Below are 56,831 nucleotides of genomic sequence, written 5' to 3'. Positions count from 1 at the left end.
CAAAGCTTTTGCTGCAGCAGCCGTAGCAATATTCCCCATAATCAACTCCATGTCAGGATAAGCAGCCTTCACGCGTTTTGCCATATCAATCACGCCCTTAGAATGACCATGGGCCGTATCGATAGAGATAACATCTACACCTGCATTTTTTAATGCATCAATTCTTTCGATAATATCTGGAGTCACCCCAACGGCAGCGCCTACTCTCAAACGACCGTATTCGTCTTTACAAGCGTTGGGTCTGTCTCTGTTTTTCAGAATATCCTTGTAGGTAATCAAGCCACTCAGCTTACCATGCTCATCTATAATCGGAAGTTTTTCGATTTTGAACTCTTGAAGAATGCTCTCGGCTTCACCCAAACTGATCCCCATTTTTGCGGTAATCAGGTTTTCAACGGTCATGATGTCGCGCACCGGCTTGGTCATGTCTTTGATAAAGCGCATGTCGCGGTTGGTAATAATACCGACCAAGTTTTGATCTTTATCCACCACAGGAATACCACCAATTTTATTCTCACGCATGATTTTGTCCGCATCTCTTGCCGTACTTTCTACATCTAGGGTAATTGGGTCTAAAATCATTCCGCTTTGCGAACGTTTTACTTTTCGCACTTGCTGGGCTTGTTCAGCCACCTTCATGTTTTTATGAATGAAGCCCAAGCCACCTTCCAGCGCCATTGCAATGGCCAATTCATATTCGGTTACAGTATCCATAGCGGCCGAAACCAATGGAATATTCAACTGAATGTTTCTGGTAAGTAAAGTTTTTGTGTTGGTATCTCTGGGTAAAATGTCAGAGTAAGCAGGGAGAAGCAGGACATCATCGTAGGTCAGTGCTTCAAAAAGGAATTTGTTTGTGTCGAGAGCCATGGCAAATAAAAACAGGGTTTATTTGCCGGACAAAATTACGGAGATTGACTGATTAAAAAAACTATGCGCTGAATATTAATTTTCTTTCGACTTTAATACGTCTCAGTAGGCTTATACCTGCTTCAGTGAATGAAGTAAGCGACCAAAGTCTTCTTTGGTATTATAGACGTGGGGTGACACTCGGATGGAATTTCCGCGTACAGAAACAAAAACCTTGTCGCCAGCCAGACGGTTTTTCACCATCTCTAAATCAAGCCCTTTTGGCAATCGGATTCCAAAAAGGTGTTCACTACGATAATCGGCAGATTCAACTTGAAAACCCATTTTGGCCAACGCTTGCTGTGCTTCATGGGCAATCGACTTACAATAGGCTTGAATGTTTTCTGGCTCCCAGGCATTTACTTGACGCAGTGCTTCGGTAAGCATTGGGGTAAGAATAAAGTTGGCACTTTCGCCTACTTCATATCGGATAGCCCCCGGCTGATATTCATCCTGATAGTTCACCAAATTGGCAAAATTCTGACTGTCCAGTCGGTTCATCCAATTATTCTCAATGGGTTTTCCGCTTTCGAAATATTCACCAAAATAAGTCATGCCTGTTGCATAAGGCCCCATCAGCCATTTGTAGCCAGAAGCCACTACAGCATCGGGTTGAAATTCTTGCACATCAAAAGGCAAAGCGCCAATGGATTGTGTGCCATCGATCACTAAAAGTGCGCCTACTTCCCTGGTTCGTTCCCTAATTTTCTTCAGGTCGAATTTGGTGCCGTCCGCCCAATGAATATGGCCAATGGCTACCATTTTGGTTTTACTGTCGATGGCTTCTAGAATGCGTTCGTTCCAAAGTTTGCCACGATTTTCTGCGGTTTCCGGAGCATTCACAATACGCAATTTCACTCCCTTTTCCTTCTCCAGTTCCTTCCAAGCATACACATTGCTGGGGAATTGCCCTTCGGGAATAATGATGTTATCGCCTTTTTCTACTTGAAGGTTTTTGGCCACATTGGCCATGCCGTAAGAGGCTGAAGGCGTAATGGCACAAAGGTTTTCATTTTTTACATTGATCAGTTTGGCAAATTCTGCCCTGAGCAATTCGCCATTTTTAAAAAAGTCTTCGGGCTTAATTGTGGTCGGGTCTTCCTTTCCGTACACAGCCCTCACTCCGACTTCCGCCACCGATTTGAGCATAGGCGACATATAACCGCAATTGAGATAAGTAATGTCTTGCGGTAAATTAAAAAGGTGACTTTGGTTTTGGAGCATGGCTATTTTAAAATGCGTACCAACTCTTCTTCAAAAGTACCTTCAGGCTCTTCAATCACGCGCTTTACTTCCTCTCCATTCAGGTAAAAAATAATAGTAGGTGTGTTCTTAATGTCGTAGCCTTTTTCCTTTCCTTTCAAACTAGTTTTATCTACATCCAGTGCATATATCTCTAACTGGTCAGCAATTCCCATATCATCCATAATACGCATTAAACGAGGTATCTCTCGGTTACTATCATGACACCAAGTACCCATAAAGGCAAGTATTTTCAGGTCTTTGATCTTCTTTTTCTTAGCGTCTTTAAGTAGTTCTGCGTTAACCCTATAGGTCTTATAATTGGTGTTGAACCAGAGCTTATAAGGCATTTGTTGAAGCCCTTCTTTGGTGATTGGCCCATTCAATATTTTATCTACACGGGTTGACACACTTTTGGTCTCTACATTGTATTCCGTCTCTTGCCCGTTCATTACTAAAGGGAAGGCAACGAGAATCACCATTAACATAATAATCGCTTTCATGATCTCCATTCTGTTTAAAATCAACAAACGAAATATACCACAAAATTATATCTTTGGCGACATGCAACTCAACGACATCTGGCAAGACATCATTTCTTATGCACAAGAAATTAGTGTGTGGGAGCTTTCCGGACTAGTTTTTGGAATATTGGCTGTACTCTTTTTAATCAAAGAAAGTATCTGGACCTGGCCCGCAGGAATTGCTTATGTCATTGTTTCCTTTTTTGTTTTTTGGGAAGCACGATTATACGGAGACTTCATTCTGCACATATTCTTCCTTGTACTCAATATTTATGGCTGGTACTATTGGGTAAAAGGGAAGGGAGACAAGGAGCCAGACGTAGTTATTACCCATACCAACTCAAAACGGAGTATCATCTTTCTCTTGCTCACCATTGTTGGGATTTTCACCTTCGGTCAATTTCTAATCAATATTCCTTCCATTTTTGAAGGAGTGGAGCCAGCAGCATTGCCTTATTGGGATAGTACCACCTCTATTTTGAGTGTAACTGGAATGTGGTTAACGGCCAGAAAAAAAATTGACAACTGGTATTACTGGTTTGCGGTAGACGTCATTGCCACAGGCGTTTACTTCTACAAAGAGCTATATTTTTACTCTTTTCTTTACTTCTTATACATTGGGATGGCCATTGCAGGATACATGGCTTGGAAAAAAACCATGATGAATCAACCACAAAAACAGCATGATTAAAGTAGCGATTATTGGTCCAGAGAGTACTGGAAAAACTACTTTAACAAAAGTTCTAGCAGATCAATACAATACCGTTTGGGTGCCTGAATATGCGAGAGATTATTTAAACCAACTCGACAGACCTTATGTGCAATCCGACCTTTTGGAAATAGCCAAAGGGCAGATTGACAGCCAAAAGCTAAAGAAAAAAGCAGCGCGAGAACTTCTTTTCTGTGATACTGATTTACACGTGATTAAAGTGTGGAGTGAACACAAATATGGGACTTGTGACCCATGGATATTGAACCAGCTTAAGGTGCAGTATTATGATCTGTACATTCTCACATTCTTCGATGTTCCCTATGAAGATGATCCATTGAGAGAAAATCCAGAAATGAGACCTCACTTTTTCGATATCTATCACAACTTGATGAAAGACAATGACAAAGCTTTCATTGTGGCGCAAGGTGATTTGCAAACGCGCTTGGAGCAAGCCAAGAAAGCAATTGGCGCCTTGCTATAGTTAAAAACTATTTTACCTTTGTCGCGAATTAAGGGGTGCCCTATAACAACGGGCTGAGATTATACCCATTGAACCTGATGCAGGTAATGCTGCCGAAGGGAGGTATGGTAAACATTTAAAAAGGGAGCGCTTCCCCTGGCGCTTCGTTTGTGAACCATTTAAAATTACAAAATGCAAAAATTAATTTTGACGTTGGCTTTAGTGCTGACAGCAACGGGTGTGTTCGCGCAACATTCCCTGAAAGGAACGGTTGTGGATGACGCTACCGGATCACCAGTTTTTGGTGCCAATGTGACTATTGAATCGATTCAAAAAGGCACTTCTACCAATGCAGAAGGTAAATTTGAGTTGAACAATATTCCTCCAGGCACTTACAATGTCAAGGTAAGTATGGTCAGCTATACTACCTTAAACAGAACAGTAGAAGTCGTTGGTAGTATGAACCTTGACCTCAAGCTGAAGTCGGATTTAACCAAGTTAGAGTCGGTAGTGGTGACGGGAATTCGGGCAAGTGAAAACACGCCAACTACTTTTTCTGAGGTATCGAAGGAAGAAATAGAGCAACAGAATTTAGGGCAAGACCTGCCTTTTTTACTGAACTGGACTCCCTCTGTAGTGGTAACCTCTGATGCGGGTGCAGGCGTAGGCTATACAGGCATTCGAATTCGTGGTAGCGATGGCGCCCGAATTAACGTAACCATCAACGGTATTCCTATAAATGACTCTGAATCGCAGGGTACTTTTTGGGTGAACATGCCTGATTTGGCTACTTCGACAGACAATGTGCAAGTGCAGCGTGGTGTGGGAACATCAACCAATGGCGCAGGTGCTTTTGGCGGTTCAATTAACATTGCCACCAACAATTTGAGCCAAGATGCGGAGGCGAGTATCAACACTTCAGTGGGCTCATTTAACACCCAAAAGTATAACGGAGTGTTTAAGACTGGTTTGTTGGAAAACAACTTTGCTTTCGAAGGTAGGTTGTCCAATATTTCATCGGATGGTTACATTGACAGGGCATCTTCTGACCTTAGTTCATACTACATGTCTGGCGGTTATTATGGCAATAAATCAATTCTGAAATTGATCACCTTTGCGGGTAAAGAGCGCACCTATCAAAGTTGGTATGGAACGCCAGAAGCAAAAATCAAGAACGATGCCGCAGGAATTGATGCGGTAATTGCCAACAATGGTTTGTCAGCCGAGCAGGCCGCTAATCTTCGTAATTCTGGCAGAACTTATAATTTCTACGACTACCAAAATCAAGTAGACGATTACAAGCAAGCCCATTATCAAGCCCATTTCTCACATAAGATTAATGAGCCATTGAGCTTTAACACTTCATTACACTACACCAAGGGTGCTGGTTTTTTTGAAGAATATAAAGCAGATGAAGATTTCGCAGACTATGGTTTGAACAATGTAACAGTAGGCGCAACCACCATTGAATCTACAGATTTGATTAGAAGACGTTGGTTGGACAATGACTTTTACGGAGTGACTTATGGCTTGAACTACGAAACCGAAAACCTACAAGCTAATTTCGGTGGAGCCTACAATGAATACAAAGGCGATCACTTTGGTGAAATTATTTGGGCCGAGTATGCAAGCAACAGCCGCATTGGAGACAGGTATTACGAAAGCACTTCAGAGAAATTCGACTTCAACAATTTTGTGAAGGTAAACTACCAAGCCAATGATAAGATTAACCTTTATGGCGACTTGCAGGTGAGGACAGTAAACTATGCCAGCAGTGGCAACGATAACGATTTAAAGGCTTTCAATTTCGACAACCATTATTCGTTCTTCAACCCAAAATTGGGCTTGACTTACCAAGTAAACGCTAATGCAAACGCCTACATTTCTTATGCTAGGGCGAACAAAGAACCAAACCGTTCAGACATTATTGATGCACCGACTGGAGCGGATCCTAAGGCGGAACAGTTAAACAACCTTGAAGTAGGTTATAGACTGAACAAGTCAAAGTTTGCTTTTGAAGCGAATTACTATTTGATGGACTATAAAGACCAATTAGTATTGACAGGCGAGGTGAACGATGTAGGGTCGAGCATCAGAACCAACGTGGCCAATAGCTATCGAATGGGAATTGAACTTCAGGCAGGAGTAGAGCTGGCTAGAGGTTTGGAGTTAAACGCGAACCTTACTTTAAGCGAAAATAAGATCAAGAATTTTGAAGAAGTACTGTATGATTACGGTGCTGCCTTTGACGAATACAACGAAGTCAGAAACAACTATACTGATGCCGATATTTCATATTCTCCAAGTGTGATTGCAGGTGGGCAATTGACTTATAAGCCAACTTCTGGCTTGTCGTTGAGCCTTCTTTCTAAATATGTAGGCGATCAGTATTTGGACAATACTTCGAATGAAAACCGTCAAATCGATGCTTTCTTCATCAATGATTTTAGAGTGAATTACAGCATTAAGCCGAGTTTCGTAAAAGAGCTAACGCTGAATTTATTGGTGAATAATATCTTCAATGTTGAATACGAATCGAACGGATACACCTTTGGTTACTTTGGTGGTGCTAATTACGAGGTAAGGGAGAATTACCTTTATCCTCAAGCAGGCACTAACTTCTTGTTATCCTTAGGCTTGAAGTTTTAAAGATAGATTTTTTAGTATTTCGAAGAGCCCTCGGCATTAGTTTGCTGAGGGTTTTTTGATTTTAAGGTTACCTATGTAGGGCTCAAAGGATAGCATTACAGAGAAAGCCTGTTTTATAGTTTTGTATCCTGACGAAGGAAGGATCTATAGTTAGTACTACACTACTTTATCAAAATTCTCTGACCAATCGTTTTTGATTCCTTAAAAATGCTGCAATTTTGAACACCGTATTTAACCAAGGAAATCCACCGCATGTCATCACACCATATTGTTAGAGACGAACAAGAGCCAGCTTTACTCATTGACGATCCGCAAGCCTTAACAATAGAGGATGTAGACCAACTTTTGGAATGGAGCCCTACCGTTATTGTTACCGAAAAGGCCCTCAACGAAGTGCTAAAATGGGGAATTAAAATTGATGTGGTGGTGGCCAATATCACCAACCTGCAAACGCTCAAGCCAAGGCTTGCGGAACAATCTCCAGTGCAGTTATTGGGCTTTGAAGACGATAATTTACTCGCCTGTGCTTATATCTTTCTGCTCGACCATAAATACCCTGCAGTAAATGTGATGGCTGATATTTACCAGTCCACAGTGCTCGATACAGTAAGAGAATTCTCAAAGCAAATCGACAGTATCGTTTTTGCCATTCACCAAAAGTGGACTTACGTTTCGAGCGGACATTTTGAAAAATGGGTGATGGTCAGTCACCATTTCGGTATTCACCCTGTAGCGCAAAATACCTTTTTTACTTCCGAAGGGTTTTATGGTGATTATGAGAATGAAATGCTTTTGGAACCGATTGAGCTTACTGCCGAGATCACTGGGAGAATCAAACTCAAAACCAACGAAAAGCCTCTTTGGATAGTAGAAGCCGTTACCACCGACAGCTATAAATAGAAACAGCCGACAATTGCCGGCTGAATCTTGTGAAGCGTAGTAAAACTAGAACTACAAAAGTGATTTTGGTATTTCGATTTTATATTTGCTCGACACAAATTCATTGTCTTTCAACGCGGGCTTCCAGCCATAAACTCCAGATACATTCATAATATTATCATTCAACTGGCGCAGCAGCTGGTATATCTTATCCTGAGTTACTTCGTCACCTTTTACTTTGCTTAACAGGTCTACTTGAGTAACATGCCCTTGGTTATTGACCACAAATTCAAAATCAATGGTTTTTGGCATGTCTTCGATAGTAAGGCCTTCTTCCTTTTTAGTATTCAGCGCTACATTATTCAGGAATCGGTTAATTCCACCAACAGGTTCGGCAATTTCATCGACTTGTTTCGAAGTGAATATATCAGTCATTCGATATTTTGAATCATTCTCTCTTCTTGTATACGATTGTATAATCAGGTACTTCTGTTCTATAAAATCCATTTCACTGATGATCTTATAGTTAGGGTAAACTGGTTTAATATTTTCCTCTGCCCATTGCTTAGAAAGCTCATAGAGTTCAATGCGATCTTCAACTGTCAACTCTGCAATGAACTCGGTTTTCCTTAGGGCTAGGCCAGCGGGTTTCATCATTTCATCGTAAAGCGATTTTCGATCGTCACTCAATTGGAACATAAATGTGGTTTTCTGATCCTTATCATTGCTATAATAAGTTTGCTTAATCCTTTCAATTAGTTCCTTATACTTTGGGGTTAGCAAATAGGGTATTGTTGATACCAGCCCTACGTTTGTTACCCAGAAATCTGGGGATTTTCCCGTCCTTTTGAAAACCTCAGCAGTATTAAATGTAAAAATCCCTTCTTCTGAAATAAAGGATATGGAGATTTGTCCAGTTTCACCCTTTTTAACCTTTTCTTGTCCATAACTCACCGTTTGGCTGACGATAACCAATGCCAATACTGCAAAGGAAATAATTGAAGCATAGGTACTTCGTTTCGATGTTTTTTTGAGTTTCATAACTTTAAGTCGTTTAGAAAGTGAAGAAATCAGAGCGAAGGAATGTCCAAGTGTAACCGAGCTGGTTCTTAAACTCAGGGCCAATAAAATTTCAGTATAGCGTCCAAAATTGGTGGACTTTAATACTGCGGAATCTGCCAAAGCTTCGTGATTGGACTTCATCCCTTTTTGAAAAAGATAAACTGCTGGGTGGTACCAAAGTGCACATTGAGCCAAGGCAGCGCAAAGAATATCAACGGTATGTTTCTGATTTAAATGCAGGTTTTCATGTTCCTGAATAACGATCCATTCTGATTCAGAATAGTCTACTGACTCGGGAATGAAAATCCACTTCCAGAAGGAGAAAGGGTACTTCACTGAGGGGTGGCTGATCACGTTCTTTCCCAAATCTCGCATCTCCGTACCTGTTAATCGCCAATAGGTGAGCTTTACTAATTCACTAAAGAAGACTAAAAGACTTATGGCCACACCTGTTAAGTACACCCACCAAATAATTTCTGGAGCACTGGTCATTTTTGAGGTTTCAGTCACTTGGACTTCACCAGTTTCAATTGTTTTAGGAGCAACCTCGGCTACCGGAGAGAGCAATGATTCACCAAGCTTTTGGAACACCTGAGTGTTGGAAGCTGGCTTTTCACTTGCACTGAACTTTATCACTGGCCAAAGTAAAGCTATTGCTAAGGCCGATAAGAGCAATACTCGTTTCAGATGAAACTGCGTATTATTTCGGAACAAGAAGAAATAAACGCCATACAAGAGGCTTAACAATAAGCCCGCTTTTAGGCTCCAGATAAGTATAGGGTTCCACATTATTTCTGTTCTTTATTTTTCTCAATTACATCAATGATCTCATCGAGCTCTTTTAGGTCGATGTTCTTTTTCTCGGTAAAGAAGGAAACGAGTTTACTTAAAGAGCCTTCGAAATATTTTCCCACCACATTGCTTAAAGCAAATTCACTGTAGGCTTCTTTACTAACTAGAGGATAGTAACGTTTGCTGTTGCCGAGCTTCTCAAAATCGACAAAGCCCTTTTGTTCAAGCACGGTAAGTACGGTAGCCACGGTAGTGTAGCTTGGTGGTGTACCTTCAAATTGATCCAGAATTTCACGAGTAAAGGCCTTTTCTAGCTGCCAAAGCAACTGCATTACCTTTTCTTCCGCCTTAGTAAGTTCTTTCATACTATAAATATAGTAAATAAACTAAATAAATAGTATTACTTCTATAAAAATAGTAGTCAGAACTTTTGGGGGACTCTATTTTAGCTTGGCAATCATAACGACAGGATTGTCTTCGGGCTCAATATTTTGCAGTGCTTGCAGGTTTGTAGGCAGAGAAGCGATTTTGTCAGGGTTATTTTGAAACCATTCATAAACTTCTTCAGCCATGATTACACCCATCATTTCTCCCTCTTCATTAATTGAAGTAGGGTAAAAAGGCACAAAATTGTCAATATCGTTTGTGTAGCCAGTTTTGCTATTGCTGGTGGAAGGGTCGGAAAGAAAAGCTTCTTTGGTTTTTCTATTGTAATAGCCATAAGCCTCCATCCCTTTAAAGCCAAGATTGTAAAATATAAAACTTGAGTTTTGAAGAGTGTTTCGAACAAACATATATTCTTTTCTTTGCTCAATGCTCATGCTTTCTTGTTCGGCATAGGGAGGGCTGTATTCTCCCAATTCATAGAGAAGTACAGGCTTTAAAGTGTCAACACCTACGTTAAAAACGGTGTCGTTAAAATTTTCTTTGAAGAATAATCCATTGTCGTAGTTGTGGAAATCTGTGTATTCAACACGAATCGATATCCCTTGTTTCTCATAACTCAGGTAATTTGGGTGAAACTTCAGAATCTCACCATTGATGTCATACACCACCAGCTTATATGGTTCATCACCCTTCATGTTCATAAAATAACCTGCAATTAATCCATCCTTTATGATCCCGTAACTAGTAATAAAACTGACATCGGTAAATGAACCTGAATTCAAAGTGGCTTCGAGTGCCTCGATTTTAGGCCCAGGAATAGTGTTAACTAAAAGCCCCTCATTTAAAGAGTATTCATATAAATCAAAGCGCTTCCCTTTGGCATAAACGGTTTTGTTCTTTGCATTGACCCCAAGTTCAGTCCTAGCGTCTGTAAAACCTTCAGGATCATCGCCCTTGTGGCCAATATCTCTGAGGTAAGCTCCCGTTTTTCTATCAAATAAAGAGATTCGATCGGAGGATTTCATTAAGATGATTGAGTCCCCAAGTGTACTGTTAAGTCTGACCCATCTATAAAAGGTTTCTTCGCTTGTTTCTAAGGGAATGTATTCAATATCTGAGGCAAAGTCACTCAGATTAATTGGAGCCGAGTTATTGTAAGCCTCTACCAAGTTTATAGTGGTAAGTCCGGTTTCTATCTCTTTCTCATTGCTACAAGAAGAGAAAGTAAATAGGGTTATGAAAGTGGCAAGAAAGGAAAAATTAGAGCTGATTGATTTGAACCGTATCATTTTACTATTCTGTTGAAATAAGTATTTACTATAAACATAGTAAATAGACTAAATAAATAGTAGTTCTTCTGTAGAATAGGACAAAGGGTTTTTCGAGCAACTATCCTTTTGTATGTGTAATACTCGTAGACTTTTAATTCAAACAGTTTTTCAGCGTTTCACATAAAGTCTCGAAATCCACTTTCTCTAAAGGGTGTGGCATATTGGGGATAGAGATAAACTTTCCGTTGGGAAGAATTGTAGCCACATTTTCGCTTTCTTCTTTGCTTACCATATTATCATCAGCACCGAGGAGAATAGTGACTTGATTGGTGATTAAAGGAAGGTTTTCCATGTTGAGCAGGGGCTCATCGCCTAATTCCAGCATCATGCCTGCGGTTTGCCAAATCACTTGTTTCCATTGCTTCTTACCGTGTCGCTCTTTCAAAAGCGCAGTATATTGCGGGACTTTTTCTTTAATCGTTTCTGGATTTAAGCGGGCAGTTTCTTCATCTGCACCTTCAGCTGTCCATGTCAATTGAGTGCCAAGAGTGATAATTTGGCTCATCAAATCTGGTTGAGAAGCCGCCAAGTAAAGTGCCACATAACCGCCCATGCTGTAACCAAAAATATTCGCGCCTTCCAATTTATTATTGGTAATAAAAGCTTGGAGTTCTTCGGCAAAAACTTCGATTCCAAAACCTTCTTCATTCACAGGTGCACCGCCATGCCCAGAGAAATTGAAAGCATGTACTTCAAAATCTCCTTTTAGTTTCTCGGTTAGGCCATCAAACATTGAGGCGCTGCCTAATGCACCGTGTAATAGAATCAATTTTTTCATTTCAAATATTTTTGTGCCTGTAGCATTCTGTCTTTTCCTTGTAAGTCTTTTTTGAGGAGCACTTTAGTAAAACCAATGTCCTCCACCAGTTTAATCATTTCCTTCCCAAATCTTTCATGAATTTCGAAATAGAGCATTCCACCAACCTTCAAATGCTGGATGGCCAACTCGGCTATTCTTCTATAGAAAATCAACGGATCGTGGTTTTCTACAAAGAGTGCCAAATGTGGTTCGAAGGATAATACATTCGAGCTCATTTTGGCCTTATCACTTTCAGGAATGTAGGGCGGATTACTGACCACAATATCCAATTGGTCAAAAGGGAAGTTGTTTTCAAGAATATCTAGATGCCGAAAATCAACTTCAACTCCATTTTGGTTTGCGTTTTCATGCGCCAAATTAAGGGCGCCTTCGCTTGCATCCACGGCAGCTACTTGTGCGTTTGGAATGGTCTTTTTAAGTGCTATTGGAATACAGCCCGTTCCGGTGCCAATGTCAACAATGAATGGAGCTTCAACCATATTCTCCGTTACAATCCAATCCACCAACTCTTCCGTTTCTGGACGGGGAATCAAAGCCCTTTCATTTACCTTCAGTTCGCAGCCATAAAACTCCACGCTTCCTAAAATATGCTGAATAGGCTTTTGCTGATTTAACTCTTCAATTGCTTTGTCCAGTGCGCTTTCTGTGCTTTCAACCAATGAAAACTCATTATTCAAAATGATTGCCATTCGATCTAAACCATAAAAATGACCCAGAAGTAAATGGGCCATGTTGGTAGCTTCGCGTTCATCATAAATGGCCTTCAGCGCTTGGGTAAGCGACTGAATTTTGGCTTTCGGTTTTTCAAAAGGCATAAACAAAAGTAGTGAGAAGGATTTGTTTGTAAGTCAGATTGGTGAGTTTTTAGATACGGATCCCTGCCAATTGAATAAGGGACAAGGAATAGTATATCACATTGCCTAAATTGCGCGGGTGAATGATCAGCAAGATTTAAAATGGATGCAGCGTGCGCTAGATTTGGCCGAATTAGGGCGAGGTCATGTCAGTCCGAACCCAATGGTGGGCTGCGTTATCGTCCATAACAATATAATCATTGGCGAAGGCTATCATCAAAAGTATGGCGGCCCGCATGCCGAAGTAAAAGCGATCAATTCAGTAATGAATCCTGATCTTCTTCCTGAAAGCACTTGTTACGTTACCCTTGAGCCTTGTGCGCACTTTGGTAAAACTCCGCCTTGTGCTGATTTACTAGTAACCAAAAAGGTCAAGAAAGTAGTCATTGCCTCCATGGATACTAATCCACTTGTTGGAGGCAAGGGCATTGAAAAACTCAGGAATGCTGGAATCGAAGTAAGTGTTGGTGTTCTGAAAGAAAAAGCGAGAAACCTGAACCGAAGGTTTTTCACCATGATTGAAAAAAAACGTCCTTATATTTTACTAAAGTGGGCGCAAACGGCTGATGGTTTTATTGCTAGAAATAATTTTGATAGTAAATGGATCAGCAGTGAGCAATCGAGAATGATGGTGCACCAATGGCGGGCTGAAGAAGATGCCATTCTAGTGGGTACCAATACGGCTCAATATGATAACCCCAGGCTAGATGTTCGAGATTGGCATGGTGAGTCACCGCTTCGTTTAGTGATCGATAGGCATCTACGCTTGCCTACTGATCTTAACCTGTTTGATGGGAGTTTGCCTACTATTATTTATAACACACAAAAGAATGAGGAAAGGGATCACCTCAACTTCGTTAAGATTGGAGAAAAAGACTTCCTCCAAAATATGCTGGCAGATTTACATAAACGCAAAGTACAATCCGTTTTGGTGGAAGGAGGGAGTTTCTTACTCAATTCTTTAATGGCTTTGGGCTTATGGGACGAAGCGCGTGTGTTTGAGTGCCCAGTATTATTCAATGAAGGCATTATGGCACCAAGCCTAAAAGATGCGTCTGCAGAAATGATTCATCTGCAAACCGATGTGCTTAAAATTTACCGACATTAAGGAACCAACATTCACGCAATTCTCTTTTAAATTCGCATTTCAGAAATAAAATTATGGCCGAAGAACTCATCATCTCAAACGATTTAAGCAAAGCAGAAAAATACGAATCGCTTATTCCGCAAATTGAAGCGTTGGTTACTGGCGAACCAGATTTAACTGCCAACTTGGCCAACATTGCTTCTGCCTTAAAGTATGGGATGGGTTTCTTTTGGGTAGGCTTCTATTTAGTAAAAGAGGACGAATTGGTGCTGGGCCCCTTCCAAGGACCAATTGCTTGTACTCGTATTCGTAAAGGAAAAGGAGTTTGTGGTACCAGCTGGGAAACGGCAAAAACAATTGTGGTTCAGAATGTAGATGAATTCCCCGGTCACATTGCTTGTAGTTCTGACTCCAAATCGGAAATCGTATTACCTGCCATGAAAAACGGGGAAGTCAGCTTAATTCTTGATGTGGACTCGGACCAACTCAACGATTTTGATGAGGTGGATCAGGTACATTTAGAGAAGTTAATGCGGATAATCGAGGGCTTAATTTAAGCCAATTCTGCAATTACGGTTTGGCCACCTTTGGTGATTTGTCCAATTTCTACCTTTACCACTGCATCTAGTGGTAAAAAAAGATCTACTCTTGAACCAAATTTGATAAACCCGAACTCCTTACCTTGAATCACAGATTGATTTTCTTGTACGTAGCATTTAATTCTACGTGCAGCTGCGCCAGCAATTTGACGGATTAGAATTTCTACCCCTTTATGGATTTGATACACCAAAGTAGTTCTTTCATTTTCCGTGCTTGATTTTGGGTGCCATGCCACCAAGTACTTGCCTTCATGGTATTTAAAATACTTGATCAGGCCAGTTACAGGGTTTCTATTCACGTGCACATTAATTGGTGACATAAATATTGAAACCTGAATTCTTTCCTTTCCTCTAAAGTATTCGTCTTCAGTGGTTTTTTCAATCACCACTACTTTACCATCGGCTGGTGCTATAATATGTTTTTCATTGATCTCAATTTTACGTGATGGATTACGGAAAAATTGAAGAAAGAAAAGGAAAAGAATTAGACTTATTGCACCAATAATTCCAGTCCAGTGAGAAGGAATGTTCAGTAAAAAGAACAGCCCTAAATTTAAACCTAGTAATATGGAAAAGAGCACTGCTAGCAGTGCTCTTCCTTCTTTATGAATATTCATTAAGTAATTTTCTGGTTAGAAACCACCTCTGTATTTATAGGTAGAAGCAACTTTATCAATCGCAACAATGTACGCTGCAATACGCATCGGTACATTATATTTAAGCGATGTTTCATACACTTTCTCGAAAGCATCTTTCATGATCCTGTCAGACCTTCTGTTTACTCTTTCACGTGTCCACTTATAACCTAAACGGTTTTGTACCCACTCAAAGTATGATACAGTTACACCACCAGCATTCGCTAAAATGTCTGGAGCAACCATTATACCTTTTTCGTTGATAATTTTATCCGCTTCAGCAGAAGTAGGGCCGTTAGCGCCTTCAACAATAAGTTTTGCCTGTACTTGGTTTACGTTACCAGAGTGGATCACATCCTCTACAGCAGCAGGAACAAGTACATCTACTTTTAGAGTTAACAATTCAGCAGCATTGTCCATTAGCTCAGCTCCTTTGAAGCCTTCTAATGTGCCATTGTTACCATCGCGGTAAGCAACAGCTGCTTTGATATTAATTCCTTTTTCGTTGATGTATGCACCAGAAATATCGCTTATCGCAATAATGGTTGCGCCTCTTTCTTCAAGAAGTAAAGCTGCATGAGATCCAACATTACCAAAGCCTTGTACTGCTACAGTAGCATGGTAAGGGTTGATGTTGAGTTTTTCCATGGCGGCCAAAGCAGAAACCATCACACCACGACCTGTGGCTTCAGTTCTACCCAGTGAACCACCAAGTACTAAAGGTTTTCCAGTGACCATGGCATTTACTGTCATACCATGTGCTCTAGAAAATTCATCCATCATCCAAGCCATTTCTCTTGGTCCTGTTCCCATGTCTGGTGCAGGAATGTCTCGGTCTGGACCGAAAACATCAAGCAGGGCATTAGTGTATGCTCTAGTTAATCTTTCAATTTCACCAGCAGACATCTCTCTTGGATTACATTTGATGCCGCCTTTGGCACCACCATAGGGGATGTCTACTACGGCACACTTCCATGTCATCCATGCAGCGAGTGCCTTTACTTCGTCAATGTTCACGTCCATGGCATATCTAACACCGCCTTTTGATGGGCCGAGGATATTCGAGTGAATTACCCTGTGACCTTCAAAAACGCGAATAGAGCCATTATCCATAGTAATAGGAAGTGACACAGAAACTTGTTTTGAGGGAGATTTGAGCACGTTATATACTTGCTCGTCCAATCCGAGTGCTTCAGCAGCAATGTTGAATCTGGACATCATTGACTCGAAAGGATTAGCCCTATCCTTAATCGGAGCCGGTTCAATGTAACCCATAGAGAAATCTATCTTTGTTTAAAAACTTGGTCAAAATTAAGGAAATTTTAAAGTAATACGGCCTAATACTTGATGCTTATTTAAGATATTATGTGATGACCATCAAGTATAGCGTAACGAACGGAAGCGCGAACAGTAGTCCATCAAATCTATCGAGAAAGCCGCCATGCCCTGGAAGTACGCTCCCAGAATCTTTAATGGCCAAATGGCGCTTAAATAACGACTCAATTAAGTCTCCATAACTGCCAAAAACACTCACAATTATTGAAAGTCCAAGCCACTCAATTGTGGTAAGGTCGGTAAAGTATAAACTCCAGATATAGATAATTCCTAAAGAAATCAGTGTACCACCAATGGTACCTTCCCATGTTTTGTTGGGAGAAATACTTTCAAACAGTTTTGTTCTACCCATACTCTTGCCTACAAAATAGGCTCCGGAGTCATTCGCCCATTGGGCAATGAGTACTCCGATAATCATGGCATATTGATAGGATTCATTTTTGAACACAATCAAATTCGCCATGCTCAAAGGAAAAGCGATATAGATTACGCCAAATAATGTAAGCCCTAAGGAGATAATAGGGTGATGTGTTTTTTGCTTGTAAAGGGCAAACATAAAACAGATGACTAATAAAGAAGGTAATATCCAAAGGTACTTGGTAGCTATAATTCCTGCAGCACTAAGGTGAACCAACACAAAGAGGCAGACACTAAAAAATGATCCCCAGATTTTAAAAGGCGTATTACCCGAGGCGACAATCAAACCATAGAACTCTCGAAGGGTGAGAATCATGATACCTAAAAAAATCAAGGCGAAAGTCCATGAACTAAATACTATACCCGCTATAATCAAAGAAACCCCGACAATACCAGTAATAATTCTTAATAAGAGGTTGCTCATAATTAGCTAAAGTCCAAGTCACCAATAATCTTTAGCGCTTTAATCACATTAGATTGTTCCACTTTTACTTCCATACTTCCGAAATGATATGAAGAGTCTTTTTGATTGAGCAGCACGGCTTCAATATTATTATCTAACAAAACATCCTTTACAATCTCGGCTTGGTGCTGCATGCTAGTTTTAAAAACAGAGTTCCAATTGCTCATCTTATTAATTTTGGTTTAAGGTAGTGATTTCTGAATACGAACAGCAAAAAGGAAACTACGATCAGCGCAACTATTCCAGCATAGCCAGGTACTGTATCGGGCTCATCAGGGTTAATCTCTGTTACTTCGGCCTGATACATATAAGCTACAATAAGCGCAAAACCATTGTTAGTGATGTGGGCAATAATAGGATACCACAGGTTACCAGACCATACATATAAATAGCCAAATAACGCTCCAAGCACCATACGTGGGGAAAGACCATAGAATTGCATGTGGATGGCTGAAAATATGAATGCCGAAACCCAAATGGCGATGTGTGCATTTTTTGACCATCGGTGCAATGAGTTTTGCAATAGGCCTCTGAAAAGAAGTTCCTCGCCTATTCCAGGTAAAATAGCGACCACAACGAAAGCCAATAGAAATGTGCCGAAGCTATCGAAGGTGGTAAACATCTCAGTGGTTTCCTTCATTGAATCTTCCATCTGACGGGCGAGCCTTTCAAAGCCTGCCATAAATTCTGGAAGTTGTATGTTTTCATTCCATTCAATGATAAAACCATTGACAAACACAAAAGCAATGGTAACAAAAACGGCTAAAGCTAAAGGGAAAGACTCGGTTTTGGATTCACCAAAAACAACATTCATGGGCTTTCGCGCTAGGTTTTTCATATAAAACCAAGGCACCAAAAAAGTAAACACAACGGTATATAATGATTGAGAAATCAAGAGTTGCGATTGGCCTATTAGTTCGAACATGGCAACTGGGTCAGCAAGAACTTCCATTCCACCTCCATTGGCGACTACAAAAATTAGTATGGCAATTGTGGCTGCAAATTGGCCAACAAAAAATCCAGCAAATAAAAGCCCAAATACTACCCAAAAAGTCTTTCGAGGGTTCTCGTTGTAGGTAGTAACGGTGGTTATTTCTCCGTCTTCGAGTTCTTTAATTACGTCTACTCTTTCCCCTCTCAAGGAAATATTAATCCCATTGTCGATTCTCGCCATAATGACGTAAATTTACGCGATTTTTCGAAATGGGCATGGTTAAAATTGGGAACATAGAATTAGGTGAATTTCCGTTGCTATTAGCACCGATGGAGGACGTAAGTGATCCCCCATTCAGGGCCGTATGCAAAGAAAATGGGGCAGACCTGATGTATACAGAATTTATTTCTTCCGAAGGCTTAATTCGGAATGCGGAAAAAAGTATGCAGAAACTCGATATCTACGATTACGAGCGCCCTATAGGGATTCAGATATTTGGAGATAAAATAGAGTCGATGCGAGAAGCGGCTTCGATTGCTGAAGCTGCACAGCCTGAAATTATCGACATCAATTATGGTTGCCCTGTCAAGAAGGTGGCCTGTAAAGGAGCTGGCGCTGGCATTTTGCTCGACATTCCTAAAATGCAAGAGATGACTTCGGAAATTGTGAAGCAAGTGAGCCTGCCCGTTACCGTAAAAACTCGTTTGGGTTGGGATGATTCCACCATTAGAATTCTGGAAGTTGCCAAAAGATTGCAAGATGTAGGCATTCAAGCACTGACAATTCATGGCAGAACCCGTGCGCAGATGTACAAAGGCGAAGCCGATTGGACTAAAATTGCTGAGGTAAAACATCATCCCGATATTCATATTCCGATTTTCGGAAATGGAGATATTGACTCTCCCGAAAAAGCCTTGGACTATAAAAATCGATATGAGCTAGATGGCATTATGATTGGCCGTGCTGCTATTGGATATCCTTGGATTTTCAACGAAATCAAGCATTTCATGAAAACAGGAGAGCATTTGGCTGCTCCGGATATGAAGACTAGGGTGGCCACTGCCAAAAAGCATTTACAGTTTTCGCTGGAATGGAAAAATGAGCTTCAAGGCATCTTTGAAATGCGAAGACATTACACCAATTATTTCAGGGGAATACCTAACTTCAAGCCGTACAGAGCACGCTTGGTTGAATCCGAAAATCCAGAAGAACTTTTTGAAATTCTGGATGAGATTTCTACCGTGTTCGAAGATGCCTATGCTTTGGTTGAATGAAAAATACGAACGTTTTAGCGTGGACGCTACTCATCCTTCTTGCCCTGATTTGGGGAAGTTCCTTTATTCTTATTAAAAGAGGTCTTGCGGTTTTTAATGCTGGCGAAGTTGGTGCTTTGCGTATTTTGGCTGCTTGTCTGTTTTTAATCCCCGTTTCTATTCCTAAAGTAGGTAAGCTTTCTTTTAAACACTTGAAGCTGCTTTTTATTATTGGTTTGGTGGGGAGCTTCATCCCGGCCTTTCTTTTTGCCATTGGCCAAACCCGTTTGCCTAGCGGGGTTACGGGTGTTTTAAATGCGCTAACCCCGATTTTCGTTTTAATTATGGGCGTAATTTTCTTCAAACAAGAAATTACAAAAAGGAAAACATTTGGGTTAATCACTGCCTTTGTGGGTACGGTGGTTCTCTTGGCAGCTGGTAGTGTTGGTGGCCTCCGTGGTATTAATTTTTATGCCTTGTTCATTGTTTTAGCTACCATCTGTTATGGTGTAAACCTGAATGTGATAAAATATTATTTAGCAGATTTAAAACCGCTAGTGATTACATCGGTGAGTCTGCTATTTATGGGGCCTTTGGCCGGTATTTACTTGCTTACTTTTACTGATTTTTCAGTTACGCTGGCCACGAAAGAAGGTGCACTAGAAGCCTTTGGTTACATTTCTCTTTTAGGAGTTATGGGTACCGCAATTGCGCTGATTCTTTTTAATAAGCTGGTTCAAATTACCAATCCATTGTTCACGAGTACCGTGACATACCTTATCCCAATTGTGGCTTTGATTTGGGGCTTCTGGGATGGAGAAGATCTAGGCTTGGGGCAAGTGATAGGTATGCTGGCTATTTTTGTTGGAGTATATATAACCAACAAAAAGAAGTCTATTTCAAAAAAAAATTAAGAGAGATAGGGTAGTGTGCTATTATAACTAGCACCTGATTCGGTGATAAAGAGGGGGTGTAACCAGGATGCCTTTAAAATAAAATACCCTTAAAGAGTAAATCTCTCCAAGGGTATTTTCAAATTTAATCTTTGTTCTTCTTACTTAAATATTTCAGAAATTGGTGTTCCTGTGGCGCCATTCGGAAGTCTCATATTCAATAACATACTCACCGAAGGAGCAATATCTGTAATATGAATTTCACGCACAGAATTTCCTTTTTTCACCCCCCAACCATAAAATAAAATTGGTACGTGGGTGTCATAAGTCCATGAATTACCATGTCCTGTGCCTTTACTTCCTCCAGTTTGCCATCCTGGATCCATTACAACCAATACATCGCCAGATTCCTTTGTGTGATAAGCGTTCTGCAATAAATTCTTGATGTCTTTAGTGTAGTTGTTGGTCACCAAATCATGCGCAGTTAAAGCGATATAAATACCACTTTGCTCCATCATTTTATCTGCAACAAAGTTTTGCATTTCATAAAGATCTACTCCCTCAGCTTCGATCAATTCATGATTCAAATGAATGTTGCTCGAAAAAGATTCAATCCAAGCTTTCTCTCCATACTTTGAATTCAAGGCCGCTGTAACAGCTTTTCTAGCATTTCCATTACTGAAGTTGTCGATCTTAAATCCATCATCTTTCATTTGGATTGAATTTTCAGCAACAGCATGGTCGGCAGTTAAGAAAACTGTATAGTTGCCCTTACCTACTTTTTTATCGAGGGCATCAAATAGTGTAGCAAGTTCACGATCCAATCTGATGTATGTATCTTGTACTTCTTTCGATTGAGGGCCGAAATTATGGCCAATATAATCTGTGCTAGAGTAACTTACCGCCAAGAAGTCAGGTGTATTGTCTTGTCCCAAGTTTTCAGCGTCCAAAGCTGCAAGTGCTAATTCGGTCAACAAACTATTTCCGAATGGCGTACTAGAAATCAAAGAGAAATTACCGTTGTCTTTTCTTAGTTCTTTTAAGTTATAAGGAAATGTAGGAGTATCTTTTCCCTTGAAACCCGACTCATATTTAGAATCATCTGGACCACTAACAGTGTACTTTTCAATTGGTAAAAAAGTATCCCAGGTCATGTTCAAATACTTGTCAACATGATTGGCTGCATTAAAAGACTTCACCCAATTGGGTAAATCATTCATGTAATAAGTAGAAGTCATGAAGGTTCCAGTATTTGAATCATACCAATAAGAACCGTCTGATAAATGACCACCAGGCAAAGCAGATCCTCTATCTTTAATAGACATTGCAATCACTTTTCCTTTTTTCTGGGTAGAAAGTTTCAATTCATCAGTGATGGTGGTTGAATATAAGTTTATTGGAGAGATATATCCGTTTTTGTCTGTGCCTCCGACCGCCAATACGGTGGTGTCTTCTGCACAGTAAACACTTCTACCTAAACTTCTGCTGTACCAACTGTTGTTTACAATGCCGTGTACCGCTGGCGTTGTGCCCGTATAAACGGAAGCGTGACCAGGCCCAGTGCTTGTAGCAGAATAATTGTAGTGCCCATTTCTGGCCATAAATCCCTCTTCTACAAATCTTTTAAATCCACCTTCGCCAAAATTCCCGTAGAATCGGGTTAAATACTCTTGCTTCATTTGATCGACAACAATGCCGACAACGAGCTTGGGTTTTTCGGTTACGTTTTGCGCCTTTAACTGCACAATCGACAGTAGTGCGAGCGTCAGAATAAAATAAGAAGACTTCTTCATTTTCTTGAATTTCAATTTTTAGGGCAAGCTATTTTAAAATATTCATCCTGTTTAAAGGATTGTGTGAACAGTTTGTTACCATTCTTATCGAAGTAGATTACCACGTAAATGTTGGCCTCTCTTACAATCTTCACGGCAAAGTAAATAGGATCATCTACTGTGCCTAGTACTTTTATTTCATCGTAGGTCGCTTCAATAATTTCACCCTTGATATTGCTGTAAACTCCCTTTCCTTTTTCTGTCGTAATCAATAATTTTTTCTCTTGAGAATTGTCCTTAAGTATTTCAAAATTTAAAATTCCCTCATAGCGTAAGGATTCATCTTTGATGCCATGTAAAAACCATTCGTTTTCAATTCTAGCCAAGGCCACTGTGTCGGTAAAGAATTTGATCTCGTCATAATCAAAAGCACTTAATTCACGGTTTTTGGATGAGATAAAGCCTTTTAACTTGCCCTTAGTGGCCACCATAACGGTGTCAGAATAAGGCTCGATAAGTTTGTCATAGGAAGGTGGTATTTTTATCTGCTTGGCAATATTGATGACTCCAACTTTTCCTTTATCCAGAATACTTACATAACCATTTGTGTTGGAGCCTATTCCGTCATAAATAAAGTTCAATACATATTTGCCAGTGCTATCAGTAAGGGCAGCGTTATTTTTCTGTAAACGGATTAAATTAGGGCCAAGCGCCACTGCATCTTCTAATGTGTTGCTCAGAATTTCTCTTCCAAAACTGTTGTATATTTTTCTTGCCTTCTTTGGGCCTGTAAGCATTAAAAAGTCAAACGCTGCTTTTGCTCCTGTACTGATGTAATTCTGAGGGATCAATAATTTGGGCTCCCATCCTTTCTTAATCTCTATTTGTTTTCCGTTGGCGAATAGGGTGGTTGTTTGCGTCTCTTTTTTCAACATGACCATATTCTCTCCCCAAAGCCCTAGAGAGTCATAATTATACATAGGTTGAAATTTTCCAACTTGATCAAGCAAAGTCCATTTACCTTCTCTTTTTAGCCCAAGCCAACGATCATTCTCAACTACCTTTTCGTAATAGAGGTCTTTTAAGGATAAGTGCTTGTTGTGTAAAAGCTGAATTCCTTTGGCAGACTTTAGTTGCCAACCGTAGGTTTTAGGGTAGATTTTATAAGCCCCGAATGGGATTTTAGTTTTCAAATTGACATCTAAAATAGCTTCTTGCCCATTTTTAACCACCCAAAAATTTCCATCATCCAGAAGTTCTACTTCTTCATACTGAAAATTGAGGTCAACTTTCTCCCCATTTGCAGCTGGAAAAAGCGCTTCGGGAGTTACCAGAGCAATTCCTTCCTCTTTTTGGATCCAAATGAAATTTCCAATGGTATCGATATCTATAAATACATGGTCCAGAATGGGCTTTTTATTGATGGTGGTTAATCCATAAAAACCGTTCTGCTCTGTTCTGATAAAATGCGAATTTAGTATGGTTATGGACGACATAGGCTGGTCAACAATCAACTCTCCAGATTTATGAACTATGGTAAAACCTGATTCTCTTTCGATTTGGATGTAACCAAATCCAAGATCAGTTGCTTTGTCAAAATCACCTTGATAAATCACGGTGCCGTTGCGGGCAATGATTTGTTGCTCTCCGTCTTTTTCTCCAACCACAAAATCTTTGAGCTGAGGCATGCAAAGACAATCGGCATCTACTTTATCAAAACTAGCCTTAAGTGCTATTTCAACTTTGGCGTTAATGAAGTTGATCTTACCATCTTCAATTTTAGGAAGCCAATAGCCCGCTCCGAGTGCATTCACTTTTTCAATCGAATCTTTAGCCGTTTGAAACTTAAAGTATTTAAAGAAATCTTGATTTGGATATTTCTCCTTAAACAGCTGGTAAAGCCTCGGAATGCTTTTTCGGGCTAATTTTTCGTTCGGATATTTTTTTAGAAAACCAGTGTAGTCTTCAATGGAATTGGTGGCTGTCACAATTTCATAAATATCATTTTCTACCGATTCGTGATAAGGGGTTTCAGGGTACGCTTCCAAAAAATCTGTTAGACTCTCCAATTTACCGTCTGCCGTCTTTTCTTCAAAAAGCAGTTTTTCATAGAGAGGCATGGCTTTTTCAAAGTCTTCTGCTTTTGGGTATTCTGTCATAAATGCCAAATAGCCTTCCCAAGTGTTCTGTGCCAAAGCATTTTCATAAGCAATATGATTTCTCAATTGAATAGCTTGCGGAACTTGGGCTGCATCGTTGTGTTTTTTCAAAAACCAATCGTAGTCTTTAAGGGTATGCTTTGCTCTTATTACTTTGAATTTCAATTCGTCAATTCTGTCCTTTTGTTTTTCTAGAATCACAGAATCTACCCCAACCTCTTTCAGCTTTGATAGGTCCTTAGTGTCCTTTATCTGCTTAAAATCAGAAATGGCTTTGTTGACAAAATGGTATGCAGAATCTATGCTGTAGTCGTTAAACAGGCTGTCCACGAAAATCATGGAATACAAAAAATTGCCTGCAGGGTTTAAGCTCTCTTTCTCCAGAGACTTATTAAGCACTTCTATGGCCTTATTAGTGTCTCCTTTTTCATATAGTCGAAAAGCACGGGTTGGAATCTCTAGAGTGTGTAGAGAAATCAAAACGACACCAATAAATAGCTGAACTCCTTTTGACATAATGATCAATGAAAAGCAAAAATAACAAACCTCCGATCAATTACCGTAATACCAATTTGACATTATTTGCCTTCGTTTTGAGGTTTGCGAACCTAGTTAGTATAATATAAGCTACCAAATTAAAATTTTCCATTTAGGGAGCATTAACAATAAAAGTGGATGAAAATGTTTACTGATTTGCTTCCTAAAAACCACCTTCACCAAGCTTCTTGTAGGTTATATTCTATTGTTTTTTGATAGTTTAAGCCTCAAATAGAGAGTAAGTTACACCGATGATTGTTTACAATATGAAATTTTTAGCGATGTCGAATGAGCGATAAATATTACCTCAGCACCGCTGAAAGAGGCAAAAAATACTTTTTGCCTCTTTCAGCTAAATCACTCCTTCTCATTTTAAGTGAGATTTATATAAAAGAATTGAGGAATTAACGTTAACAGTTAGCAAATTGCATATGGAATTCCTTGAATTCTAAAAAACCTCAATCAAATGAATAAAATAAAAGCCGTTCTTCGGGAGCAAGGCCGTACACAGGCGTGGCTATCCGATAAAATTGACAAGAGTTATGTAGTCACTACCAACTACGTGAATAACAAGACCCAGCCAAGCATACACATTCTGTATAGGATAGCAGATGTCCTAGATGTAGATGTAAGAGAGCTATTGGTTCCCTCAAAGCCTTAATTGTTTTGTCTTTAACTATTCTGTCGCTATTTTTGTATCAAATATTTATAACATGAAAAGAATTAGCATACTATTACTTATTGCTCTTTTTACTTTTTCTTGCGCTGGCAATAAAGAGCAAGCTCAATGGGATGAATCTACCGTAGTTGGTTATTACGGAGAAAAAATCAACCATGAGAACATTGTTTCTGTAGAAGAAATGATGAATCAATTGAATGAAAGTGATTCTATTATGGTAAAAGTGGAAGGCGAAATTACTGCCACGTGTGCTATGAAAGGATGCTGGATGAACCTTGTTCTTCCTTCTGGGGAAGAAATGAGAGTTACTTTTAAAGATTATGCATTTTTTGTTCCTAAAGAAGGAATGGAAGGTAACAGAGCGATAATTGAAGGTAAGGTAAAAAGATCTATGACCGATGTGGCTACGCTAAAGCATTATGCTGAAGATGCTGGTAAAAGCGTAGAAGAAATTGCTACCATTACTGAAGATAAGAACGAATTGGCCTTTGAAGCTTCGGGTGTTGTGATTTTAAACACTGAAGAAAAAAGTCTTTAAGTAAAAAAGCTCTAAGATATTTGAAGCCATCTGTTGAAAAACAGATGGCTTTTTTGTTTAACTGGTTAATACGGATTTGATTTTGAACCTAAATATTTCCATAATCTGAAATTAGCATTTAACCCACGCAACCCTTCGCTGTTTTCTGGCATCTGTTCCAGGTACTGTAACCTATTCTGGCTTTATCAGTCTATAATAAAAGGTCAAAACTTAAAACAACATGAAAACACAACAAATCACACTCAAACTCACCTTTTTCACTTTCCTACTTGTTTCGTTATTTTCAGTAAATGCCAAAGCACAAACTACGGTAAAGGCTTCGGATATTATGAAAGCAATGAAAAATGGGGAAGACATTAAGTATTCCAATGTGACGGTTTTAGGAATACTGGATTTTACTTACATGGATGAAAAAGCACCCGATTTACCACGCAGAAGAAGCTGGTGGAAAAATGGTGGAGACAACACGGTTAACGAATTGATTAAAAGCAGAATCACTTTCGAGAATGTAGTTTTTGAAAATGATGTAGTGGCTTATTTTCACGATGACAGATCAGAATACACATTTACAGCAGATTTTGAAGAGGATGTAATATTCAAAAATTGCAAATTTGAACGTGATGCTATGTTCAAGTATTCAGAATTTGAGCGCGCAGCCTCATTCGCAAGTTCTACTTTCAAAGATGAATCTACTTTTAAATACGCTGAATTTTCAAGGCTAGCAGATTTCTCAAACACTCAATTTGATGAAAATGCGATCTTCAAATACACTGAATTCAGAGATGGCGTAAATCTTTCGTCTGCTCGTTTTGAAAGATCTTTGGATATTAAGTACACCAAAGTAAGAGGCGATTTCGATATCAGCGATTTATACGTACGCTGGGACATCGACTCTAAATACACCGACATTAATGGTCGGAAGTTCTCAAAAAACATGCTGGACAACTAATTGGTCGATTTAGAAAGCACAAAAAAAGGCAGCCGTTGAGCTGCCTTTTTTTGTATCTAATTCTTCCTTATTCTCTCGACTGCTTAATAAAGGCATTGGCCAACATTCGTAATTGCATTTTGTGTGGGATAACCCTGCCCAATGCTCTGTAAAACTTAGGGAAGACGCCTGGAATAGAGACGGGCTTTCTGTTGAACATTCGACTCAAAGCATATTCAGCTACTTGCTCTGCCGTTTGCCTTGTTATTTTTGAAGCGAAACCCATGTTTGCATCGCGCTTAATCACATCAGGGTTCGTAAGCACTGCTGCAGGGCAAAGTATAGAAACAAAAACGTTGGAGTCTTTTAGTTCGTAACGAAGTGAGTGTGAAAATGAACTCACAAACTTCTTACTGGCTGCATAAATGCCTTTGAATGGGATATCGTAATAAGAAGCCATACTGGCTACATTCAAAATATAGGCCTTGTCAAGCTTTTGCATTCCAGGCAAAAAATGGTGGGTGAGCATTACCATGGCCACCATATTCAACTGCATTTGGCCAAAATAAAATTCTGATTCTTTTGAGAGAAAATCGCCAGAATTGCCCAAACCAGCATTATTGGCCAAAAGGTCTACGACAAAACTGTTCTTCTGGCACCATTGAAAAACCTCTTGAGGTGTACCCGCATCCATTAGGTTGACACCTAAGTAATGGAATTCTTGATTTGGATATTTACTAGTCAGCGCATTGGCTACTTCTTCTAGCTTAGGCTCAGGTAGTGCCACCAAGAGCACATTAAAGCCCCTTGCGGCACAGTTTTCTGCAATAGCACGACCAATGCCATTACTCGATCCTGTTACCAATGCGAATTTTTTTACGTTTGTCATTTGTTGTCAGTTCTTAACCAATCTACCGTTTGCTGAATTCCACTCACTAGTGGAGTAATTTGGTAGCCAAGTTCCTTTTGAGCTTTATCGCTTGAAACACTCCATTTATAAAGGTATTTTCTTACCCAGCCTGGTGTGATCATTGGCTGCTTGCCAAAATTTTCAGCTAAAAATAACTGAACTTTACCGAAGGTAAGCATAACTCCCAAGGGCATTTTATAGAGTTTGTATTTTTTTCCACCAATTTCAGCGATCATATCAAAGAGCTCGTGGTAGGTAGCGTCTTCTCCTCCAAGTAAATAGCGCTCACCGGATCTTCCGTGCTCCATGGCGAGCATATGGCCTCGAATCACGTCTTCTACATACACATAATTCCCCGTGCTGAGACCATCTCCAGGCATGAATTTCCACTTGCCATCGATGTACTGCTTCACCAACTTGGTTACAGAATTACTCACATTGAGAGGGCCTGGGCCATAAACACGGGTCGGATTTACAATTACAATATGTTGACCATTGGCAGCGCGCTGACGCATCTGTTCTTCCGATTCGTGTTTGGTACTTTCGTAATCGGTAAAAAAATCAACCTGTCGAGGCGTTTCTTCATTTACAGGTCCGTCAATGGCTGGTCCAATTACACCTGCAGTAGAAGTGACCACTACTTTGGAAACACCTTGTTTTTTGGCGGCATCTAGAATATTAGTGGTGCCGTCAATATTCACCCTTTTAAAAGTGTCGTCTTTGGCCCAAACGCTGGCAAAGGCAGCTAAATGATAAACTTCATCGCAGTTTTCCATTCCCCTTTCTAGGGCATCGGTATGAAATAAATCTCCTTCTACGGTATCAATATTTGGATGAACTAAGGTTTGAGCCTTTGCTTTAGAGCGAACCAAAGCAGTTACATTATGTCCTTGGTCGGCCAAAGCATGTATTAGTTTTTGACCAATAAAGCCTGTACTTCCGGTGATGAATATCTTTTTGTTCATTAAATAACTTTCATGTCTGGGTGATGTCTTAGCGAAAAGAAAAAATTGGACAACGCTAAAGTGATGTGAACGAAAAAAGCCACCCAAATCGTTCCTGTGGTTAAAGTAATGAGGCAGAGCAACACGCCCAATGGAACTGCTCCAATGGTTTCTTCTAAATTTTTCGGTACATGTACTAAAGCATACAAAGCAGCATTCAATACAATGGCGGGCCATTCGCCCAGTAACGGAACTGTAGCGAAAAGTAACAGACCTCTGAACATTAGTTCGTAACCGAACAAATAAGCCACCCATGTGAAGGCGTTCTTTGCCACCATCGCTTTTGTCCATTCCTTTTCTCTTACATTAGGGTAAAAGGCCAAGTTTTTTTCCTTCTTCGAATTGAAAAAATTCATTGGGATAATCACCACGGCCAAACCTAAGATCCAATAAAGTGACGTAGCATGGTTCTTAAATGTTACTCCGTAATCGGCTGGAGTTTTGCCCAAAATTACCATCATTAAAATGGCTGGAATTACTCCGATTGTCATTGCACCGAGGTAACGAAAATACCATTGCGCTTTTGTATTGCCCTTTACTTCGCCATATTTATGAACAAAATTTTGTTTGACTTTAGGGGAAATTGAAACGAAGTGATAAACACTAAATCCAAGTGTGAGCAAGCCAATAGCTAAAATCGGCTCTAAAAATGAAGGGTCCCAAATTGGAATGTGCATGTTGTTGCTACTGTTGAGTCAGGTTGCAAAAATAAGAACATCTCTTACATTTACGTGTAGAACCATCTAAATTCAACATCATTTAACACTATGGGCCGTCACATTACATCTATTCTTCTTTTACTACTTCTATTTTCTTCCGTATTAAGTGCTCAGGAAGAGCAAATTTCGGGCAAAGAACTTCTAAATCGAAGTATTGCTTTTCATGACCCGAGCGGGCAATGGCAGAAAATAAAGATGGAATTGGTGCTTGACCAAGAAATGCCTGATGGTTCTGTTCGTCCTTCTAATGTAATTATCGACAATCAAAAAGGGGCCTTCGAATTATCTTTTGTAAAAGACAGCCACCTATTCACATGGAAAGTAGACGGAAGAGATTCAACCGAATCATTTATGGATTATAGAATAATTACTGATTCTGTAAGAGTTGATACGCTACAGCTAAGCCCCGATAGGGCAAGAAGATGGAGAAATTATTATAGCTATTTATATGGCTTACCCATGAAATTAACAGACCAAGGGACCAACATTGACCCCGTAGTTCAAAGCACAACTTTTGATGGAAAGCCTGTTTTAGCCCTGAAAGTAACTTATGATAAAAATGTGGGTTCCGACACTTGGTATTTCTATTTCAACCCCGATACTTATGCTTTGGTGGGCTATCGCTTCTTCCATAACGAAGCGGAAAACGATGGAGAATATATTCTTATCGAGGGTTTAGAAATTCAGAAGGGAATGCGAATTCCGATGCATAGGGCATGGTATACTAATAAAGAGAGCCGCTGGTTGGGGACAGACCGATTTGTAAGCTTAAAACTGATTAGGAATTAGAATTACTTCTTCTTTTTTAAAGAGTTAATGAACTTAGCCCAAGCAAAAGGATTCAGGAGTGGGTTTGATGTTGGTCCCGAGCGGTATTGCTGCTGATTATATTGTTGATTCATCATGTACCGATAATTGGCTTCTGGGCTCGCTCCCATAGGCATGTTGAGCACCATTTGTTTAACCGCCTCAGGGGCAAATGCATTCAGAACACTTTCTTGTTCTTCGTTCAAGTTCATGGCCAGAAACGCTTCCTTAAAAAGTTCTTCGCTAGGGAAACGACTCACCTCTACATCGGGCAACTGCGTAATTTCTTCTTCCAACGCTACAATTATAGTGTATTGATCCCCCACAGTGTCAGGAACAACTATTTTACGATCCTTAAAACCGATGGAAGTAAAAATCAAGGTATCACCGGCATAGAACGCCTTACTGAACCAGCCTCTATAATCAGACACTGTTCCTCGGCCAGTTTTAAGGGCGAAAATATGAACCCCAAAAACAGTCTCAGTACTATCAGCATTCATTACAAGGCCAGAAAGTTGAACTACATCAGCGTTATTGTTTTGAGCAAACCCTTTTTGAGTGCCACAAAAAATGAAAGCACAAAGCACAATGGCACGGAGAGAATATGTGATTACTGTTTGTTTCAATATACTTGTGCTTTTAATTTTATTCTACGTGAACTTAGACTTAAAGATAAGAAGATAGAACTTATATTTTTTCTCCTCGCAATATTAACAATCATAAAGGGGAATTGTGTTGGCTTAAACCAATTATTCTTCTCAATTTAACAATAATTAACCCCGTACTTTCAATGGTGGAAATCACTGAACAACAAGTTATTCAAACTACGGAGACAAAGTCAATTCAATGAAACTCAAAAACTTTAGCTTGCCCTTTGGGGCTCAAATCTTTAAATCTTTGTCTGACGAAGCCAGAGTAAGAATTTTGCACTTGCTTTTGAAAAACGGTGAAATGACCATTTCTGATCTAGAGCATATTTTGGATTATACGCAAACTAAAACATCGCGGCATGTTACTTATTTAAAGAATTCCAACATTGTAAATGCACGCAAACACGACCAATGGGTTTTTTATAGCATAAGGGAAGAAGTGGAGCTGGTGATGGTGCAAATTTTCAACTTCTTGAACAAAGACACTCGTCTCCAAAAGGATCAGGAGATTTACGAAATACTTAAATCGAATCGTGAACTGGCTGAAAACAGAATTTCTAAACAAGGTTGGTTCATTTGAGTTTCCATAACTTCCACTCACTACTTTGAAAAACTACCAACATATTTTCTTCGATTTAGATCATACCCTCTGGGATTATGACACTAATGCCATGGCGGCCCTACATGAACTCTACGATCATTATAGGTTCGAACACATTACCCATTTCGATAAGCAGACTTTTGTTCAGCATTTCTTCGAAGTGAACAACGAACTCTGGAGCCTTTTCAACAAACACCAAATTCAGCGTGAGCAAATTAGAGAAAGGCGATTTGCTACTATTTTCGAAAGGCTTAACGCTAAACTAGACATTGTTCCGCGGCAGTTTGACTTTGAATACGTAGAGCTTTGCCCTACGAAGGAAGCTGTATTTGAAGGCGCTCACGATATTTTAGATTACTTAAAAGAGCGATATCAACTGCACATTATCACCAATGGTTTTGACGATGTACAGACCATAAAAATGAAAAGTGCAAAGTTGGATCATTACTTTGATGTGATAGTGACGTCTGAGAATTCAAAGTCAAGGAAACCTTCTGCACCCATTTTTGAGCAAGCATTACTAAGGACTGGAGCGGTATTGAATGAGAGTATAATGATTGGTGACAACCTAGAATCAGACATTCAAGGCGCTAAGGATTTTGGCATGGACCATGTTTGGTTTAACCCTTCAAAACAAACCAGCCACTTCCCGCCTACCTACGAGATTCAAATGCTTAGTCAATTAAGGAACTTACTCTAGTCAATCGGGTTTTTAATCCATAAGCGAAACCTTATATTTGCGCAAGTCAATTTAAGGCCCTCAAATGTTTTGGGGAAAAACACAAAACACATTCAAAAAAATAAATTATGGCAACAGGATTCTTCAACGTACCCATCGCTAGGAACGAACCAATAAATGACTACGCTCTGGGTTCTCCAGAACGTAAAAGCTTGCAAGCAGCCCTTGCCGAAGCGCGTTCAAAACAAGTGGACATTCCGATGTTTATCGGTGGAAAAGAAGTGAGAACTGATAACAAATCTCCACTTAGCCCTCCACATGATCACCAGCATATTTTAGGACATTTTTCTAACGGAGATGCCTCTCATGTTTCAGCCGCAATTGACGCTGCTATGGCAGCAAAAAAAGATTGGGCCAACACAAGCTGGGAAAACAGAGCAAGTATTTTCTTGAAAGCTGCCGAGCTTATTGCTGGACCTTATAGGGACAAATTGAACGCAGCAACCATGCTGGGTCAGTCTAAAAATGCTTACCAAGCAGAAATTGATGCGGCTTGCGAAACTGTAGATTTCTTGAGGTTCAATGTGCAGTACATGACCGAAATTTACAAGCAGCAGCCAGCTTCGGCACCAGGTATTTGGAACAGAGTAGAGCAAAGACCACTAGAAGGTTTTGTGTTCGCCTTAACTCCATTCAACTTTACCGCCATTGCAGGTAACCTTCCTTCGGCACCCGCCATGATGGGAAACACTGTAGTTTGGAAACCTTCAAACACTCAAATTTATTCTGCTCACGTATTGATGGAAGTATTCCGCGAAGCAGGTGTTCCTGATGGTGTAATCAACCTTTTCTTTGTAGATGGCCCTACTGCAGGTGACGTGATTTTCGAACACAAAGATTTTGGTGGAATCCACTTTACAGGTAGTACTGGCGTATTCCAACACATTTGGAAAACGATAGGAGGCAACATTCATAAGTACCGTTCTTACCCAAGAATTGTAGGCGAAACAGGTGGTAAAGATTTTATCATGGTGCATAAATCGTCTAAAGCGAAAGAAGTGGCGACTGCCATCTCTAGAGGTGCTTTCGAATTCCAAGGCCAAAAATGTTCTGCTGCATCTCGTGCTTACATTCCTTCTAACCTTTGGGAAGATGTAAAGAAATATGTGATCGCAGATTTGAAATCATTCAAAATGGGTGGCACTGAAGATTTCGGCAACTTTGTTAACGCTGTAATTGACGAAAAATCATTCGATAAAATAGCCAAGTACATTGACGATGCCAAAGCAAGTGATAAAGTAGAAGTAATTGCCGGTGGTGGTTACGACAAATCGAAAGGTTACTTTATTGAGCCAACTGTATTGTTAACTACGGACCCTAAGTACACTACAATGTGCGAAGAGATCTTCGGCCCAGTAATTACAATTTATGTATACGAGCCAAATGATTACGAAGCAACATTAGAGTTAGTGGACAACACTTCTCCTTATGCATTAACTGGCGCACTTTTCTCTGCCGATAGATATGCACTTGAAGTGGGTATAAAAGCTTTAGAAAACTCTGCGGGTAACTTCTACATCAATGATAAGCCAACAGGTGCCGTTGTAGGACAGCAGCCATTTGGTGGCGCTAGAGGTTCCGGTACAAATGATAAAGCAGGTTCAATGATCAACTTATTACGTTGGGTTTCTCCACGTTTGATCAAAGAAACATTCGTAACGCCAATCGATTACAGATACCCATTCTTGGGAGAGTAATTCTTAAATAAACATCTAAAAAGGCCTCAATTGAGGCCTTTTTAGTTTTTAAGGAAGTCTATTTTATCAATAGCCACAAAGGATTAACTTTAGGCTACAACAATAAGCACCTATGAGCAATCACCCCCTTTCTCAAACAGAAGTAGAAACTTACTTGAGCACCACCATACCCGAGCTTTTGGCTCAACTTACTATAGAGCAAAAACCGCTGTGGGGCAAAATGACTCCACAACATATGGTGGAACACCTTATTGTAGTCTATAAACTATCAATGGGTAGATTTAACGTGCCTGTGGTTTCTAAGGAAGAAGATTGGCCAAAGCTGAAAGAGTACTTAATGAAGGACAGCCCAATGCGCAGAAATGTGCCTGCTCCCAATGGTAAAAGTGAATTACAGCCATTAAGATTCGCTGACCTTGATGAAGCCAAACAGAAGTTCATTGCGGAAACAGCAACCTTCTTAAAGTTTTGTGAAGCCGAGCCAGAGTTTATCGCCAATCATCCTTATGGCGGCCCCTTAACTGCTCAAGAATGGTTGCTCTGCCATAGAAAACACATCAAACATCACCTTATTCAGTTCGCACTTATTCCAGATTATGAATGATCTAGAACACTACAGACGATTAGAACGACTATTTGATTCTGCTCCTTTGAACCAAGGAATTTTCGCGGGTTCTGAATTGAGCGTAAGTGACCGCGAAGCCACTTTGGAACTCACCATTGGCAGTCAGTATTTTCATGCGGCCGATGCCATGCATGGCGCTATCTACTTTAAGTTGCTGGACGACTCGGCTTATTTTGCTTCGGCTTCTGTGGAGAAAACCTTCTTTCTACTTACAAAATCTTATACTATCCACTTCAGGCGTCCCGTTTTTGAAGATCGTTTAAAGGCCATCGGAAAAGTAGTTTCCGTTAACGAAAAGGAAATCATCAGCAGTTCTGAAATTTATAACCAAGAAGGAAAACTCGTTGCTCATGGCGAAGGTGTTTTTGTGAGGGGACCGAAGAGGTTGGAAGAACTACCTGGGTAGAAAAATTGGTTACCTAATTTCATAGATTAAGTATTATGAAAGTGAAAAGAAATATCAAACAACTATCAACAGTAGAGCTTTTGTTTGAATTAGATAACGAACGTTCTTCTTACCCAAAAGAAGAAATTGATAATGAAATAAAAAACCGAAACCTCACTGAAGAAGAGCTTAAAAAAGCATTCACCGAGAAGCAGTTTGTTAATAAAATCAGGAGTGAAAAAGTAAATAAATCAATGACGATTGCTCAAATGATACTTCTATTCATCTTTCCAATTGGTATTGAGTCACACAACAACGATGGCGGGCCAGAGCTCTCCTCATGGGAAACAAAGGACGGTTTTTATCGAGCAGGAGGTTATAAAAGAATTGCTAGACAACGTTTCATAATAAAGTTAGCTAGCCTGCTTTTTTGGTCTATTCTTACTATTGCATTTATGTGGTATTTAAGAAATAGGAATTAGACCTCAAATCCTCCCCCTAGCCCCCTCCAGTATTCCTTTATGTTTTTGTTTGACTGCTTTCGGTTGAGGGGGAAAGTGGTTGCCAATGGTTTTGTGCGTTAGTCCAACAGACTCTTTCGGTCTTCCCTTTCAGGGTAAGACGCTCAGAGTGACGGTAATGATAGGTCATTCCACTCCCGAGGATTTTCTTCCGCTCCCTTAAATGTCTTCAAAAAGGGCCTTGAGCCCACGTACTTTTGGGTACAACAAAATTTAGAAGACATGAGAAAATTCAAAACAACAATTCTAGTCGCGGTATTAAGTATCATCAGTTTTCAGCTGAAAGCACAAGACCCCGGTTTAAACATCCGCGTAGTGGGCAAAGGTCAGCCTGTTGTGCTTATTCCTGGGCTCACCTGTTCTGGCGAAGTATGGGATTCTACCATTGAAGCCTTAGATACAAACTTCGAGTACCACATCATCACCCTACCGGGTTTTGCTGGCAATGCGCCTCTTGCCGATCATGAAGGAAAGTATTTAGCTAAAATGAAAGATGAAGTGGTCAAATACATCCAAAAAGAAAAGTTGAAAAAGCCCATCATTATTGGTCATAGTTTGGGCGGATTTTTAGCATTGAACATTGGTATTCAAAACCCTGATCTGGCTTCAAAATTGGTGATTGTGGATGCACTACCCTTTATGACAGGTGTAATGATGCCCGGCATGACAGCAGAAGAAGCCAAGCCAATGGCCAAGTCGATGAAGACTCAAGTAGTAGCTTCTGCCAGTCAACCGATTGAAGGAAGAAAAGCCTACCAGCGCCAAATGCTTGTCAGTATGATTAATGACCCAGCTCAAATTGAAATTGCTACCCAATGGGCGATTGATAGCGATCAGGAAACTGTAGGTGAGTCGATGTACGAAATGTACACCACCGATCTCCGAGGCGAGCTTGGCAAAATAAAAGTACCAACCTTAGTATTGGGTGCTTGGGTAGCTTACAAATCATTTGGTTCGACCCGAGAAAGTACTTTAAAACTTTATACAGACCAATATGCCAACTTAAAAGGAGTTCAGGTAGACATGACCGACATTGGTAATCACTTTATTATGTGGGATGATCCTGAATTCTTTCAGAATTGGTTGAAAAAGTTCTTATAAATTAGCCTAGCAGAATGGCATAAGAGCCAGTGACTCTTATGCCATTCTTTCAATTGAAAAAAGATGAAGCAATCGACACTCTATTGGCTCTGCCAAATTTTTGGCTGGGGTATTTACACCCTCTTTAGCATCGGCATGATCTATGTTTTTGCTGGCCCTCAAAACATATCTCCAAATATATTGCTGCTCCAGTTAATCATTGGGGTTTGTCTGTTTGTTTTCTCACACCTCTTTCGCTGGTTTATTAAAAGGAATGACTGGACACAGTTATCCATTAAATCCTTACTGCCAAAATTGATCTTGGGGGCTATTGTAGTTTCTACCCTCTCGCAATCCTTCATTCATTTGCTCATCTATTTGGTTCTCCCATTAAAAGGCATCATGCCATTTAGTTGGACAAACTTTGTCGGTTTTATTGGAAGTGTTTCCATTGTAATGGCCAGTTGGTCAACCCTCTATTTTGCATATCATGTTATTCAGCGCAACCGAAGAAGTGAAATAGAAAAGCTTGAGCTTACCTCGGCTTTGCAAGAGGCAGAATTGGCGATACTTAAAAACCAGATCAATCCTCACTTTCTGTTTAACGCACTTAATAATATCAGGTCGCTTATTCTTTCCGACCCTGAACAAGCACGCTCCATGGTCACTCATATTTCGGAACTTCTGCGTTATTCCATCCAATTTAATGCAGCCGAAAAAGTAACGCTCGGTCAGGAAATCGCCATTGTGAAAGATTACCTACAACTGGAATCCATTCAGTTCAACGATCGACTGACCTATGCTTTTGAAATAGATGACAGCAGTTTGGACATCAAAATTCCGCCCATGGCCATTCAGCTTTTGGTGGAAAATGCTATCAAACATGGGGTTTCTCAAATGACTGCTGGTGGAAATATACTGATCAGGTCGGTACTTGAAAATGACCACCTGAGAATTGAAGTTTGCAACGATGGCCAGCTCAAGGCAAAGAGTAAACGTGAAGGAATTGGATTGAAAAACCTGATCGAACGCTTAAAAATCCTGTTTGGCCATTTTGCCGAACTCAAGGTTGAAAACTCTTCGGGAAATACGGTAACCGCATCACTCAAAATTCCATTGTCATGAAAGCTCTAATTATAGATGATTCAAATTTGGCAAGGCAAGAACTTAAGCACTTGCTGAAAAACAGAGATGATGTTCAAGTCATTGGCGAAGCTGAAAATGCGGAGGATGCTTTGGAAAAAATTATCGACCTAAAGCCTGAGCTGCTTTTCCTTGATATTCAGATGCCAGGAAAAGATGGCTTTGAATTGCTTCAGGAATTGGAAGATGCACCAGAAGTTATTTTCACTACCGCCTTCGATCATTATGCCATGAAGGCTTTTGACCATAACGCTTTGGACTATCTTCAGAAGCCAATCAAAGACGACCGTTTGGCTTTAGCGCTAGAAAAAGCAGCAGCAAAAATTAGAAAACGTGCGTCAGATTTAAAAGACAAAAACGTATTGGGTTTAAATAATCAGGTTTTTGTGAAGGATGGAGAAACCTGTTGGTTCGTGGATTTGGCCGAAATACGAATCCTAGAAATCATGGGCAGTTATACCCGCATTTTCTTCAAAGATCAAAAACCCATGATTCCTCGCTCTCTGAATTACATGGAGTCTCGCCTAGACACGGAAGTATTCTTTCGCGCCAATCGCCAGCAAATCATCAACCTAAAATATATACAGCGTATTGAACCTTGGTTTAGCGGCACCCTTAAAGTCTATTTAAAGGATGGTGAAGAAATAGAGGTCTCACGTAGGCAGAGTATTAAGTTCAGAGAAGTAATGAGTTTTTAAAATGGAAAGTCAAAAGTCATTCAATACCCTTCGGCACGAAATCATAATTCAAAATAAGAATGGTGTCAACTTTATCTTGGCCGCCTCAATTTGCTGGCTCTTGATTAGTATTGTGTGGCAATTACCCTACTCAGACAAACAAAGGGCGTTATTTACCTTCTTTTGTACCGCTCCTTTAATGCCTTTGGCCTGGATATTTTCCAAGGTGTTCAAAACAGTATGGAAAATTGAAAACAACCCCCTCAACGAATTGGGGCTTTGGCTCAATTTCGCCCAGTTATTCTATTTTCCTTTCGTGTTCATCTTTTTTAACCAAAACCCAAGCCAAATGGTGATGGCTTTGGCCATTATCACTGGAGCTCATTTTTTTCCTTATGGCTGGTTCTATAAAACAAAAAGCTATTCGGTCATGGCAGGCGTAATATCGGTTGGCACTGCTATCCTTGGCACGAGAACAATTGAGACGCCTTCATTTTTTGTGGCGGCATTCATGGTAAGCTGTTTATTGGTCTTGAGTATTTGGACCTTTTCAAGTTATAAAAGCGTCCGTTCTCAGGAATAAAGAAAGAAGCATATCATTCTTCAGTTCTTTCTATAAGTCTCTTTTGCCTTTAGTGCTTTCATTAAGCACCGCGAAAAATAAATTTTCCCTCCCCCTAAATCCAGTCGTGCATAGGGCTCCGTATGTATGACCGAAATCAAAAACAATTATCTAATGAAAAAGAAAATCACACAATTACTGATGATCGCGTTTTTCGCCATAGGAGCAAATTCAATTCAAGCCCAAAGCACCGTAACGGTAGGGGGAGAAAAGATGTACCCGATGAAGAACATTATTGAAAACGCGGTTAACTCTAAAGACCACACTACCCTAGTTGCCGCAGTGAAAGCAGCAGGCTTGGTAGAAACTTTGCAAGGCGCAGGACCATTCACGGTTTTCGCACCCACCAATGCAGCATTCGACAAATTACCAGAAGGAACAGTAGCAACACTATTGAAGCCTGAAAACAAAACAATGCTGACTCAAATTCTTACTTACCATGTTGTGGCAGGTAGAATGGATTCAAAAGCCATTATGAAAGCCATCAAAAAAGGCAACGGCATGGCAAAATTAACAACTGTAAGTGGAGGCATATTAATTGCCAAAATGAACGGTGAAAAGAACATTACATTAACAGATGAGAAAGGAAACTCATCCAACATTTCCCTGTACGATGTGTACCAGTCCAATGGAGTTATCCATATAATCGACTCGGTCGTACTTCCTAAGTAAACCATCAAATTTTACATAACTATTTACAAATCAGATTGATAAAATATCAATCCGGGATTCTTATTGTCAAAAATTAATAACATTATGAAAAGAAAAGCAGTAATCACCCTCGGTAGTTTGGCCCTAATCGCCACAGTCTACCTTTTCGCAGCGGATCATATTGATGCCCCTGGCGTTGCAAGTACATCTTCGGATATCACAGACTTTTACGCATTCCAAAGTCCTGAAACGAGCTCGAACGTTGTGTTCGTAGCCAACCTTCAAGGTTTATTATCACCATCGGCCTCCGCATCAGCAAATTTTGATGAGAACGTAATGATTGAATTCAATATCGACAATACTGGAGATGCTATTGAAGACTTAGTGATCCAGTGTACTTTCAAAGACGGTAAAGTTTACGTTTATGGCCCAATGTCACCCACAAGAACTGGTTTAACCTCTTCAATCGTTTCATCAATGACGGCAACAGCCACAGCAAACATTACAGCTTATGGTGCTAATGCTACTGTTGGAACATCAGGTGCAATGAAAGTTTTCGCTGGCCCAAGAGATGATCCATTCTTCATGGACTTTGCTCAGTATGGTGAAATCATTGCTGGAAACGCAACAAGTTTCAACAGCCCGGGATCCGATACTTTCGCAGGCACCAATGTAATGTCTGTAGTAGTTGAGGTTCCAAAATCAACCGTAGGTGGATCAGGAACGATCAATACTTGGGTAACCAGTAATAGAAAGCAATAATTTTTAACCAGAAAAAGATACTAAGATGAAAAAGACATATATAAACAAATTTTGGGCAGTAGCAGCAGTATGCACGCTAGCCTTAGGAACTTTATCATGTGGTGACGATGACGGAGAAATGACTCCAGAAACTTCAACTACATATGTACAAGAAGACCAAATGGGTAGACCTGCAATCAACACAGTATTTGTGTCAGCAGATCAAAAAGACAATTTCAACACCACTGTTCCTTCTGCCCAAGGCGCTGCGTTTCAGTCGGCTTTCCAAGCCAAACTATTGGCTTTAAACCCAGATTATACGACCAACTTACTGACCTTTAGTGCTGCTGCTTTTACAGGAGCTTTAGCTACAGATGTATTGAGTGTATCATTAGACGGAACAACAACTTTCTATGATGGCACCAACGTGTTAACAGGTAGAGCTTTGGCCGATGACGTTATCACAGTAGAATTGATTTTGATCTTTGGTGGCCCAGATGCTACTGAAAAGCCAGGTCTTACGGATGATAATGTAAGTGCAAACGACAAAGCATTCTTGTCTACGTTCCCTTACTTGGCCACACCTTGGTAAGCAACAAATAACCAAGCAGCAGTCTTGAAAGTCTATTCAAGGCTGCTACTTTTTCCCACCTCAAAAACTATAATCATGAAAAATCTAATTTGGCTATTACTTAGCTGCGCAGTTCTTTCTTGTCAAAGCAAAGCGTCAGAACAAAAAATTGCCGATTCGGCAGATTACAATCAGTTTCTAGAGGAGTCACCTTCACAACAATCTTTAGAAACACTGAACGAAGAAATCCAATTCTGGGAAAACAAACTTTCAATCTCCCCTAATAGCTTCACCTACATCAGTAAACTCGCTGGTTTAAACAGTAGAAAATTCAGACTCGATGGATCGGTAGAACACATCTATACTTCCGATAGTCTTTATAAAAGAGCTCTTGAACTAAACCCTTTTAGTAAAGCAGGCTTATACCAAGCATTAAGTGGAAATTCTATCACCAAACATGAGTTCATCGATGCGAAAAATTACGCTGAAATGGCCTTGATAGAAGGCGATAAAAAAACAAGTACTTATTATTTGCTATTCGATGCCCTAATGGAGCTCGGTGAATACCAAAGAGCAACCGGTATACTGAAAATGCAGGAGAACAAAAGTACCTTTGATTACCTAGTACGGGCTTCAAAATTAGCAGATCATAATGGAGACCTTGACCAAGCGATTGTGTTGATGGAACAAGCCTTTGAAAGAGTAAAAGCTGATAATTCACTTTTTACTTGGGCAAAATCTAATCTTGGCGATATGTATGGTCATGCTGGAAGAATTCAGGATTCCTATAACGCTTATTTAGAAGTGTTGAACAAAAATCCAGAGCACTGGCATTCATTACAAGGCCTTGCTTGGATCAACTTTGCTCACGATAAAAATACTACCGAAGCCAAGCGAATTTTAAACAAGGTAAAAACGCATAATAACGATCCTCAAATCAATTTCATTTTGGCTGAAATTGCTGAGTATGAAAATAATGAGGTGCTTTCTACCGAGTTAAAAAAGACTTACTACGCTCAGGCATCTTCACCCGAATATTTAGGAATGTACAATAAGTACTTGATCTTATTGGAGGCTGAAGATTTAAAAATGCAAGATGCAGCCTTAGCAAGAGCAACTGCAGAGCAAGAGAAAAGACCAACCCCTGAAATGTATGATTTACTGGCTTGGTCGTATTTCCAAAGTGGAAATAACGAGAAGGCTTTGGAACTGGCTAAAAACCATATTGAAGACAAATCTTCACATCCAGAGGTACTGTATCATTTGGGGGTGATTTTCAAAAATAACAACTTTGAGAAAAAAGGTAACGCATACTTAAAAGAGGCTTTAGAAAGCACTTTTGAGTTAGGCCCTTTGACTACTGAAAAAATCAAACAAGCGTTAAAAAGCTAATGATCAAATCTGTCGCCACGGGACTTCTAATCACTTATGTGATGATCCTATTTGGATATGGGGTGGCTTCAGCTGGTCATGAAATTTTACACGACTTTAAAAATCCATTTCATACCCATGGTCAAGTTCACGAACACGACCATGGGTATGATCATCAAGAAGACAATGATCACCAAAAGCATAATGCTCCTCAGAATCAAGAAGTGCATCATGCTGATAATAATCACGGTCATGTCGAAACGGTGGTAATCAAAAGCCATAATATTGAAGACCATACTAATGCATTCAACAAACTGAATGGCCAGGACCAAGATGTTGCAAATAATGAAACCTTGAGTCCACTTTTCGTTTTTGTATACACACAATCCAACAGCATAATCGAATGCATTACATCAAATTTCAAGCTTTCAGAAACTGAACATTATTACCTAACCCTTTACAAAAGTCTCCGAACGGAACCCGTCACCCCACCACCGTCAGGTCTGTGTTAATCCTCGCCCGCCAACTCATTTGTTGGCCACATCAAATTATTATTGAGCACAGAACAACTTCTTTGTCCTGATCAGGATTGGAATGTCTTAAAATCAATCTGTCGCTCATGAGGCTTTAACATTAATGAACATGAAAATTAAATTCATCATAGGATTGCTGTGTCTAATGACTAGCAGTCTGATTGCCCAAACAGGAGAAATCAAGGGCACCATTATAGATCAAGATTCAGGCGAACCTTTAGTAGGCGCCAGTGTTGCCATTGCACAAACAAGTGTAGGCACAGCAGCAAATAGTTACGGAAAATTTTCCATTCAAAACCTTAAAACTGGTGAATATGAATTGGAAATTAGTTTCGTTGGTTTCGAAAAATTAAACCAAAAAGTAGCGGTAAAGGAAGGAGTGACAACTCAAGTTGAACTTACGCTTAAGCCATCAGCCCTTTCACTTGGCGATGTTCAAGTAACCCAAAACTTAGCGCAAAATGCCTCAACTATTTCAGCATTGGACATTGAACTTAGACCCATTGGTACTTCGCAAGATGTACTGAAAATTGTACCAGGCCTTTTCATTGCACAACATGCTGGAGGAGGAAAAGCAGAACAAATTTTCCTTCGTGGCTTTGATATCGACCACGGAACAGATATTGCCCTTTCGGTAGATGGAATGCCAGTGAATATGGTGTCGCATGCGCATGGTCAAGGCTATTCTGATTTGCACTTTGTAATTCCAGAAACCATTGAACGAGTTGCCTTTGATAAAGGCCCATATTATGCCAACAAAGGAGATTTCAACACTGCGGGTTTTGCAGCCTTCAGTACTAAAAAACGATTAGAGTCTAACCTATTCAAAATAGAAGGTGGTCAATTTGGTACTTTCAGAACGGTGGGGCTTTTCAATTTACTAGAGCCAAAAACCACCAAAGATCCAAGCCTCTTTTTGGCTACTGAATACTTCCGTACTGATGGCTATTTTGAAAGCTCACAGAATTTTAACCGATTCAATACCTTGATAAAATTCCATCAGCGACTTTCAGATAACAAAACTTTAGAACTATCAACTTCTGCTTTTACAAGTAGCTGGGATGCTTCGGGACAAGTGCCCTTAAGGGCAATCGAAAGTGGACAAATCTCTAGATTTGGAGCGATAGACGACACTGAAGGAGGACAAACTAGCCGAGTGAATTTGAATGCCAAATTGACTACAGATCTTTCGGATGGAGGAATTATTGAAAATCAGGCGTTTATGTCAAACTATGACTTCAAACTGGTTTCTAACTTCACCTTTTTCTTGAACGACCCGATCAACGGTGATCAAATTACCCAAAGCGAAAACCGCCAGATCTATGGTAGTAATAATAGCTATTGGAACAATTGGGATCTTTTTGGGCTAAAAGCTTCTACAGAATTTGGAACCGGTTTTAGATATGACCAAGTGAATGATATCCGTCTGTCCAGAACATTGAACCGAAAAGAAGTGCTGTCGGATTTGGCCCGAGGAGATGTAAGAGAATCAAGCGTTTATCTCTATGCCGAAGAGCAATTGGATTTGACAAAAAGGCTCTCATTAACCACGGGCTTGAGGTATGATTACTTCACTTTCGATTACGTGGATGCGCTTACGCCAACCTATAACCGGCAAGTGCAAAACAAAGGAATTCTGACGCCAAAATTTAAACTAAGCTATGAGGCTGGAGAGAATTTAAACATCTACATGAAGTCAGGAATTGGTTACCATTCAAATGACACACGAGTTGTGGTGGCCCAAAACGGAAACGATATTCTGCCAAAAGCTTATGGTGTGGACCTTGGTACACTTTGGAAACCCACTGAAAACCTTTTAGTTAATGTAGCGCTATGGCGCCTTAATTTGGACCAAGAGTTTGTTTATGTGGGTGATGAAGGCGTGGTAGAAGCTGGAGGAAAAACACAAAGACAAGGGGTGGATTTAACGATTCGCTACCAACTGACACCTTCATTATACGCCAATATGGACATGAATTATACAGATCCTAAATCGGTAGATGATGCCGAAGGACAGAATTTCATTCCATTAGCGCCTACTTTCACCAGTATTGGTGGATTGAATTATGAAGGAAAAAAGGGTTTTAGGGGAAGTTTGCGCTACCGTTATTTAGACGATAGAGCCGCAAATGAAGACAACAGTATTGTTGCCAAAGGGTATTTCTTATTGGATGCCGTTTTGAACTATGAAATTGGTTCCTTCGACTTTGGGATTTCTATAGAAAATGTTCTGAATGCAGAGTGGAGGGAAGCACAATTCGATACAGAATCAAGATTACGAAACGAAGCCCAGTCTGTAAGTGAAATACACTTTACACCAGGCACACCATTTCAAGCGAGATTATCTGTTGCAATTAAATTCTAAATGAAAAGACCTTTGACAAGGGAATTCAAGCAATTGATTTTCTGATTGGAGTCTCACCGTAAGGTGAGGCTCCTTTTTTCAGTTCTTATTTCTTTTTACCAGCTACCAGTACTATAGCACCTATTACGGCAATAACACCTCCGGTAATGGGAGACCAATAAATAGGGTTACTTTCTTTTTTGTTGATTTCCACAACGCCTAGATCGACCACTTCCTTTTTGGTGACTAAATCAACCCCGGTAAAAATGGTCATTAAAATTCCGGCTACGAGTAATATTGTTCCTATGATCTTCATGATTTTTCAAGTTAAGTTGGTATTGAAAACAAAAATGCAATTAACGCTCCATTACGTTTCAAGCACTTCAGATGGGTTTTTGATATTGAAAGGTGTGTATATTATTACACAGTTGTATTTGGATGTCTCACTAAGAAAGCGAAAAAGCACTCATAATTTTGTGCCTTGATCAAAGGAATCTCCCGAGAATTCGGAACGTCCTCGTCAAAAAAGGAAGGGGCTCAGAGTGACGGTAAAATTTTAGGCCGTTCCAGTATTCGAAGCTAAGAAAACCCTTAAATAGATCCTTCGTTTCTCATCCGCTAAAGCTCCTGCGAACGCGGTACTCAGGAAAAGAAAACGGCAGTGCATGGTATTTTCAGTCTTCCATTAATATTAGGGGCCATAATTTTTAAGTATAATGGCACAAAAAAAACACCTCTAGAGGTGTTTTTTAATTTCTTTAATAAGAGCTTTAAACATTAAACTGCTCCAGCTACCTGCATCAGATCAAGTGTAGGGCTCACGCTTCCGCCTTTAGGCTCAATGGTTACCGCAAACATGGAGGCATTCTGAACATCTTTCATTTTCATCAGCCCTTCTACATCAAAATCAAACACGCCCATATCTACTGGTACTCCATCTACAATGGCCCACAGCTGGTATTGTTGCTCTTCAGTTAATGTTTTTAACTGCTTAATATTCAAGTAAGCTTCATCGGTTTTGGCATTCCAATAAACACTTGCCGCATATGATTGGGTTGGGTCTACGGCCCCCATATTCACGCGTTTAAAATCGGTGTCGCTAATAATATCGATATCAGCCACCAAGCCATCCAAGCGATTATTCACTTGGTTATACTGTTCAGCCATTTGCGTATTCTGCGCTTGCAGCTGGGCAAAAGCATCGGAAGAAGACTTCCATTTTCCATGGTAATCATAAGCCAAGTATGATGTTACCAGCGCTATGGTTAGCGAAGCGGCCACCATATACCTCCACATACCACTATTGGTTTGTGGCATCGGAATAACCTTTGGTGCTTCCTTTTGTTGCGTACTCTCTTCTTTCAATCCCCCCAGATTATCGACCAAAGCCGACATAATGTTTGCTTTCAGATCTGCAGGTGGTTGGATTGCAGTAGCCATGGCGATGCCTTCCAAGCTTTCCTCAATAGCGTTTAATTCTTCACGCAATTCAGGATACTCAGCTAGGCGCAACTCTACATCTATACGCTCTTGTGGGGAGAGCGTATCGAAGATGTATTCTTCGAGTATGCCAGACGCTATGTATTCTTTAATATCCAATTACAACTGTACTTTATTTCTTAAATGTTTTAAGGCCGATCGCAAACGAGACTTCACTGTGCCCAAGGGTATATCATATTCGTCAGCAATTTCTGAATGAGAAAAGCCTTCGAAATATACCTTAAGTAAGACAAACCTTTGTTCTTCCACAAGGTCGTCCATTAACTCTCTTACACCAATTCCATCAACTGAGGTCTCTGTGCTATTTTGTCGGTCGATGGTATATACGTACTCGTCTATAGAATCAGTTTTAGCACTCCTTTTTATTTCTTTGGAACGGATTTTATCAATGGCAGCATTCCTCGTCAAATTGAGCATCCAAGTAAATAGACGTCCCTTTTTAGAATCATACATTGCAATTTTATTCCAAATTTTCAAGAAAATATCTTGAACTACCTCAGCCGTCACGTCCTCATCTTGCACAATCCGCTGGGCTGCGCCAAACAAAGCTGCGCCATACTTATCATATAAATATGATAGTGCGTCCTTGTCCTGATTTTTCAATCTCAGAATCAAGTCTTGCTCTTCAATATGGTCTGGGGTGCGTGCTATTGGTCGTAAGTTATTTTGTAAAAGTAAAGGGCTTGTTCAACAAGCCCTTTACTTTCTAAATATATTATTATAAACCGTGGTTTACAAATGAATTACTTCATCATAAGCCGCAGCTGCTGCTTCCATAATGGCCTCAGACATGGTTGGGTGAGGGTGAACCGTTTTAATGATCTCATGCCCAGTAGTTTCTAGTTTTCTTACAGAAACCATTTCGGCAATCAGTTCAGTTACATTCGCTCCAATCATATGAGCGCCTAGTACTTCGCCATATTTGGCATCGAAGATTAGCTTCACGAAACCATCGCTCGCTCCACCTGCTTTTGCTTTTCCTGAAGCTGAGAATGGAAATTTACCCACTTTAATCTCGTAACCTGCTTCTTTTGCTGCAGCTTCGGTATAGCCTACTGAAGCTACTTCTGGCTGACAATAAGTACAACCTGGGATGTTACCGTAATCCAATGCTTCTGGTTTTTTACCAGCAATATTTTCAACACAAATAATGCCTTCGGCAGATGCTACATGGGCCAATGCAGGGCCATGAACGATATCGCCAATGGCGTAAATGCCATCTACATTTGTTTTGTAGAAATCGTCTACAATTACTTTCCCTTTTTCGGTTTTCACCTTCAGGTCTTCAAGGCCAATTCCTTCTAAGTTAGTAGAAACACCTACTGCAGAAAGCACTACGTCAGCGTCTAAAACTTCATCCCCTTTTTTGGTCTTCACCGTTACCTTACAAGTTTTTCCTTTGGTATCTACTGAAGTAACTTCTGCGTTGGTCATGATTTTCATGCCTGCTTTCTTGAAGCTTCTTTCCAATTGTTTAGACACCTCAGCATCTTCAACTGGAACAATTCTGTCCATGTATTCAACAATGGTTACATCTGTTCCAATTGAGTTATAAAAGTAAGCGAATTCAACTCCAATAGCTCCAGAACCAACAATTACCATAGATTTTGGCTGTTTGTCGAGCACCATGGCTTGTCTGTAACCAATAATTTTCTTTCCGTCAATTGGTAAGTTTGGCAATTCTCTAGAACGACCACCAGTCGCTAAAATAATGCTATCGGCAGAATAGTCTACTTTCTTACCATCTGCGCCTGTTACTTCAACTTTTTTACCTGCCTTTAGCTTACCAAAGCCTTCTATATGATCAATCTTGTTTTTCTTGAATAGGAATTGGATTCCTTTGCTCATCCCTGCTGCTACATCACGGCTACGTTTTACCATTCCGTCAAAATCAGCCGAAAAACCACCGTCAATCTTAATTCCGTAGTCTTGCGCGTGTTGAACATACTCATATACTTGAGCACTTTTAAGTAATGCTTTGGTTGGGATACAACCCCAGTTCAGGCATATTCCGCCTAGTTCTGAGCGCTCTACCACGCCAACTTTCATACCCAATTGAGAAGCTCTGATCGCTGCCACATATCCACCGGGTCCACTGCCTATTACTATTAAATCGTATTTAGTAGCCATATTTTATGAGGTTTTTTCTGTTCAATGCGGCAAAGTTAAGCCAAATGTTCGCAAATAAAATAGTCGAATTGGAGGTATTAATCCTTTTCGTTTTCTTTGAACAGGATTAAAAAACAAAGACGCTTGGTGAGATAACCACAAGCCGATTTAATTGTTAAACAGAAATATGGGTTTATTAACAGGAAAAACAGCACTAGTAACTGGTGCATCGAAAGGAATTGGTAGAGCAATTGCCACCAAAATGGCCCAAGAAGGGGCCAATGTAGCTTTCACTTATTTGTCGAGTGTTGAAAAAGGTGAAGCCTTGGAAAAAGAGCTTGCTGCTTTTGGCATTAAAGCAAAAGGATTTAGATCGAATGCTGCTGAATTTGCTGCCGCTGAAGAATTAGTAACAGCTGTAGTCGCTGAATTCGGAAGCCTAGATATTTTGGTCAACAATGCGGGCATTACGCGCGACAATCTTTTAATGAGAATGTCGGAAGAAATGTGGGATGATGTAATTAATGTTAACCTCAAATCTTGCTTCAACACCGTAAAGGCCGCTACAAGAACCATGATGAAGCAAAGAGCAGGCTCTATCATTAATATCACTTCCGTAGTAGGTTTAAAAGGAAATGCTGGCCAAGCCAATTATGCAGCTTCTAAAGCAGGAATCATTGGTTTTACCAAATCTGTAGCTTTAGAGTTAGGCTCACGAGGCATCCGCTCAAACGCGGTTGCTCCTGGTTTTATTGAAACCGAAATGACAGATGCATTAGACGAAAAAACGGTGCAAAGTTGGAGGGATGCTATTCCTTTGAGAAGAGGTGGTTCTCCAGAAGATGTGGCTAACGTTTGTCTTTTCTTGGCTTCAGATATGTCGGCTTATGTTACTGGCCAAACCCTTCAGGTAGATGGCGGAATGCTAACCTGATTCTAAATGCTCAGAATAGTTAGTGCATTTATCGCAAAAACGTGTTTTTACTTCCCCTTAAAACAGGATTTAGCACGTTGAAATAAAGGCGCTAACTATTTAATTACCTTCTCGTATCTTACTTAGCTTAAATGGATTTGTTGAAAATCCAATTCGGAATTCACCCCATAAATGTAGTTTGTCAATTGATATTCGCTAGCCTTCTTCTTAAAACAGATGTCCCTTCGTGGTTTATTCTTTTCTGTTTATTGGCTGGGGCACTTTACTCGTTTCTACTCTATTCTAAAAAAACACCTTGGTCGAAAAACACTAACCGTGCATTGGCTGGGCTGCGTTTTGTACTCGTTACTCTGCTCTGCTTTTTACTCATGGGGCCACTCCTTAATCAGGTTTCGTTTTTCGAAGAGAAGCCAGTGGTAGTAATCGCAGTGGATAATTCAGCTTCTATGCCCGCCACTTATGAAGCGGATGAATTTGAATCATTAAAAAGTCAGCTGGCGGAAGTTTCGAAGCAAATTGGCGAGGAGGGTTATGAAGTAAAAGTCAAAAGTTTTCAAGATTATGTGACCAGTATTGAAGCGGTTAGCTATGACCAAAACGCGACTAACCTAGAATCTTTACTCAAAGGAATTTCTAGTGATTATGAACAGCAAAACTTGGCGGGTGTTGTTCTCGCCAGCGATGGAATTCATAATTATGGTATTTCACCTCAGTTTACTCAACTCAATTTCCCTGTAGTCACTATCGGTTTGGGCGATACTATTCCATCCAAAGACTTGAGTATTAAGAGCCTCAATTATAACAAGATTGTTTATGAAGGCAACCGATTTCCACTTGTGGTTGAAGTCTTTAACAATGGCTTCGTGAATGAAAGTGTGAAGGTTCAGGTGTTGAAAAAAGGGATGGTGATTGAAGAAAAATCTTTCAGCCCAAAAGGAGATGAACAGGTCAATTCACTTGAATTTATTCTGAATGCAGAAGCAAAAGGCATTGAAACTTATCAAGTACAAATTATTCCATTAGAGGGAGAAAACTCAACCTTAAACAACACCCAACAGGCCTTTCTAGAAATAGTGGATAGTAAGCAAAAAATCCTAATTACAGCCCGCGCTCCTCACCCCGACATTAAAGCCTTGCGCAATGTTATTGACCAAAATGAAGGGACCGAAACCCAAGTTTATATAATTGGAATAAGTACTGAAGTTCCTGAAGGGCCTTTCGACCTCATTGTTTTACATCAATTGCCTACTTTTGAAAGCTTACCCCGTTGGTTAGACAATGCCCTCAAAACTACCAATAGCTTTTACATTACAGGAACAGCTTCTTTAAATGCCATCAACGAAAAAAACCCTGTGTTATCTTACAACAGTGCAGGACAGTCGGACAATGCAGGGCCTTACTTCAACCAAAATTTTGAGTTGTTTAAAATAGACGAAATATTAGCGCAACGTCTTGCGGAATATCCTCCTATTTCCGTTCCTTATGGCCAGTTCGAGTTCAAAACCCAAGCGGACATTTTACTTTATCAGCGTATAGGTTCCGTACCTACGCAACGCCCATTATTGAGTATATATAATGGTGATGAGTTGAAATCCGCAGTGTTCTCTGGGTCTGACTTTTGGAAATGGTCATTACAGGAATACGCCCTTAATAACGATCAGAAAATGTTCAATAATCTGATGGGCAAACTGATTCAATACTTGGCCACCAAAGATGATAAGCGTAGTTTCAGGGTAAACACAGAACGAAATCAATATTATGATAGTGAGGCAATTGAGTTTAACACTGAAGTGTACAACGAGCTTTATGAGAAAGTTTATGACCATAACATTGACCTTACTATTACGGATGAACAAGGGGCTACGCAGGAACTCAATTATGTAAATAGTGCTGGCAGTAACTACAAGGTAACAGGCTTAAAACCGGGTGTTTATAGCTTTGAAGCTTCGGCTACAGTAAACGGAAAACGAGAAATTGCTCAGGGTACTTTTTCAGTTCAAAAATTAGATTTAGAGAACATTAACCTTACGGCCAATCACCAACTATTAAAGAACATTGCGAATAATTCAGGTGGTGAATTTATTTCTCAAGAAAGCATCAATGTAGCCTCAGATTACTTTAAAAAGCTAGCTGCGAAATCCATCACGCGGTCTGATGAAAAGCTACTGTCTATCATTAATTACCCATGGTTGCTACTCCTTTTCTTAGTGCTGGTTTCAACAGAATGGTTCATTAGAAAATACAACGGTAGCTACTAATTCATACAACAAGGTAAAGCCAAATCTTTTCGTATATAATTCATTGATTAAACTAAAATATTAGTTTACTTAGGAGTATGAATTCCCTGAAAACTCTTTTAAGCCTAATGGTTTTTCTGGCCCTAACTGCCTGCGGCATGGAAGCCACGCAAGAAGAAGCCGATATACTGTTTGGCGAAGGCGACTTCAAAGCGGCAGTGGTCAAATACGACATTGTAGTGAAGCTAGAGCCAAATAATGCTGCGGCAATTTTCAACAGAGGGCTTTCTAGGGTGAAAACTGAGGATTATGAAGGGGCATATGACGATTTCACTTATCTAATTAGAGGAAACATCAACCTTAAGAAAGCATTACTGGGCAGAGCGAAATGTTCTTATGAGCTCCAGCTATACAAAGGAGTGATTATGGATATAAATAAGGTACTTAGTCAAGATCCTGAAAATATTGAAGGCCTTGAATTACGAGGTAATGCTTATGTAAAACTATTTAAACATGGCTATGCAATCCTAGACCTTACTAAAGTAATTACAGCACAGCCCGAAAACGTTTTGGCTTATGTAAACAGAGGTGCTGCTTATGCTAGGGCCGGGCCAATGTCTCAATCTAGAGCCATTAAAGACTTTGATAAAGCCATTAAGTTAGACCCCAAGTTAGCTGTAGCCTATTTTAACAAAGGAGCTGTTTATTTCTTTAGTGAATACTGGGATGGTGCTATTGAAGTTTTTAATCAAGCGCTCGCCATTGACCCTGAGTATGCTGAGGCCATCACAAGAAGAGGAATGGCCAAACAAAATTCACCTAAATACACAATAGCCGAAGCTTGCACAGACTTCAAAAAGGCGGCAAAGCTAGACGATGAATTGGCTGCCGAATACATAAAAGAGTTTTGCAAAAACTAGTTTATTTTTCACCTTAGAGGAATAAACGATCGCCATGTTCAAAAAACTTCTCGCTACAGGAAATCATAATTCATCTACCAGTTTTGCATTGTTACTTTTAAGAGTAGGTCTGGCAATAATGATGCTTACGCATGGTTACCCCAAGTTTTTAAAGCTCATTGAAGGTAATTTCCAATTTGGCGACCCTATAGGTTTAGGGGTAGAAGTTTCACTTAGTCTAGCGGTATTGGCTGAGTTTCTCTGTTCTCTACTTTTAATATTGGGTTTATTCAGCCGTTATGCACTTGTACCCCTGATGGTCACTATGGCGGTAGCACTATTTGTTGTACATATTTCTGACCCATTTGGCACACAAGAAAAGCCAGCTCTCTATCTTCTAACCTTCTTTTTCTTATTCATTACAGGCCCAGGAAAGTATTCTCTGGATCAGAAGTTATTTAGGAAAAGAAGTTTCTAGCCTAAAGGAATTGATCTGGAATTTGTGCCGAATGCTTGATTTCGGACATCACGAATGAACTTTGTACATTGCCTATATTATCTAAGTCTGCAAGCTTCTTAGAGATAAACTTCTGATAGACGTCCATATCGGGTACCAGAACCTTTAACAAGTAATCGAACATTCCGCCAATGTGATAGCAATCAATTACCTCATCTAGCAACTGAATATCTTCCTCGAATTTCTCTATAAAAGCACGCTCATGGTTTTTTAAGGAAACGCTACAAAAAGCCATCATCATCAAACCTACCTTCTTCCTATCTATTCTGATTGAATATTGTTGAATATAGCCTTCCCTTTCAAGCTTCTTAATTCGTTCATGCACGGGAGTTGTAGTTAGACCTAAGGCCGCAGCAATTTCCTTAGTCGTCTTTTTGGCGTCTAGTTGCATGAGCCTTAGAATTTGTTTGTCAATTTTATCAACCATTTTGTAGCATATTTTTCTAAACACTTCGGTAAAGAAGAATCAATTTAGAATTAAATTCTATTAATTAAGAAGATTTAGATATATTTTCTTAATACATAAGTAATGAAAGAATAGACGGCTTTCGTGCTAATTTTGTATAAAAAAACAACATGAACAATCCACAGCTTCACCCAGAGAGTTTAATGATGTCTTATGGCTACAAACCTGAGCTATCCGAAGGATCATTAAAATGCCCAATTTTTCAGACCAGTACTTTTGTTTTTAAAACGGCAGAAGAAGGAAAAGCCTTTTTTGAGGTGGCCTACGGTTTACGCGAAAAGGGTGAAACCGAAGAGCTTGGGTTAATTTATAGCCGACTGAACAATCCTGACCTTGAAATTCTTGAAAACAGATTAACACTTTGGGACAAAGCTGAAGACTGCGCTGTATTTGAAAGCGGAATGTCGGCTATTACCACCGTATTAATGGAGTTTTTAAGTCCAGGTGACGTCCTTCTTTATAGCCAACCTGTATATGGTGGAACTAGCCATTTCATTGAGCAAATCATTACCCGATTTGGCATTAAAGTTATCTCTTTTGGCTCGAAGGATTCAGAAGAGGAAATTGTCGATAGAATTGAAAAAAGTGGCTTTGGCAATAAGGTAAATATGGTCTATATAGAAACACCTGCCAACCCTACTAATCAACTTATTGATATGGTGATGTGCAAGCGATTGGCCAATCGCTATAGTACAGAAGAGCGTCAAACTTTAGTAGCGGTTGACAATACTTACATGGGACCACTTTGGCAACACCCTTTAAAGCATGGAGCCGACTTGGTACTTTATTCTGCCACAAAATATATTGGAGGCCATAGCGATGTAATTGCAGGCGCTTGTCTAGGTTCAAAAGAATTAATGGGGCGTGTAAAAGGCATGCGAACTTTCTTAGGTAACATGGCTGGTCCATGGACAGGCTGGTTGCTAATGCGTAGCTTGGAAACCCTGAAAGCACGAATGAATATTCAAGAAAAGAATGCCCAGAAAGTGGCTAAATTCTTAATCAATCATCCAAAAGTGGGTGAAGTTTTCTATTTGGGAAATATCAAAGACGAAAACCAACAACGGATTTTCGACCAACAGTGCGAAGGCACTGGCGCCATGGTTTCTTTTGAAATAAAAGCCGACAAAACTGAAAAGGGAGCTTTCAAATTCTTGAATAATCTAAAACTAATGAAACTTGCTGTAAGCCTTGGCAGTACAGAGTCATTGGCTGAGCATCCGGCTTCGATGACGCACGCGGGAGTTTCACCAGAAGACAGAGAAAAATACGGCATCAGTCCGCAGCTTATCCGCCTTTCTATTGGTGTAGAGCACCAAGACGATATTATCTGGGATATTGAACAAGCCTTAAAGAACGTATAAAAAATATAGTGCACCCCAAATTAGTTAAACCGGGAGTCCTTAATTGAGTCATTATGGATTTCCCGTTTAACTTTGGGTATGAAAAAACTGTTCCGAATTCTCGCTATAACCTTACTTACCCTTATTCTGGGGCTTTTTGTTTTCTATTTGGTTAAAAACGAAAGCCTACCTGATGGAACGGCTGGCCCAAAAGCCGACCAAACAGCAATGAGTATGATGGCCGCTTTAAATAAATCTGCTTGGGACAGTACAGCCACAGTTTCATGGACTTTCAAGGGAATTCATCATTATGAATGGAACCGAAAGGAAAACGCTGTTCTCGTGAGGTGGGGTGAAAACGAAGTTTTGCTCAATACTAACAGTCAAACAGGGCAAGTTATTCAGCCTGAAAAAATAAGGGAGGAAGGAAAGGAAAAACTGATCAAACAAGCATTTGGCTACTTCAACAATGATAGCTTCTGGCTTTGCGCTCCTTTCAAAGCCTTCGACCCTGGAACGGAAAGAAGCCTTGTTACACTTAAAGATGGTCGTGAAGGTTTAATGATTACCTATACTTCAGGCGGCACAACTCCGGGTGATTCCTATGTCTGGATTCTAGACGAAAACTATCAACCGCTTTCTGTAAAAATGTGGGTTGCCATTTTACCCCTTGGCGGAATGGAATTTAGCTGGGAGAATTATCTACCCCTTAAGTCAGGCGCCTTGGTAGCTCAAGACCACATACTCTATAATGGTGTGAATATTAACATAAATAATATTTATTAGGCAAGCCTGTTAACAACTGTTATGAAAGCATCAAGTTTAAGAAGGCAGATTTGCTGACAACAAAAGAATAAAAAGGTTTAACCTGCCCCCTTTATTTTTTTATGCGGAAATGCCGCTAGCAGGAAGTCACTGCCAATCATCATTTATAGAAATAATCAAAATTATATTTTACTAATAATAGTAAATATTAACTAAATCTATTTAAGCAGAAGCCAAAGTTAATCTTGGCCTGAATAGGTTAAAACAGATATACTCTGTACGAAATACATAAATGAATCACTATCCTAATATCATAATATGAAATTTCAGATAAATATTTAGCCGATGCTAAAATCACCTATTCCTTTTAATCTATCCCACGCACTCAACGAATATTAGCATAGTACCACATTATCAGCATATAGTGTGAGGAAACAACTACGTAAACACATATTCATACTTCAGTAACGAATTTTGGCATAATAATCTATTCCTTAGGTTTAGAGCTATTTTAAACAAAAACAAAACAACATGAAGAGACCATTACAATTGTTTCGGTTCCTTGTCTTAATGCTGTTGACAACAGCACTAAGCGGGCAGGAACGGACAATATCTGGACGAGTGGTAGGAGCCGCAGACCAGGTACCGATCCCAAATGTTTCCGTAGTTATCAAAGGGACCACTACGGGGGTACCTACTGATCCAGATGGGAAGTATCAACTAACTATTCCTGAAAACGGGACTACTTTAGTTTTCCGTTTTATAGGATATGTCACTCAAGAAGTCGTTATCGGCAGTCAGACAGTCGTTGACGTTCAAT

59 protein-coding genes and 1 riboswitch (1 of these 60 running past the window's edge) are annotated in these 56,831 nt (G+C 39.9%); of the genes, 35 read left to right on the top strand and 24 right to left on the bottom strand.

Annotated elements, in window-relative coordinates:
* From guaB to VOI17_RS00285, 3 genes are all read right to left on the bottom strand, one after another.
* Positions 1-870, bottom strand: the 5' portion of a protein-coding gene (gene guaB, locus VOI17_RS00295; protein ID WP_323755237.1) for an IMP dehydrogenase. 603 nt of this gene lie to the left of the window's left edge; only the first 870 of its 1,473 coding nucleotides appear in the window; the start codon lies at positions 868-870; its stop codon lies beyond the left edge, outside the window.
* Between the two features lie 111 nt (positions 871-981).
* Positions 982-2,133: an aminotransferase class V-fold PLP-dependent enzyme gene (locus VOI17_RS00290; RefSeq protein WP_323755236.1), complete on the bottom strand. Its 1,152-nt coding sequence runs from the start codon at positions 2,131-2,133 to the stop codon at positions 982-984.
* 2 nt (positions 2,134-2,135) lie between these two features.
* Entirely contained in the window at positions 2,136-2,654 is a 519-nt protein-coding gene (locus VOI17_RS00285; RefSeq protein WP_323755235.1) for a thioredoxin family protein, read from the bottom strand.
* Here VOI17_RS00285 and pnuC point away from each other — a divergent pair.
* From pnuC to VOI17_RS00265, 4 genes are all read left to right on the top strand, one after another.
* Complete coding sequence (pnuC, locus tag VOI17_RS00280) at positions 2,653-3,366, top strand: nicotinamide riboside transporter PnuC (RefSeq protein WP_323755234.1); 714 nt, start codon at positions 2,653-2,655, stop codon at positions 3,364-3,366. The two genes, VOI17_RS00285 and pnuC, sit on opposite strands and share 2 nt — an antisense overlap.
* Entirely contained in the window at positions 3,359-3,868 is a 510-nt protein-coding gene (locus VOI17_RS00275; protein ID WP_323755233.1) for an ATP-binding protein, read from the top strand. The genes pnuC and VOI17_RS00275 overlap by 8 nt, the downstream gene beginning before the upstream one ends.
* 21 nt (positions 3,869-3,889) lie before the next feature.
* Positions 3,890-3,986, top strand: a riboswitch (TPP riboswitch).
* A 53-nt stretch (positions 3,987-4,039) separates the two neighbouring features.
* A complete protein-coding gene (locus VOI17_RS00270; protein ID WP_323755232.1) occupies positions 4,040-6,496 on the top strand; it encodes a TonB-dependent receptor in 2,457 nt (818 codons plus the stop codon).
* A 252-nt stretch (positions 6,497-6,748) separates the two neighbouring features.
* Positions 6,749-7,396, top strand: a complete 648-nt coding sequence (locus VOI17_RS00265) for a hypothetical protein (RefSeq protein WP_323755231.1) — start codon at positions 6,749-6,751, stop codon at positions 7,394-7,396.
* Positions 7,397-7,447: 51 nt separating this feature from the next.
* On the opposite strand, the gene VOI17_RS00260 is transcribed toward VOI17_RS00265, so the two are convergent.
* The 5 genes from VOI17_RS00260 to prmC all read right to left on the bottom strand — a co-directional run bounded on the left by VOI17_RS00260 (position 7,448) and on the right by prmC (position 12,582).
* A complete protein-coding gene (locus tag VOI17_RS00260; RefSeq protein ID WP_323755230.1) occupies positions 7,448-9,226 on the bottom strand; it encodes a M56 family metallopeptidase in 1,779 nt (592 codons plus the stop codon).
* Entirely contained in the window at positions 9,226-9,594 is a 369-nt protein-coding gene (locus VOI17_RS00255; RefSeq protein ID WP_062300035.1) for a BlaI/MecI/CopY family transcriptional regulator, read from the bottom strand. Before VOI17_RS00255 ends, VOI17_RS00260 begins: the two co-directional genes overlap by 1 nt.
* A gap of 75 nt (positions 9,595-9,669) precedes the next feature.
* Positions 9,670-10,905, bottom strand: a complete 1,236-nt coding sequence (locus tag VOI17_RS00250) for a 6-bladed beta-propeller (protein ID WP_323755229.1) — start codon at positions 10,903-10,905, stop codon at positions 9,670-9,672.
* A gap of 133 nt (positions 10,906-11,038) precedes the next feature.
* Positions 11,039-11,725: an alpha/beta fold hydrolase gene (locus VOI17_RS00245; protein ID WP_323755228.1), complete on the bottom strand. Its 687-nt coding sequence runs from the start codon at positions 11,723-11,725 to the stop codon at positions 11,039-11,041.
* Positions 11,722-12,582, bottom strand: a complete 861-nt coding sequence (gene prmC, locus VOI17_RS00240) for a peptide chain release factor N(5)-glutamine methyltransferase (RefSeq protein ID WP_323755227.1) — start codon at positions 12,580-12,582, stop codon at positions 11,722-11,724. Before prmC ends, VOI17_RS00245 begins: the two co-directional genes overlap by 4 nt.
* 118 nt (positions 12,583-12,700) lie before the next feature.
* Between prmC and ribD the strand changes: the two genes are divergently transcribed.
* Positions 12,701-13,729, top strand: a complete 1,029-nt coding sequence (gene ribD, locus VOI17_RS00235) for a bifunctional diaminohydroxyphosphoribosylaminopyrimidine deaminase/5-amino-6-(5-phosphoribosylamino)uracil reductase RibD (RefSeq protein ID WP_416376037.1) — start codon at positions 12,701-12,703, stop codon at positions 13,727-13,729.
* 53 nt (positions 13,730-13,782) lie between these two features.
* Positions 13,783-14,265, top strand: a complete 483-nt coding sequence (locus VOI17_RS00230; protein ID WP_323755226.1) for a GAF domain-containing protein — start codon at positions 13,783-13,785, stop codon at positions 14,263-14,265.
* Here VOI17_RS00230 and VOI17_RS00225 read toward each other — a convergent pair.
* The 5 genes from VOI17_RS00225 to VOI17_RS00205 form a co-directional block, all read right to left on the bottom strand.
* Positions 14,262-14,924 carry a phosphatidylserine decarboxylase family protein gene (locus VOI17_RS00225; RefSeq protein WP_323755225.1) on the bottom strand — a complete coding sequence of 221 codons (663 nt, stop codon included), beginning with the start codon at positions 14,922-14,924 and terminating at the stop codon, positions 14,262-14,264. The genes VOI17_RS00230 and VOI17_RS00225 overlap by 4 nt on opposite strands.
* Before the next feature lie 15 nt (positions 14,925-14,939).
* Positions 14,940-16,217 carry a Glu/Leu/Phe/Val dehydrogenase gene (locus tag VOI17_RS00220; protein ID WP_323755224.1) on the bottom strand — a complete coding sequence of 426 codons (1,278 nt, stop codon included), beginning with the start codon at positions 16,215-16,217 and terminating at the stop codon, positions 14,940-14,942.
* Between the two features lie 88 nt (positions 16,218-16,305).
* Positions 16,306-17,118: a phosphatidate cytidylyltransferase gene (locus tag VOI17_RS00215; RefSeq protein ID WP_323755223.1), complete on the bottom strand. Its 813-nt coding sequence runs from the start codon at positions 17,116-17,118 to the stop codon at positions 16,306-16,308.
* Between the two features lie 2 nt (positions 17,119-17,120).
* A complete protein-coding gene (locus VOI17_RS00210; protein WP_323755222.1) occupies positions 17,121-17,324 on the bottom strand; it encodes a putative signal transducing protein in 204 nt (67 codons plus the stop codon).
* On the bottom strand, positions 17,321-18,331 hold the full coding sequence (locus VOI17_RS00205) for a CPBP family intramembrane glutamic endopeptidase (protein WP_323755221.1): 1,011 nt from the start codon (positions 18,329-18,331) through the stop codon (positions 17,321-17,323). The genes VOI17_RS00210 and VOI17_RS00205 overlap by 4 nt, the downstream gene beginning before the upstream one ends.
* 35 nt (positions 18,332-18,366) lie before the next feature.
* Between VOI17_RS00205 and dusB the strand changes: the two genes are divergently transcribed.
* Positions 18,367-19,365: a tRNA dihydrouridine synthase DusB gene (gene dusB / locus VOI17_RS00200; protein WP_323755220.1), complete on the top strand. Its 999-nt coding sequence runs from the start codon at positions 18,367-18,369 to the stop codon at positions 19,363-19,365.
* Positions 19,362-20,258, top strand: a complete 897-nt coding sequence (locus tag VOI17_RS00195; protein ID WP_323755219.1) for a DMT family transporter — start codon at positions 19,362-19,364, stop codon at positions 20,256-20,258. The genes dusB and VOI17_RS00195 overlap by 4 nt, the downstream gene beginning before the upstream one ends.
* A gap of 140 nt (positions 20,259-20,398) precedes the next feature.
* Here VOI17_RS00195 and pafA read toward each other — a convergent pair whose 3' ends face one another.
* Together pafA and VOI17_RS00185 are read right to left on the bottom strand one after the other, a co-directional pair.
* Positions 20,399-22,030 (bottom strand): alkaline phosphatase PafA, encoded by a 1,632-nt coding sequence (gene pafA / locus VOI17_RS00190; protein WP_323755218.1) that lies wholly within the window; start codon positions 22,028-22,030, stop codon positions 20,399-20,401.
* A gap of 11 nt (positions 22,031-22,041) precedes the next feature.
* Positions 22,042-24,684, bottom strand: a complete 2,643-nt coding sequence (locus VOI17_RS00185) for a WG repeat-containing protein (protein WP_323755217.1) — start codon at positions 24,682-24,684, stop codon at positions 22,042-22,044.
* 487 nt (positions 24,685-25,171) lie between these two features.
* On the opposite strand from VOI17_RS00185, the gene VOI17_RS00180 reads away from it, so the two are divergent.
* From VOI17_RS00180 to VOI17_RS00170, 3 genes are all read left to right on the top strand, one after another.
* Entirely contained in the window at positions 25,172-25,366 is a 195-nt protein-coding gene (locus VOI17_RS00180) for a helix-turn-helix domain-containing protein (protein WP_068409861.1), read from the top strand.
* Positions 25,367-25,418: 52 nt separating this feature from the next.
* Positions 25,419-25,922, top strand: coding sequence for a DUF4920 domain-containing protein (locus VOI17_RS00175; RefSeq protein ID WP_323755216.1), 504 nt, complete (start codon positions 25,419-25,421; stop codon positions 25,920-25,922).
* A 220-nt stretch (positions 25,923-26,142) separates the two neighbouring features.
* Entirely contained in the window at positions 26,143-26,871 is a 729-nt protein-coding gene (locus VOI17_RS00170; protein ID WP_323755215.1) for a pentapeptide repeat-containing protein, read from the top strand.
* Positions 26,872-26,938: 67 nt separating this feature from the next.
* On the opposite strand, the gene VOI17_RS00165 is transcribed toward VOI17_RS00170, so the two are convergent.
* From VOI17_RS00165 to VOI17_RS00155, 3 genes are read right to left on the bottom strand one after another with little or no spacing between them, the layout of a single operon-like run.
* On the bottom strand, positions 26,939-27,739 hold the full coding sequence (locus VOI17_RS00165; protein ID WP_323755214.1) for an SDR family NAD(P)-dependent oxidoreductase: 801 nt from the start codon (positions 27,737-27,739) through the stop codon (positions 26,939-26,941).
* Complete coding sequence (locus VOI17_RS00160) at positions 27,736-28,725, bottom strand: SDR family oxidoreductase (protein WP_323755213.1); 990 nt, start codon at positions 28,723-28,725, stop codon at positions 27,736-27,738. The genes VOI17_RS00165 and VOI17_RS00160 overlap by 4 nt, the downstream gene beginning before the upstream one ends.
* Entirely contained in the window at positions 28,725-29,441 is a 717-nt protein-coding gene (locus VOI17_RS00155) for a type II CAAX endopeptidase family protein (protein WP_323755212.1), read from the bottom strand. The genes VOI17_RS00160 and VOI17_RS00155 overlap by 1 nt, the downstream gene beginning before the upstream one ends.
* A gap of 90 nt (positions 29,442-29,531) precedes the next feature.
* Between VOI17_RS00155 and VOI17_RS00150 the strand changes: the two genes are divergently transcribed.
* Positions 29,532-30,272: a DUF6503 family protein gene (locus tag VOI17_RS00150; RefSeq protein ID WP_323755211.1), complete on the top strand. Its 741-nt coding sequence runs from the start codon at positions 29,532-29,534 to the stop codon at positions 30,270-30,272.
* A 2-nt stretch (positions 30,273-30,274) separates the two neighbouring features.
* On the opposite strand, the gene VOI17_RS00145 is transcribed toward VOI17_RS00150, so the two are convergent.
* A complete protein-coding gene (locus tag VOI17_RS00145; RefSeq protein WP_323755210.1) occupies positions 30,275-30,916 on the bottom strand; it encodes a carboxypeptidase-like regulatory domain-containing protein in 642 nt (213 codons plus the stop codon).
* 220 nt (positions 30,917-31,136) lie between these two features.
* On the opposite strand from VOI17_RS00145, the gene VOI17_RS00140 reads away from it, so the two are divergent.
* The 16 genes from VOI17_RS00140 to VOI17_RS00065 all read left to right on the top strand — a co-directional run bounded on the left by VOI17_RS00140 (position 31,137) and on the right by VOI17_RS00065 (position 45,262).
* Positions 31,137-31,520, top strand: coding sequence for a metalloregulator ArsR/SmtB family transcription factor (locus VOI17_RS00140; RefSeq protein WP_323755209.1), 384 nt, complete (start codon positions 31,137-31,139; stop codon positions 31,518-31,520).
* A 25-nt stretch (positions 31,521-31,545) separates the two neighbouring features.
* Complete coding sequence (locus tag VOI17_RS00135; RefSeq protein ID WP_323755208.1) at positions 31,546-32,241, top strand: YjjG family noncanonical pyrimidine nucleotidase; 696 nt, start codon at positions 31,546-31,548, stop codon at positions 32,239-32,241.
* A 107-nt stretch (positions 32,242-32,348) separates the two neighbouring features.
* On the top strand, positions 32,349-33,977 hold the full coding sequence (gene pruA, locus VOI17_RS00130; protein ID WP_323755207.1) for an L-glutamate gamma-semialdehyde dehydrogenase: 1,629 nt from the start codon (positions 32,349-32,351) through the stop codon (positions 33,975-33,977).
* Between the two features lie 112 nt (positions 33,978-34,089).
* Positions 34,090-34,581 carry a hypothetical protein gene (locus VOI17_RS00125; RefSeq protein ID WP_323755206.1) on the top strand — a complete coding sequence of 164 codons (492 nt, stop codon included), beginning with the start codon at positions 34,090-34,092 and terminating at the stop codon, positions 34,579-34,581.
* Positions 34,574-35,008 carry a PaaI family thioesterase gene (locus VOI17_RS00120; RefSeq protein WP_323755205.1) on the top strand — a complete coding sequence of 145 codons (435 nt, stop codon included), beginning with the start codon at positions 34,574-34,576 and terminating at the stop codon, positions 35,006-35,008. Before VOI17_RS00125 ends, VOI17_RS00120 begins: the two co-directional genes overlap by 8 nt.
* 35 nt (positions 35,009-35,043) lie before the next feature.
* The gene (locus VOI17_RS00115) at positions 35,044-35,469 is read left to right on the top strand and encodes a hypothetical protein (protein ID WP_323755204.1); all 426 of its coding nucleotides are present in this window, start codon (positions 35,044-35,046) and stop codon (positions 35,467-35,469) included.
* Between the two features lie 261 nt (positions 35,470-35,730).
* Positions 35,731-36,609, top strand: coding sequence for an alpha/beta hydrolase (locus tag VOI17_RS00110; protein ID WP_323755203.1), 879 nt, complete (start codon positions 35,731-35,733; stop codon positions 36,607-36,609).
* Between the two features lie 63 nt (positions 36,610-36,672).
* The gene (locus tag VOI17_RS00105; protein ID WP_323755202.1) at positions 36,673-37,713 is read left to right on the top strand and encodes a sensor histidine kinase; all 1,041 of its coding nucleotides are present in this window, start codon (positions 36,673-36,675) and stop codon (positions 37,711-37,713) included.
* A complete protein-coding gene (locus tag VOI17_RS00100) occupies positions 37,710-38,429 on the top strand; it encodes a response regulator transcription factor (RefSeq protein WP_323755201.1) in 720 nt (239 codons plus the stop codon). Before VOI17_RS00105 ends, VOI17_RS00100 begins: the two co-directional genes overlap by 4 nt.
* Before the next feature lies 1 nt (position 38,430).
* Positions 38,431-38,991 (top strand): DUF7010 family protein, encoded by a 561-nt coding sequence (locus VOI17_RS00095; protein ID WP_323755200.1) that lies wholly within the window; start codon positions 38,431-38,433, stop codon positions 38,989-38,991.
* A 153-nt stretch (positions 38,992-39,144) separates the two neighbouring features.
* The gene (locus VOI17_RS00090; RefSeq protein ID WP_323755199.1) at positions 39,145-39,702 is read left to right on the top strand and encodes a fasciclin domain-containing protein; all 558 of its coding nucleotides are present in this window, start codon (positions 39,145-39,147) and stop codon (positions 39,700-39,702) included.
* Between the two features lie 84 nt (positions 39,703-39,786).
* Positions 39,787-40,443 carry a DUF4331 family protein gene (locus tag VOI17_RS00085; protein ID WP_323755198.1) on the top strand — a complete coding sequence of 219 codons (657 nt, stop codon included), beginning with the start codon at positions 39,787-39,789 and terminating at the stop codon, positions 40,441-40,443.
* Between the two features lie 25 nt (positions 40,444-40,468).
* Positions 40,469-41,014, top strand: coding sequence for a DUF4331 family protein (locus VOI17_RS00080; RefSeq protein ID WP_323755197.1), 546 nt, complete (start codon positions 40,469-40,471; stop codon positions 41,012-41,014).
* A gap of 75 nt (positions 41,015-41,089) precedes the next feature.
* A complete protein-coding gene (locus tag VOI17_RS00075) occupies positions 41,090-42,385 on the top strand; it encodes a hypothetical protein (protein WP_323755196.1) in 1,296 nt (431 codons plus the stop codon).
* Positions 42,385-42,876, top strand: a complete 492-nt coding sequence (locus tag VOI17_RS00070; RefSeq protein WP_323755195.1) for a hypothetical protein — start codon at positions 42,385-42,387, stop codon at positions 42,874-42,876. Before VOI17_RS00075 ends, VOI17_RS00070 begins: the two co-directional genes overlap by 1 nt.
* Before the next feature lie 130 nt (positions 42,877-43,006).
* Positions 43,007-45,262 (top strand): TonB-dependent receptor, encoded by a 2,256-nt coding sequence (locus VOI17_RS00065; protein ID WP_323755194.1) that lies wholly within the window; start codon positions 43,007-43,009, stop codon positions 45,260-45,262.
* 85 nt (positions 45,263-45,347) lie between these two features.
* On the opposite strand, the gene VOI17_RS00060 is transcribed toward VOI17_RS00065, so the two are convergent.
* From VOI17_RS00060 to lpdA, 4 genes are all read right to left on the bottom strand, one after another.
* Entirely contained in the window at positions 45,348-45,557 is a 210-nt protein-coding gene (locus VOI17_RS00060; RefSeq protein WP_323755193.1) for a hypothetical protein, read from the bottom strand.
* A 461-nt stretch (positions 45,558-46,018) separates the two neighbouring features.
* A complete protein-coding gene (locus VOI17_RS00055; RefSeq protein ID WP_323755192.1) occupies positions 46,019-46,840 on the bottom strand; it encodes an anti-sigma factor in 822 nt (273 codons plus the stop codon).
* A complete protein-coding gene (locus VOI17_RS00050; RefSeq protein ID WP_323755191.1) occupies positions 46,841-47,344 on the bottom strand; it encodes an RNA polymerase sigma factor in 504 nt (167 codons plus the stop codon). It abuts the gene before it with no gap.
* A 129-nt stretch (positions 47,345-47,473) separates the two neighbouring features.
* Positions 47,474-48,871: a dihydrolipoyl dehydrogenase gene (lpdA, locus tag VOI17_RS00045; protein WP_323755190.1), complete on the bottom strand. Its 1,398-nt coding sequence runs from the start codon at positions 48,869-48,871 to the stop codon at positions 47,474-47,476.
* Between the two features lie 166 nt (positions 48,872-49,037).
* Here lpdA and fabG point away from each other — a divergent pair, with 166 nt between their 5' ends.
* The 4 genes from fabG (at position 49,038) to VOI17_RS00025 (ending at position 53,398) form a co-directional block, all read left to right on the top strand.
* Positions 49,038-49,784, top strand: a complete 747-nt coding sequence (gene fabG / locus VOI17_RS00040) for a 3-oxoacyl-[acyl-carrier-protein] reductase (RefSeq protein WP_323755189.1) — start codon at positions 49,038-49,040, stop codon at positions 49,782-49,784.
* 131 nt (positions 49,785-49,915) lie between these two features.
* The gene (locus VOI17_RS00035) at positions 49,916-52,042 is read left to right on the top strand and encodes a hypothetical protein (RefSeq protein WP_323755188.1); all 2,127 of its coding nucleotides are present in this window, start codon (positions 49,916-49,918) and stop codon (positions 52,040-52,042) included.
* 77 nt (positions 52,043-52,119) lie between these two features.
* Positions 52,120-52,941, top strand: a complete 822-nt coding sequence (locus tag VOI17_RS00030) for a tetratricopeptide repeat protein (RefSeq protein ID WP_323755187.1) — start codon at positions 52,120-52,122, stop codon at positions 52,939-52,941.
* A gap of 34 nt (positions 52,942-52,975) precedes the next feature.
* Positions 52,976-53,398 carry a DoxX family protein gene (locus VOI17_RS00025; RefSeq protein ID WP_323755186.1) on the top strand — a complete coding sequence of 141 codons (423 nt, stop codon included), beginning with the start codon at positions 52,976-52,978 and terminating at the stop codon, positions 53,396-53,398.
* Position 53,399: 1 nt separating this feature from the next.
* Here the strand turns inward: VOI17_RS00025 and VOI17_RS00020 are convergent, their stop codons facing one another.
* Positions 53,400-53,864: an Lrp/AsnC family transcriptional regulator gene (locus VOI17_RS00020; protein WP_323755185.1), complete on the bottom strand. Its 465-nt coding sequence runs from the start codon at positions 53,862-53,864 to the stop codon at positions 53,400-53,402.
* A 149-nt stretch (positions 53,865-54,013) separates the two neighbouring features.
* Between VOI17_RS00020 and VOI17_RS00015 the strand changes: the two genes are divergently transcribed.
* The 3 genes from VOI17_RS00015 to VOI17_RS00005 form a co-directional block, all read left to right on the top strand.
* Positions 54,014-55,267, top strand: coding sequence for a cystathionine gamma-synthase family protein (locus tag VOI17_RS00015; RefSeq protein ID WP_323755184.1), 1,254 nt, complete (start codon positions 54,014-54,016; stop codon positions 55,265-55,267).
* A 78-nt stretch (positions 55,268-55,345) separates the two neighbouring features.
* Entirely contained in the window at positions 55,346-56,032 is a 687-nt protein-coding gene (locus VOI17_RS00010; protein ID WP_323755183.1) for a hypothetical protein, read from the top strand.
* 510 nt (positions 56,033-56,542) lie between these two features.
* Positions 56,543-56,831 (top strand): carboxypeptidase-like regulatory domain-containing protein (locus tag VOI17_RS00005; protein WP_323755182.1); only part of this gene is annotated, 289 nt, incomplete at its 3' end.

This window comes from Roseivirga sp., from assembly GCF_034669765.1.
Taxonomy (GTDB): domain Bacteria; phylum Bacteroidota; class Bacteroidia; order Cytophagales; family Cyclobacteriaceae; genus Roseivirga.
Note: the sequence above shows the minus strand (reverse complement) of the source record. Positions and strands in the feature narration are given on the sequence as shown.

What these genes read in the sequence shown, in the direction of transcription:
- VOI17_RS00255 (WP_062300035.1), bottom strand. Translation starts at nt 9,594, where the DNA reads ATGAAAGAACTTACTAAGGCGGAAGAAAAGGTAATGCAGTTGCTTTGG.
- VOI17_RS00120 (WP_323755205.1), top strand. Translation starts at nt 34,574, where the DNA reads ATGAATGATCTAGAACACTACAGACGATTAGAACGACTATTTGATTCT.
- VOI17_RS00080 (WP_323755197.1), top strand. Translation starts at nt 40,469, where the DNA reads ATGAAAAAGACATATATAAACAAATTTTGGGCAGTAGCAGCAGTATGC.
- VOI17_RS00070 (WP_323755195.1), top strand. Translation starts at nt 42,385, where the DNA reads ATGATCAAATCTGTCGCCACGGGACTTCTAATCACTTATGTGATGATC.
- VOI17_RS00150 (WP_323755211.1), top strand. Translation starts at nt 29,532, where the DNA reads ATGGGCCGTCACATTACATCTATTCTTCTTTTACTACTTCTATTTTCT.
- VOI17_RS00270 (WP_323755232.1), top strand. Translation starts at nt 4,040, where the DNA reads ATGCAAAAATTAATTTTGACGTTGGCTTTAGTGCTGACAGCAACGGGT.
- VOI17_RS00085 (WP_323755198.1), top strand. Translation starts at nt 39,787, where the DNA reads ATGAAAAGAAAAGCAGTAATCACCCTCGGTAGTTTGGCCCTAATCGCC.
- VOI17_RS00180 (WP_068409861.1), top strand. Translation starts at nt 25,172, where the DNA reads ATGAATAAAATAAAAGCCGTTCTTCGGGAGCAAGGCCGTACACAGGCG.
- VOI17_RS00230 (WP_323755226.1), top strand. Translation starts at nt 13,783, where the DNA reads ATGGCCGAAGAACTCATCATCTCAAACGATTTAAGCAAAGCAGAAAAA.
- VOI17_RS00100 (WP_323755201.1), top strand. Translation starts at nt 37,710, where the DNA reads ATGAAAGCTCTAATTATAGATGATTCAAATTTGGCAAGGCAAGAACTT.
- fabG (WP_323755189.1), top strand. Translation starts at nt 49,038, where the DNA reads ATGGGTTTATTAACAGGAAAAACAGCACTAGTAACTGGTGCATCGAAA.
- VOI17_RS00075 (WP_323755196.1), top strand. Translation starts at nt 41,090, where the DNA reads ATGAAAAATCTAATTTGGCTATTACTTAGCTGCGCAGTTCTTTCTTGT.
- VOI17_RS00025 (WP_323755186.1), top strand. Translation starts at nt 52,976, where the DNA reads ATGTTCAAAAAACTTCTCGCTACAGGAAATCATAATTCATCTACCAGT.
- VOI17_RS00155 (WP_323755212.1), bottom strand. Translation starts at nt 29,441, where the DNA reads ATGCACATTCCAATTTGGGACCCTTCATTTTTAGAGCCGATTTTAGCT.
- VOI17_RS00060 (WP_323755193.1), bottom strand. Translation starts at nt 45,557, where the DNA reads ATGAAGATCATAGGAACAATATTACTCGTAGCCGGAATTTTAATGACC.
- VOI17_RS00175 (WP_323755216.1), top strand. Translation starts at nt 25,419, where the DNA reads ATGAAAAGAATTAGCATACTATTACTTATTGCTCTTTTTACTTTTTCT.
- VOI17_RS00220 (WP_323755224.1), bottom strand. Translation starts at nt 16,217, where the DNA reads ATGGGTTACATTGAACCGGCTCCGATTAAGGATAGGGCTAATCCTTTC.
- VOI17_RS00115 (WP_323755204.1), top strand. Translation starts at nt 35,044, where the DNA reads ATGAAAGTGAAAAGAAATATCAAACAACTATCAACAGTAGAGCTTTTG.
- VOI17_RS00195 (WP_323755219.1), top strand. Translation starts at nt 19,362, where the DNA reads ATGAAAAATACGAACGTTTTAGCGTGGACGCTACTCATCCTTCTTGCC.
- VOI17_RS00265 (WP_323755231.1), top strand. Translation starts at nt 6,749, where the DNA reads ATGTCATCACACCATATTGTTAGAGACGAACAAGAGCCAGCTTTACTC.
- VOI17_RS00160 (WP_323755213.1), bottom strand. Translation starts at nt 28,725, where the DNA reads ATGAACAAAAAGATATTCATCACCGGAAGTACAGGCTTTATTGGTCAA.
- pruA (WP_323755207.1), top strand. Translation starts at nt 32,349, where the DNA reads ATGGCAACAGGATTCTTCAACGTACCCATCGCTAGGAACGAACCAATA.
- pafA (WP_323755218.1), bottom strand. Translation starts at nt 22,030, where the DNA reads ATGAAGAAGTCTTCTTATTTTATTCTGACGCTCGCACTACTGTCGATT.
- VOI17_RS00210 (WP_323755222.1), bottom strand. Translation starts at nt 17,324, where the DNA reads ATGAGCAATTGGAACTCTGTTTTTAAAACTAGCATGCAGCACCAAGCC.
- VOI17_RS00015 (WP_323755184.1), top strand. Translation starts at nt 54,014, where the DNA reads ATGAACAATCCACAGCTTCACCCAGAGAGTTTAATGATGTCTTATGGC.
- VOI17_RS00290 (WP_323755236.1), bottom strand. Translation starts at nt 2,133, where the DNA reads ATGCTCCAAAACCAAAGTCACCTTTTTAATTTACCGCAAGACATTACT.
- VOI17_RS00095 (WP_323755200.1), top strand. Translation starts at nt 38,431, where the DNA reads ATGGAAAGTCAAAAGTCATTCAATACCCTTCGGCACGAAATCATAATT.
- VOI17_RS00035 (WP_323755188.1), top strand. Translation starts at nt 49,916, where the DNA reads ATGGATTTGTTGAAAATCCAATTCGGAATTCACCCCATAAATGTAGTT.
- VOI17_RS00250 (WP_323755229.1), bottom strand. Translation starts at nt 10,905, where the DNA reads ATGATACGGTTCAAATCAATCAGCTCTAATTTTTCCTTTCTTGCCACT.
- lpdA (WP_323755190.1), bottom strand. Translation starts at nt 48,871, where the DNA reads ATGGCTACTAAATACGATTTAATAGTAATAGGCAGTGGACCCGGTGGA.
- pnuC (WP_323755234.1), top strand. Translation starts at nt 2,653, where the DNA reads ATGATCTCCATTCTGTTTAAAATCAACAAACGAAATATACCACAAAAT.
- VOI17_RS00275 (WP_323755233.1), top strand. Translation starts at nt 3,359, where the DNA reads ATGATTAAAGTAGCGATTATTGGTCCAGAGAGTACTGGAAAAACTACT.
- VOI17_RS00205 (WP_323755221.1), bottom strand. Translation starts at nt 18,331, where the DNA reads ATGGCGAGAATCGACAATGGGATTAATATTTCCTTGAGAGGGGAAAGA.
- VOI17_RS00110 (WP_323755203.1), top strand. Translation starts at nt 35,731, where the DNA reads ATGAGAAAATTCAAAACAACAATTCTAGTCGCGGTATTAAGTATCATC.
- VOI17_RS00245 (WP_323755228.1), bottom strand. Translation starts at nt 11,725, where the DNA reads ATGAAAAAATTGATTCTATTACACGGTGCATTAGGCAGCGCCTCAATG.
- VOI17_RS00105 (WP_323755202.1), top strand. Translation starts at nt 36,673, where the DNA reads ATGAAGCAATCGACACTCTATTGGCTCTGCCAAATTTTTGGCTGGGGT.
- VOI17_RS00215 (WP_323755223.1), bottom strand. Translation starts at nt 17,118, where the DNA reads ATGAGCAACCTCTTATTAAGAATTATTACTGGTATTGTCGGGGTTTCT.
- VOI17_RS00065 (WP_323755194.1), top strand. Translation starts at nt 43,007, where the DNA reads ATGAAAATTAAATTCATCATAGGATTGCTGTGTCTAATGACTAGCAGT.
- VOI17_RS00285 (WP_323755235.1), bottom strand. Translation starts at nt 2,654, where the DNA reads ATGAAAGCGATTATTATGTTAATGGTGATTCTCGTTGCCTTCCCTTTA.
- VOI17_RS00170 (WP_323755215.1), top strand. Translation starts at nt 26,143, where the DNA reads ATGAAAACACAACAAATCACACTCAAACTCACCTTTTTCACTTTCCTA.
- VOI17_RS00185 (WP_323755217.1), bottom strand. Translation starts at nt 24,684, where the DNA reads ATGTCAAAAGGAGTTCAGCTATTTATTGGTGTCGTTTTGATTTCTCTA.
- dusB (WP_323755220.1), top strand. Translation starts at nt 18,367, where the DNA reads ATGGTTAAAATTGGGAACATAGAATTAGGTGAATTTCCGTTGCTATTA.
- VOI17_RS00125 (WP_323755206.1), top strand. Translation starts at nt 34,090, where the DNA reads ATGAGCAATCACCCCCTTTCTCAAACAGAAGTAGAAACTTACTTGAGC.
- VOI17_RS00030 (WP_323755187.1), top strand. Translation starts at nt 52,120, where the DNA reads ATGAATTCCCTGAAAACTCTTTTAAGCCTAATGGTTTTTCTGGCCCTA.
- VOI17_RS00165 (WP_323755214.1), bottom strand. Translation starts at nt 27,739, where the DNA reads ATGACAAACGTAAAAAAATTCGCATTGGTAACAGGATCGAGTAATGGC.
- VOI17_RS00020 (WP_323755185.1), bottom strand. Translation starts at nt 53,864, where the DNA reads ATGGTTGATAAAATTGACAAACAAATTCTAAGGCTCATGCAACTAGAC.
- VOI17_RS00010 (WP_323755183.1), top strand. Translation starts at nt 55,346, where the DNA reads ATGAAAAAACTGTTCCGAATTCTCGCTATAACCTTACTTACCCTTATT.
- VOI17_RS00090 (WP_323755199.1), top strand. Translation starts at nt 39,145, where the DNA reads ATGAAAAAGAAAATCACACAATTACTGATGATCGCGTTTTTCGCCATA.
- VOI17_RS00260 (WP_323755230.1), bottom strand. Translation starts at nt 9,226, where the DNA reads ATGTGGAACCCTATACTTATCTGGAGCCTAAAAGCGGGCTTATTGTTA.
- VOI17_RS00140 (WP_323755209.1), top strand. Translation starts at nt 31,137, where the DNA reads ATGAAACTCAAAAACTTTAGCTTGCCCTTTGGGGCTCAAATCTTTAAA.
- VOI17_RS00225 (WP_323755225.1), bottom strand. Translation starts at nt 14,924, where the DNA reads ATGAATATTCATAAAGAAGGAAGAGCACTGCTAGCAGTGCTCTTTTCC.
- prmC (WP_323755227.1), bottom strand. Translation starts at nt 12,582, where the DNA reads ATGCCTTTTGAAAAACCGAAAGCCAAAATTCAGTCGCTTACCCAAGCG.